Raw genomic sequence first — 57,671 nt, forward strand, 5'->3', positions numbered from 1 at the left:
AATTGATAATATATCTAGTGATAAGAGAAGAAATATTGATGGGCAAATAAGCTTATTTGCAAGTGAAGAATTAAAGAATCCAGAAGTAAACTATCCTAATATTAAGGAATTTACTAAGCGTAATTTATTAGCTATGGAAAAGGAGATGACGGGACTTTATATTACTGGGCATCCCCTAGATGACTATGCTCAAAGTCTGAAAATGCAGACAACAAATGAGATTTCTAAAATATTTTTAGTACAGGAAACCTTAGATGATTCTCTAGAGAGCGATATGGGTGAAATTAATATGTTTAACAGGCAGGATGCCTTACAAGATAATGATAGAGTAATCCTTGGAGGAATACTTGCTAGTGTTAATCAGAAGGTAACAAGAAATAATTCTATAATGGCATTCCTAAAACTTGAAGACTTAACTGGAACGATTGAAGTAATAGTGTTCCCTAAAACTTTGGAGAAAGTAAAAGAATTATGCGTAACAGATAGTTTGGTAATAGTTAAAGGAAGATTAAGTTTGAAAGAAGATGAACCACCAAAACTTATTTGTGAAAGTATAGAACCTTTAGAGAAGGTCAATACTTCAAAAGTATATTTAAGAGTTGATGATAAGGTGGCAGCTACTGTTCTAAGTAAAAAATTAAAAGAATTATTGATAAAAGAATATATTGGAGATACGCCTATTTATATATTTGAGAGCAAAGGAAAACAAAAGTTCAGGGTGCCAAGAGATAGATGGATTTCCCTAGATAGCGATGTTATGAATTTATTGAGACAAACTTTAGGAGATGAGAATGTTAAAGTATTAGATTCATAATTAGAAACGAGATGCGATTAAAAATTTAGTAAATATACAAATGAAAAATATTACAAAAATTAATATCACAAAAATTATATTATTTTATATAAATTTATCGATTATTGGTTATAATAGAGAAGACAAATTACGTTCATTGTTTTATAACACTAAAACTATTATAAAAATGCAGTTACTATCCTTGTTATAAATGAAGATAGCTTATATGAAAAAATATGATATTTAGCGGTGTATAGTCATAAATTCAGTAAAATAATTTTCAAATTATTTGTATTGTGAAATTTTTCATAAAATTTAGACATTTATTTTAGAATAATATCAGAAAATGGTTAAATATCATTGATAATTGGTTCAAATTTATGTACAATAATTCTTGATTAATAAATTATGGTTATATTATGTACACAAGGGTCATTTAAGGTCCCTTTGCGGTATTTTAAGGAGGAAATATATATTATGAAAAAGATAGCTGTGTTAACAAGTGGTGGAGATGCACCAGGCATGAATGCTGCAATTAGAGCAGTAGTAAGAACTGCGCTTCATAACGGAATTGAAGTTATGGGAGTACAAAGAGGTTATAGTGGACTTATTAATGGAGAATTATTCAGCATGGATAGAAATTCAGTATCTGATATAATCCAAAGAGGTGGAACAATTTTAAGAACTGCTAGATGTCCTGAATTCAAGAATGAAGAAGTAAGAAAAAAGGCTGCAAAAATATTACAAGCTTATGGTGTTGAAGCTCTAGTAGTTATAGGTGGAGACGGTTCATTTATGGGTGCAAAATTATTATCAAAGCTTGGAATTAAAACAATAGGTTTACCAGGAACAATTGATAATGATTTAGCTTACACAGACTTCACTTTAGGGTTTGATACAGCCTTAAATACCGTTGTAGATGCTATAAATAAAATTAGAGATACTTCAACTTCACATGAAAGAGTTTCAATTGTAGAAGTTATGGGTAGAGACTGCGGAGATTTATCTTTATATGCAGGTATCTGCGGAGGCGCAGAAGCAATTATAATTCCTGAAATGGAATTTGATAAAGATGCACTTTGTAGAACTATCTTAGAAGGTAAAAATAAAGGAAAAATGCATAATCTAATAATGCTTGCAGAAGGAATTGGAGGAGCATTTGAACTTGCAAAGTACGTTGAAGAAGTAACGGGAATTGAAACAAGAGCAACAATCTTAGGTCATATTCAAAGAGGAGGAAGTCCTACTGCTACAGATAGAGTTTTAGCTTCAAGAATGGGAGCAAAGGCTATAGAAGTATTATTAAAAGGTGGAACTTCAAGAGTAATAGGAATTAGAGATAATAAAATAATAGACCAAGATATAGATGAAGCTCTTGATATGGAAAGCAAATTTGATAAAGAACTTTATGATATTGCTCAAGTATTATCATAATAATTTAGCTTATAGTTTATTTATATAAATTTTATAAATAAGGTACAATCAAAAAATAATGAATCAACATGCTTGTTTATTTTGCATATTTGTAACATTATTTTATTTTATGTGCCTAATCGAAGAAAGAGGAGTGTTAGTTTAATGAGAAAAACTAAAATGATTTGTACTATTGGCCCTGCAAGTGAAGATATGGAAATATTAGAGAAGGTTGTTCTTTCAGGAATGAATGCTTCAAGACATAACTTTTCACATGGAGACCATGAAGAACACGGTGGAAGAATTAAGAAAGTTAAAGAACTATCAAAGAAGTTAAATAGAGAAATTGCAATAATTCTTGATACAAAAGGACCAGAAATAAGAACTGGTAAATTTGAACCAAAGAAAGTTGAATTAGCTAAGGGTTCTGAATTTACAGTATATGCTGGAGATATGGATGTAGTTGGTGATACTACTAAATGTTCAGTTACATATGCAGGACTAGCAAATGATGTTAAGCCAGGAAATACAATTTTAATAGATGATGGTTTAGTAGGATTAACTGTTAAATCTGTTGAAGGTAACGCTATTAAGTGTGAAGTTCAAAACACTGGATTCGTTGGAACTCATAAAGGAGTTAACGTACCAGGAGTATCAATCCAATTACCAGCTCTTACTGAAAAAGATAAATCAGATTTAATCTTCGGTTGTGAAGTTGGAGTTACTATGATAGCTGCTTCATTCATAAGAAAAGCATCTGATGTAAAGACTATCAGAGAAATACTTGATGCAAATGGTGGAGAAAGAATCCTTATCTGTTCAAAGATAGAAAACCAAGAAGGTGTTGATAACTTAGATGAAATCTTAGAAGCTTCAGACCTTATAATGGTAGCTAGAGGAGATCTTGGTGTTGAAATTCCAATAGAACAAGTTCCAGCAGTTCAAAAGATGATCATCAAAAAATGTAAAGCAGCTGGTAAACCAGTTGTAACTGCAACTCAAATGTTAGATTCTATGATGAGAAATCCAAGACCAACAAGAGCAGAAGTTTCAGACGTTGCGAATGCTATCTTAGATGGTACTGATGCAATTATGTTATCAGGAGAAAGTGCTAATGGAGATTATCCAGTAGAAGCTGTAGCTACAATGGCTAAGATTGCTGAAGAAACTGAAAAATCTTTAGAATATAAAGTAGCAGTTTCTCAAGCTAAAACACATATTCCAGCTATAGCAGGAGTTATTTCAAGAGCAGCTAGTAATGCAGCTAATGAATTAGAAGCAGCAGCAGTAATTACTTCAACTCAAACTGGTGCAACTGCTAAGAGAATTTCTCAATGTAGACCAGAATGCCCAATTATAGCTGTTACTCCAGATCCAATAGTTGCTAGACAATTAGCATTCTCATGGGGAGTATATCCAGTAGTTGCTGATAAAATGGAATCTACTGATGAAATGTTAGAAAGATCAGTTGAAATAGCTAAAAATAATGAATTTGTTAAATCAGGAGATATAGTTGTATTAGCAGCTGGAGTTCCTGTAGACCAAGTTGGTGCAACAAATCTTTTAAAGATTAGCGAAGTAAAATAATATTTGAAACATAATTTTTTAATATATATAAAGGGACTTTGGTAAGAATCTTACCAAAGTCCCTTTTTACATGGAAGGTTTTAAATGATCGATAAACATAAAATCCAATATATACATGCACTCAAGATAATAAATATGTAATCAAATTTTAAAGAATATATAAAGTTAACAAAAAATTAACATTTAAAGATATGATATTTAATATATAATGTATATTATTGCTCTAAAAGAGAAATAATAATTTAATGATTATGGAATTAAATGGCAACTGATTCTGTATTAGCACCGCAAGGTGCTCTTTTTTTATTTTAGGAAAATTATATGATTTAATGGCGCTAAGAGGTTGATTAAATCGGATATCATAATTATCATTAATTATTTATTACCTGATAAAATAAATTCTAGCATGAGCAAATTATTTGATTTTTATGGGAAGTTATTGAAATGTTAAGTCTAAATATAATATCCATTATAAATGAGAATTTAATAGTTTAGAGTTTGTTCTTAATTGTATATAAGAATTTATAAATATCTTAAATAAATGAATAAGATATGATAAAATGTAGAAAGTATTTTTAAATATTGATTTGAAAATTATAGTTAGGAAATGATACTAACAATGAAGGATGTGTACATGTGTTAGAGAGAAATAAAGAGTATATTGTAAAAATAGATTCCTTAGGATATGAAGGTGAGGGTGTCGCAAAGATAGATGGGTATCCAATATTTATACCAGGAGCTTTAATAGGGGAAACTGTAAAGACAGAAATAATCAAGAATAAAAAGAATTATTCTTATGGAAAGCTTATAGATATAGTGGGAAAATGTGACGAAAGAATTATACCTGAATGTAATTATTATGAAAAATGTGGTGGTTGTACTTTAATGCATTCTAATTATGATTCACAATTAAAATTTAAATACAATAGAGTTAAGGATTGCATAGAAAGAATTGGTGGATTATCGGAGGATATAGTTAAAAATACTATAGGGATGGAATTTCCGTACAGATATAGAAATAAGGGAATATATTCAATTGCATTGACAGACAATGAACTTTCAATGGGCTTTTTTAGTGAAAAAACACATGAAGTAGTGGATATGGATAAGTGTCTAATTCAAGATGAAGAAACTGATAAAATCATAAAAATAATAAGAAATTGGATGAAAAAGTATTCTATATTACCTGCTAGGAAAGATAATTTATTTTTTAGTGAAGGACTAATTAGAAATGTAATGGTGAGAAAGGGTTTTAAAACTAATGAGATTATGGTAGTTTTGATTACTACCGATAAGGAAATTCCAAAGAAAGAAGAACTGATAAAGGATATTAGGTTAGAGGTTGAAAATTTAAAGGGAGTAATTCAGAATATAAGTACTAAAAATAATAGTCTAGTTCTCGGTGACAAGTGTATAACTTTGTGGGGGCAGGATTATATATCTGATTATATAGGTAAATATAAATTTAATATTTCGCCATTATCTTTCTTTCAAATAAATCCTATTCAAACAGAAGTACTTTATAATAAAGCTTTGGAATATGCAGATCTGAGCGGAGACGAGATTGTTTTTGATGCATATTGTGGTGCTGGAACAATAACATTATTTTTATCTCAGAATGCAAGAAAAGTCTATGGAGTTGAAATAGTAGAACAGGCGATAGATAATGCGATAGATAATGCAGAAATAAATGGAATAGACAACTCGGAATTTTATGTGGGAAAATCTGAAGAAGTGATTCCAGAGTTAATAAAAAATGGAATCAAACCAGACATAATAGTTGTGGATCCCCCAAGAAAGGGATGTGATATCAATTTGCTAAATGCTATAGGAGAAGCTAAGCCTAAACGAGTAGTGTATGTATCATGTGATCCTAGTACTTTAGCAAGAGATTTAAAACATTTAGAAGGGTTGGGATTTAAAACAATAGAAGTACAGCCTGTAGACATGTTTCCAAATACTAAACATGTGGAAACAGTAGCTAAATTAATTAGAAAATAGCTTGGATTATGAGCGAGTCATAAGATTATGTGGAGGCAATTCTATCAGTTTATCACCACTAATAATTAATTTAATAAGCGTCGCTAAATAAGAAAAAATAAAATATAAGGCAAGAGAAAAGAAGAGACTTTATTTTAATAAAATAAGGTTTTTCTTTTTATGTGGTTTTAAATAATGGATTATGTATGGAGGAAGGAAATTATATTTGAGAAAATAAAATCGGATGAACTATTAATATTTATAATATAGATAATATATATTTTGATTTCAACCCAAAGTGGTAAATTAATGTATCATAGCATTCAAAGAATATGCGCAAAACAATATTTGAGAATAACTAAGCAATTAATGGCGAGTAAATAGACAAAATTAAGTATAGAATTATTTATGAAAGACAATGATACGTATCATTCATAAGAGTAATAAATTATGATAATTTACTATGAAAGGAAGTGAAAAACTGACTTCAAACTTTAAGGTTTAATAAGCTATGAAAGTCGGGAATGGTTATGGAGAATACATGTAATAAAAAGAAATTAAAGGTTGCTATTATAGGATGTGGAGGTATTGCAAACGGAAAGCATTTACCAGCAATAAAAAAGAATCAAAATATAGAAATAGAAGCATTTTGTGATTTGATAGAGGAAAAGGCTATAGAAGCAAAAGCTAAATATGGCAAAGAAGAAAGTAGGATTTATACTGACTACAAACTTCTTTTAGCAAAAGAAAAAGATATTAAGGCCGTTTACGTCTTAACTCCAAATAAATCACACAGCTATATATCTATTGAAGCAATGAAAGCTGATAAGCATGTTATGTGTGAAAAACCAATGGCTAAAACATACGCTGAAGCTAAAGCTATGCTTGAAGTAGCGCAAGAAACTGGCAAAATCCTAACTATAGGTTATCAAAATAGATACAGAGCAGATTCAAAATATTTAAAAGCTGCATGCGAAAATGGTGATTTAGGTGAGATTTATTATGCAAAAGGACATGCAATAAGACGTAGAGCTGTTCCAACTTGGGGAGTATTTTTAAATGAAGATGAACAAGGTGGAGGTCCATTAATCGATATAGGTACTCACGCTCTTGATTTAACACTTTGGATGATGAATAATTATGAACCAGAGTGTGTACTAGGATCTGTATACCACAAGTTAGGGGATCAAACATGTACAGGAAATGCTTGGGGCGATTGGGATAAAGAGATGTTTACAGTAGAGGATTCAGCTTTTGGATTTATTAAGATGAAAAATGGCGCTACAATAAATCTAGAATCAAGCTGGGCACTAAATAGTCTTGATGTTGATGAAGCTAAAACTTCTTTATGTGGTACAAAAGCTGGTGCTGATATGAAAGATGGTTTGAGGATAAATTCTGTTAAGTATAATAAACAATGTATAGAAAAGCCTGCACTAGATGCTACTGGGGTTGCTTTTTATGATGGAGAAGAAGATAATGCTCCTGATATAGAACAAAGTACGTTCTATAATGCAATTATTAATGGTGATGAATTAGTGGTAAGGCCTGAACAAGCTTTAATAGTTACTCAAATATTAGAAGCAATATATGAGTCTGCTAAAACTGGTAAGGCTGTATATTTTAAATAATTAATAATATTATATTTTATGGAGATGAATTTATATGAAATTAGGTGTATTTAATCCAGTTTTACAAGATAGATCTTTTGAAGATGCTTGTTCTTTTTTGGCAAGTAAAGGTGTACAAACAATTGAAATCGGTTGCGGAGGTTATCCAGGGAAACGCCATTGTGACCCAGTAATTTTATTAAAAGATGAAGAAAAGTTTGCCGAATTTAAATCTATTTTAGAAAGAAGCGGTTTAGAAATCAGTGGATTTAGTTGTCATGGCAATCCAATTCATCCAAATAAGGAAATAGCAAAAAAATTCGATGATGATTTGACTAATGCAATTTTAATGTGCGAAAAAATGGGAGTAAGAATATTAAACTGTTTCTCTGGCTGTCCTGGTGACAGTGAAACTTCCCAAAAACCAAATTGGGTTACTTGCCCATGGCCAGAGGATTTTATTGAAATATTAGATTATCAATGGAATAAAGTTTTAATTCCTTACTGGAAGGAAAAAGTGAAATTTGCAAAGGCTCATGGCGTAGATAAAATAGCTATTGAAATGCATCCTGGTTTTTGTGTATATAATCCTAAAAGTTTATTAAGATTGCGCGAAGCTGTAGGACCAGAAATTGGTGCTAATTTTGATCCAAGCCACTTAATTTGGCAAGGAGTTAGTCCAGTGGCAGCAATTAGGGAGCTCGGAAAGCATAATGCCATTTTCCACTTTCATGCAAAGGATACAAAGATGGATGAAATCAATTGTCCAATAAACGGTGTGCTAGATGTAGGCCACTACGGTAAGGAAATTGAACGTTCTTGGATTTTTCGCTCTGTCGGCTATGGACATGATGTTGGCTATTGGAAGGACATTGTTTCTGCATTGAGAATGGTTGGGTATGATCATGCGTTGAGTATAGAACATGAGGATAGTTTGATGACAACAGAAGAAGGGTTGATAAAAGCAATAAATTGTTTAAAGGATGCAATTATTTTTGAAGCTAAAGGTGATATGTTTTGGGCATAATTATAAAAATTTAATAGGGAGAAATAAAATAATGTGTAATGAGATGTTAAATTTAGCAATAGTTGGATTGGGAGGCATGGGAAATTGGCATCGTGAGCTAATTGAAGGAATTGATAATTTGACTGTTTGCGGTACTTATGATATTAAAGAAGATAGACAAGCGTTTGCTAGAGAGCATGGAATAAATCCGTATAATTCTTTTAAAGAGCTTTTAGAAGATGAGAAAGTAGATATTGTTTTATGTGCAACACCAAATGATGTACATAAAGAGATAGTAATCAGTTCATTAAAAGCTGGCAAAAATGTAATTTGTGAGAAACCAGCAGCAATGTCATCTTTAGAATTTAAGAAGATGGTAGATATAGCAGAAGGAATGGATAAAGTTTTGGTTGTTCATCAAAATAGACGTTGGGATGAGGATTTTTTAACTGTAAAAAGGATATATGATGAAGCTATCTTAGGAAATGTCTTTAGAATAGAGTCCAGAGTACATGGATCTCGTGGCATACCAGGTGATTGGAGACAAGAAGAAGAACATGGTGGTGGAATGCTTTTAGATTGGGGTGTTCACATTATTGACCAGGCATGCATGATGATTAATGAAAGGATAAAATCAGTATATGCTAGATTTACTCATGTTACCAATGAACTTGTGGATGATGGATTTACTGCTGAGTTAGAATTTGAAAGCGGATTAATTTACGTTGTAGAAGTTGGAACAAGTAATTTTATAAATTTACCGCGCTGGTATGTGTTAGGTCAAAATGGCACAGCTGTAATAGATGATTGGAATTTAAGAGGCAAAGTCGTTCGTATTACTGATAGCAGTAAAAATGATGCAATTCCTATTAGAACAGCTGCCGGATTAACAAAAACTATGGCGCCTAGGACAGAGGAAACAATTAAAGAAGAAGCACTTAAAATTGTTAATTCTGATGTTAAGGACTTTTATAGAAATGTTATGGGAGCTATAAGAGGAGAAGAAGAAATTCTTGTAAAGAATACAGAGGTAATGAGGGTTATTAAGCTTATGGAGAGTATTCGTGAATCAGTTATCAAGAAGAAAGTGATAGAGTTATAGAAATTAATCAAGAAGCTTAATTGTAATTATTTTGGAGGAGATATTTATGCATGGGAGTTTTGAAAAAACAGTATTAGAATCTGAATTTCCTTTTAGATTGTTTTTTAATGATGGGTATTCTAATACACCACATCACTGGCATGAAGATATAGAAATTATTTATCTTGTGGAAGGTACACTAAAGGCATGTATTAACAGAGATACTTATGATTTAACGCAAGGTGACATACTTATAATTGGTGGTGGAGAAATACATTGTTTTTTTAAAGAGAAAAAATTCAGTAATAGAGCTGTAATACAATTTAGAACTTCCATATATGATAATTTTCTTTCTGGAACGAAAGATACTAAAATAATAAAACCTATGTGGAATCAATCAATACATTTAACTATGGGGAATGAAATTCACGCACTAATGGAGAGGCACATAAATGAGATTATCAATGAATATAGTAAGGCTGAGGAAGGATATAAGTTAATAATAAAAGCTAGATTATATGATCTGGCAGGTATACTAATTAGATATATGCCTAAGCAATCATATTCATCTGAAGACTTAAGCCGTGAAAAGGAAAGATTAAAGAAAATGGATAGTGTATTTCAATATGTAGATACTAATTATCAAGAGCGTATTGACTTAGATGACATTTCAAAGTCCATAGGATTTAGTAAATATTACTTTACAAAGTTTTTCAAAGAAAATACTGGAGTGACATTTTTAGATTATCTAAATAATTATAGAATTAAAAAAGCAGAGTGGCGTATAATTGAGGAAGATGAAACTATTGCAGAGATAGCCTATAACTGTGGATTTAATAGCATTAAAACTTTTAATAGGCTATTTAAAAATATAGTAGGTTGCACGCCTATGAAATATAGAAGAGATAATAAAAACTAAATATTAAATTGAGAGGGAAAGGGTATGGGTGACAGAAAAATTGTAATTAAAAAAGATATAGTAAATGCGCTGCAACAACTTGGTGTAAAAAATGGACAAAATATTATAGTTCATACTTCAATGAAAAGCTTTGGATTTGTTTGTGGAGGCCCACAAATCATAATTGAGGCGTTAATAGACTTAGTTGGAAAAGATGGAACTATAATTATGCCTACACAGACATGGAAAAACATGGACCCAACATATGGTGTACATTGGGAGGAACCAATAGAGTGGTGGGATATTATAAGAGATAATTGGCCAGCTTATGATAAGGATATTACTCCAACAAATACAATGGGAGCAGTAGCAGAAATGTTTAGAAAGTGGCCAGGTGTTTTAAGAAGTGATCATCCTGTAAGGTCTTTTGCTGCATGGGGAAAAAATGCACAATATTTAATAAACAACCATGATTTAAGCGATATTTTTGGCGAAAGTTCTCCAATTGGGAAATTATATGATTTAGATGGATATGTATTACTATTAGGAACTGGATACGATAAAAATACATCTATTCATTTAGCAGATGAAAGAGCTGATTATCCATCAAAGCATATGGAGAAAAACAGTTGTGCAATGATGAAAGATGGCGAGCGTAAATGGGTTACGTATTCAACGTTATATGTTGATGGTGAAGATTTTATAGATATAGGAATTGATTTTGAGAAAAAGTATAGAGTTGAAAATACAAAAATAGGGAATGCGGATGTAAGATTCATGAGGCAACGAGAAATTGTAGATTTTACAGTTGAATGGATTGAAAGAAATAGAAAATAATCATATAAAGTAATATTATAATGAGCAAATTAAAAAAATCACGACAATCAATAATCAAATGTCGTGATTTTCTATATTTAAAATAATAGCAGCTAAAATTTCTTATATGTTTAGTTAAATATTATTTCGCTCTCAATAATTATTTAATATCTAAAACAATGTCTCCAGCTTTAACATTACCAGTTTTCTTAAGGAGTATTACTTTTTCATTTTACAAAAAATAGTGCAAGACTAACTTCGGCTAAGATGAATTTATCCTTTCCGACAAGAAATTAAATTTTCATTTTATCAGATTTTTTTACTATATGTATTGACTTAGAGTTAACTCTAAAATCTATAATTAAATTAGTACATTAGCTTATAAATAATTGGGAGGGACTTAGAATGGAAAAATCGAAAGTATATTTTACTAATATGCAAGCAACAGCTAAGGAAAATTTATTACAGAAGTTAAAACGTTTAATTAAGAGTGCAGGAATTGATCAAATTGATTTTGAGAAGAAATATGCAGCAATTAAGATTCACTTTGGCGAGCCAGGAAATGTAGCATTTTTGCGCCCTAATTTTGCTAAAGTTGTGGTAGATACTATTAAGGAATTAGGAGGAAATCCATTTTTAACAGACTGCAATACTCTATATGTAGGAGGCAGAAAGAATGCTTTAGATCATTTAAATTCAGCATATGAAAATGGATATAGTCCGTTTTCAACAGGTTGCCATATATTAATTGGAGATGGGTTAAAAGGGACTGATGAAGCTTTAGTTCCAGTTACTGGTGGAAAATATGTAAAAGAAGCTAAAATAGGTCATGCGATTATGGATGCAGATATATTCATATCATTAAATCATTTTAAAGGACATGAGTTAACAGGTTTTGGAGGCGCTTTAAAAAATATAGGTATGGGATGCGGTTCGCGCGCAGGAAAAATGGAAATGCATAGTAGTGGAAAACCTAGCGTTTATGAAGATAAATGTGTTGGCTGTGGTATGTGTGCTAAAAACTGTGCACATAGTGCAATAAGTTTAACAGACAAAAAAGCACTCATCAATCATAGCAAATGTGTTGGATGTGGTCGTTGCATAGGAATTTGTCCAATGGATGCGGTTATGCCAGCATCAGATGAATCAAATGATATTTTAAATAAAAAAATAGCTGAATATTCATGGGCAGTATTGAATGGAAGACCAAATTTTCATATCAGCTTGGTAATTGATGTATCACCATATTGTGATTGTCATGCGGAAAATGATGTACCGATTGTTCCAGATGTAGGTATGTTTGCATCCTTTGATCCAGTAGCATTAGATGTAGCCTGTGCAGACGCAGTAAATAAGCAGCCAGTTATGAAAGGTAGCCTTCTTGAAAAGAGCGGTTGTAAGCACAATGATCACTTTACTAATGTTAGTCCAGAAACAGACTGGAAAGTTGCTATTGACTATGCTGTGGAATTAGGCTTAGGCAGTAAGGAATATGAGTTGATAACAATTTAGAGATAAATATATTTCTGAAGCTTTAGAAATTATATGCTTTAATTTTAGTAAGCCACAAATAAAAAAATATAAATTTATACCTGCAGAGATGCGGGTATTTTTGTTTAATAAATTAAAAAAATACACATTAAATCAAGTAGAAAAGCGTTATACATTTTGTAATTTAGTTTCAGTATTGTAATTCTACTAAAAGTGATAACGTTCTAGAATACCAAATGTAAATTTATCACAGTTATGTATTTAGAGTTTTGAATAATAAGTATTGGATTATTAAATACTAACTTTGTAAATAATTTTAACTGAGATGAATGGAGGCAAGTACAATGTTTAAACACGAAAAACCATTACTTAGAGATGTAAAAGTAGAGAGACCAAATCCACAATATGCTGTATTAATGCAAGAACAGCTAGGTGGTGCAAATGGTGAGTTAAAGGCAGCACTTCAATATCTTTCACAGAGTTTTAGGGTAAAAGATCCTGAAATTCATGATTTATTTTTAGATATTGCAGCTGAAGAGTTAAGCCATATGGAAATGGTAGCACAAACTATAAATTTACTAAATGGACATGAAGTTGATTATACTAAGACTCCTGGAGGAGAAATAGAAACTCACGTATTGACAGGTCTTGCACCAGGACTTATTAATGCATCAGGACATCCTTGGACTGCAGATTATGTTAATGTTACAGGAGACATTGCAGCAGACTTATTATCTGATATAGCAGCTGAGCAAAGAGCAAAGGTTGTATATGAATATTTATATCGTCAAATTAATGATAAATACGTAAAAGAGACAATAGATTTTCTATTAAACAGGGAGGAAGCACACAATGCACTATTTAGAGAAGCATTAAATAAGGTGCAAGATAGAGCATCAAATAAAGATTTTGGTGTAACAAAGGATTCTAGATTATACTTTGACTTATCAACTCCTGGAAGGTATTTTGACAATCCTGAGCCAACACCTCCTAGCTTTAAAAATCCACGTGAAAATAGTAGGAAAACTACTAGGTCTTAGCAAATATAAAGATCCTATGCCGAAATTATGTATTATTAATTTTGCATAGGATTATTTTATTATATTGAAGTAAATGGATTATATTAAAAAATCCATAAGTTGTACTTTGAAAAATTAATATATATTGCGATTAAGCTTATAAATTATATTAATAACGCAGCTTGTAGCTTACCAGAGACTTAAATGTAAATTTACTATCACAACATATATAGGATAGTAGAGTTTTATAAAAGCGTATTAAATAATAATATTATTAAGTAAATGACATTACATTTTAAAATAAAAGTTATAAATTATATGGACAAGTGCAATAAGTTTGTGGTAGTCTAGAGTTGTAAGTAGTCGTTAATAATAAGGATAGTATTTTGTTGAAAGAATTTTAATAAAGATATAATAGAAAGTTTGTTGGTAGGAGGATAAAGGAATGTATTTTAAAGAAAAACATGGTTTTCCAGATGATTTTTTATGGGGAAGTGCATCTGCTGCATACCAAGTAGAAGGGGCTGCAGAAGAGGATGAAAAAGGAAGAAGTAATTGGGATGAGTTTGTAAGAATTCCAGGAAAAACATTCAAAGGAACAAATGGTGATGTAGCTGTTGATCATTATCATCGATATAAAGAAGATATTGCATTAATGGCGGAAATGGGATTAAAAACATATAGATTCTCTATATCTTGGCCAAGAATTTATCCAAAAGGAAAAGGTGAAGTTAATGAGAAGGGATTAGAATTTTATGACAATGTAATTGATGAATGTCTAAAATATGGAATAGAGCCAATGGTTACAATATATCATTGGGATTTACCTATAGCTTTACAGGAAGAATATAATGGTTGGGAAAGTAGAAACATAATTGATGATTATGAGAATTATGCTATTACTTTGTTTAAGCGCTATAAAGATAAAGTAAAGTATTGGATAACATTAAACGAACAAAACATATTTACAAGTCTTGGATGGGTAATGGCAGTGCATCCACCAGGAAAGAAGAATGATTTAAAGATGTTCTATCAAGTAAATCATCATGCAAATTTAGCTCATGCAAAAGCAGTGCTTGCTTTTAGAAAAATAGTGCCAGATGGTAAGATAGGGGCAAGCTTTGCGTTTTCACCTAGCTATGCAATAGACTGCAATCCAGTAAATAATATAGCAAAAGCAGATTATGATGATTTACAATCATTTTGGTGGATGGATGTTTATGCATACGGAAGATATCCAAAAGCTGCATTAAAATATCTACAAGGTCAAGGGGTAGCACCTGTATTTGAAGATGGGGATGCGGAACTTATGAAGGCAGCAGCTCAAGTAGATTTTATGGGAGTTAATTACTACCAAACAGCAGTCGTTGAGTATAACCCAATTGATGGCGTTGGAATGGCTGAAATGAATACAACAGGAAAAAAAGGATCAGCACAAGTTAGTGGAACTCCTGGATTATTTAAAAATCCTCCAAACCCATATTTAAAAACTACAGACTGGGATTGGACAATAGATCCTATGGGTATAAGAATGTGCTGTAGAACTATTACAAGTAGATATGATTTACCAATAGTTATTTCTGAAAATGGATTAGGTGCATTTGACAAAAAGACTGAGGATAATAAAATTCATGATGACTATCGTATAGCGTACTTGAAGGCACATATAGAAGAATTAAAAGAAGCTATTAATGAGGGATCAGAAGTGATTGCATATTGTACATGGTCTATAACAGATTTATTAAGTTGGTTGAATGGCTATCAAAAAAGATATGGTTTCATTTACGTAGATCGTGAAGAAGAAGAAGGCGCTTCAATGAATCGTTATAAGAAGGATAGCTATTATTGGTATGAAAATGTCATAAAGACAAATGGAGAAGAATTATAAAATATGTAAGTTTATAGATAAGCTTAAAGGAGTTGTTGATTTTATCAATAACTCCTTTAAACTTATCTATTTTGTTTTATAAATTAATGTTAAAAAGAATTAGCTGATTAATAACTTTATATAAGATTATAAATACTAAATTTTTAAAATAGAATACAAAAATGGAAAGGAATTAGTAAGATTGTGTAGAATTTAATAACTATATTTTATTTTAATAATATTATTATTGAAAAATAGAAGGAATTTGAAAATAAAAAATAAGAAATTTGTTGTTAAAGGGAGGGAATTTATTGAAGAATTTAAAGATTAGAACAAAATTGATGTTGATGGTAATAATACCATTGATTGCGGTTATATTTTTGTCTATAGAAGGAATACTAAAAATCACAAACACTTATGGAACATTAACAGATATGTATTATGAAAAATTATATAAGGTAAATAGCCTTATACTAAATGCAGATAGAGATATGTATCAGGCGCTTGTTGCTCAGAATAATTTAAGTAATACGAACATAAGTGAATCTGATAAGAATAAGAATATAAAAGATTTAAAAGATAACATAGGTCAGGCAAAAGATAGAACAAGCAATGCTATAAATATGTTACTTCCAATTAAGGCATCTTTACAAGATATTAAACATAATGAAAGCAACAAAAATGTGTTTGAACTTTATGATGAATTTCAAAGCAATTATCAAGGCTGGTTAGATAGTTTTGATGTAGATACAGGAGAGGTAAAAAATAAGGAACAGTTTAATAAAAAGTTTGCTGAATCTAGGGAGGATATAAATCAGATAACAGATGTAATGGAAAAGGCAGCAAGTGAAACTCAGGTCAACATGAAGGAATCTATAGATTTTACTAAAATTCAATTTGTTGTGTTGGGAATTTTCTCTGTTTTAATAACTTTGTTTGTTGGAATAGCAATATCAAGAGATTCATCAAAAGTGTTATTTAAAATAAAGAATTTAGCAACTAGACTTTCGAATTAAGATTTTTCAGAGGATTTAGTTTTAAAGAGATATGATGAATATGGACAAACAGCAGATACTTTGAATAAGGCACAGCAAAATGTACGTGAACTTATAAGTGCAATAACTGAAAATATACATAATGTAAATTCGTCCAGTGAAAATTTGACTATATCTGTAAATGAAATAAGTAGTAATTTAATTGCAGTAAATGAAGAAACAAAGAAAATAAATACGAGTGTTCAAGAAAATAGTGCAATTGCAGAGGAGATATCTGCATCTGTAAAAGAAGTAAACTTGACCGTTAATATATTATCTGAAAAGGCAATGGATGGAACAAGTAATGTCACAAATATAAAAGCACGTGCAAATACCGTAGAGAATAGTAGTAATAAGGCAATTCAATCTATAAGTAAAGTATATCATGAGAAGGAAGAAAAGATCATTAAAGCTATTGAAGAAGGAAAGGTAGTGCATGAGATTGGGATTATGGCTAATGCTATTTCTGCAATAGCTGAGCAAATAAACTTGTTATCATTAAATGCCGCAATAGAAGCTGCGAGGGCAGGAGAACAAGGAAGAGGATTTGCTATAGTGGCAGAAGGAGTTAGAAAACTTGCAGATCAATCTTCAGAAGCAGTTGAAAATGTTAAAAAAGTTATTGGAAAAGTAGAAAAATCTTTCAATGACCTATCTTTAAGTAGTAATGAACTTTTACAGTTCATGGATGTGGATGTAAATAAACAGTTTGAGGAATTTTCGCATATAGGAAAGCAGTATTATAAGGATGCAGACTTCGTAAATTCCATGTCCTCCGAATTAGCAAGGATGTCTGAGGAAATTAATGAAGTAATAAGTCAAGTATCAGATGCGGTTCAACATATGGCCCAAATGTCTCAAAGATCTTCTGAGAGCACTAACAGCATAGAAAATAGTTCGAGTAATTCAATCTCTTCTATGAAGAATATTTCAGTTAATGCAAAAGAACAGCTTACTCTAGCAAAGAAATTAGAAGAGACCATAGACAAATTTAAAATATAGTTTCTAGGAATTTTAGTTATTAAATATGAAGAAATAGATGTACAATTCATATAAAAGATTTTAATTACTTGAAGTGATTATTAACCATAGATGAATTGTACATTAATTCATAATGGGGTATTAATTAGTGTTTGATGAATTAGTAAAGTGTTCCAATAGCTACTTTTTTGTTTAGTAAGGCTTGTAAATGTTTTATATTCAATAAAATTAGTATAGATTTTTAAATAATCTATGTATTAAAGCAGCATTTTTGTATTCATATAACAGAAAGCGAGTTCTATTTCGACAATAAAGATAACGCTGATAAATGGATTTTAACTTAAATTTAGCATGTTTAACAAATTAAATGAATAATGGAAAATAAAGATGCTATATAGTCAAAATATATAGAATTTATGTTATATAATATGTCAAAATATAGTTTTCGATTGTTCAAGATTATGGTATTATAGTTATAGGTTGTAGATTCCAAATCATTAAGAAAAACGACAGAAAATGTAATTATATGTTATATTACTAATAAAAAGATAACATTTAATCATATGACGTGCGAAGAACAATAAAGGGGGACAAACATGGATATATTTTTAGTAATTGGTCTTATTGGAGGGTTAGTAATTGTAGTTGCAGCCATGCTAGAAAAGGGAGCAAGCCTTCAAGTACTTATGAGTGCAGAGGCCATACTAGTAATCATTGGTGGTACTGTAATAGCCTTGCTAAATTCTTTTCCAAAAGGAGAGTTCACTAAGCTTCCTAAGATTTTTGGTGTTCTTTTTAGTGCTAAGGGGCAAGAAGATCCTGCTGAGATTATAGCACAACTTGTGGAGATGTCTCAGACAACTAGAAGGGATGGATTATTATCTCTTGAAAGTACTATACAAGGCTTAGAAAATAAGTTTATGAAAAAGGGATTAGAAATGGTGGTTGACGGTTTAGAACCAGATCTTATAAAAGAAGTTCTAGAAATAGAGATTGAGAGTATGGAAGAGAGACATCGTCTTGGTGCTACAGCGTTTACAACAGCAGGTGGTACAGCACCAACGCTTGGAGTTTTAGGAGCTGTTATAGGATTAATAGGTGCTCTTGGAAATCTTAATGACATTGAAAAACTTGGAGAAAGTATAAAATCAGCCTTTGTTGCAACTGTTTATGGTATTTTTACTGGATATTTAATTTGGCATCCATTTGCAAATAGGTTAAAAAGAAAATCTCAAGAAGAAATAAAAAATATGAACATTATGCTTGAAGGAATTTTAGCTATTCAGGCAGGGAATAATCCAAAGAGTATTGAAAGAAAGCTAGTAGGAATGCTTGAACCAAAACAAAGAGTAAGATTTGAAGAAAATAATAATGATAATTAGTTAAAAGGAGAAAAGTGATGAGTAAGAAAAAGCAACATCATGAAGAGCATGTAGATGAAGCATGGCTTCTTCCATATTCAGACATGTTAACACTTCTGCTAGCACTATTTATCGTTATGTTTGCCATGGGACAAACAGATAAAGCAAAATTTCAGTCAATGGCTAAAGAATTTAATATGATATTTGCCGGAGGGACTGGTGTTATGCATCAAGATGGTAACTCTGCAATTTCTATGGAGGAATCTGGTGTTAGTGATAATAAGGCTGAAGAAGACAAAATGACTGAAGTTAAAAAAATGATAGAAGAGGAAATTAAAAAAGAAGGCTATTCTGATAAAGTTAAAGTTGATCTTAATAGTGAGGGATTAGCAATTTCTATACAAGATGTTGTACTTTTTAATTCAGGTGAAGCAGATGTATTAAAAGATGTATCACAATTGCTTCTAAAAATTTCGCATATGCTTTATGGGCTAGATAATGAAATAAAAGTTGCAGGGTATACTGATAATGTGCCAATTAATAATGGGAAGTTTCGTTCCAATTGGGATTTAAGTGCTATGCGTGCTATAAATGTGTTGAATTATATGGTTAGTACAGGAGGTATTAATCAGGAGAAGATATCAATACAGGCTTATGGAGAACATATGCCTAAGGCATCTAATGCAACAGAGGATGGAAGAGCTAAAAATAGAAGAGTAGAAATCTTTGTGGTACGTAAATACCCAGTACCTACAGAGGAGAAATCAAATTAACTAGATAAGAGCTAAGAGATTAATAAGAAATTTTACATATAGATAATTCAGAGCATTTAATCCATAGAGATTGAATGCTCTTTTTATATAAATTTCAAGATATTTTGTGCAATTTGCATTTATATGTAGTATAGTAGTGCATTTTGCATCAAAATCAATGACTTAAGGTACTTAAAAGATTGCAATAAAAAATTTAATATAGAATATAGAGAGATTAACGTTTTATAGGAAATATGTAAAAAAAGGAGGGAATTAAGATGTCGGAAAGCTTTATAAATGAATCTATGTTAGATATGTATATTTTTGAAACAACTCAGCTTATAGAGCAATTAGAGCAATTAGTTATTGATGGAGAAAAAGAAAATGGATTCTCAAATTCGATAGATGAAATATTTAGAATTATGCATACGGTCAAAGGATCATCAGCTATGATGCTTTTTAATAACATTTCTGGACTCTCTCATTCTGTGGAAGATTTGTTTTATTATCTTAGAGAAAATAAGCCAGATGAAGTGGATAACAATATATTAAGTGATATTGTGTTAGATTCAATTGATTTTATCAAAGGCGAAATTTCTAAAATTCAGCAAGGAAATACACCAGATGGAGATTGCGCAAATAAAATTACTGGAATAAAGGATTTTCTAAATAAACTCAAAGGAACAGAAACAATTGATGGTGATACAAAGCCTAATGAGAATGATCTAGAGCAGCAAAAATTTTTTATAACCAGCGCTAAAAGTAAAAGGGACGTATCTAATAAAAAATATAAAGCTAAATTTAAGTTTGCAGAAGATTGCGGAATGGAGAATATAAGGTGTTTTGGTATTCTTCACAAACTATCAGAAGTAGCTGAAATAATATGTAGCTCACCAGAAAATATAATAGATGATGATGAAAAAGCCTGTGAAGAAATCAGGAAGAATGGGTTTAAGATATATTTTTCTTCAGATTTAAATCTAGAGGATGTAAAAACAATTCTGAATGAAACTGTTTTTTTAAGTTCACTTGATATTAGCTTTATGGGAGAAGACGATGATGCTTTTTTAGATAATAAAGAAGTTGTTGAAGAAGTTGCTATAGAAAAAGAATGTAGTAAGAAGGAAGATGAAAAGAAAAATATAGCAGAAGAAAAGAAAACTGAAAAAACATCTTCGCATCAAGGATTTATAAGTCTAAGTGTAGCTAAGGCAGATAGGCTTATGGATCTTATTGGGGAGTTAGTAATTTCTGAATCAATGGTTACACAAAATCCAGATTTAATTGGACTTGAAATAGATAATTTTCAAAAGTCAGCAAGGCAACTTCGGAAAATTATAGCAGAGATGCAGGATACAGTAATGTCAATAAGGATGGTTCCACTTTCTGCAACTTTTCAAAAGATGAATAGAATTGTCAGAGATATGAGCAAGAAAATGGATAAGGAAGTTAAATTAACGATTATAGGGGAAGAAACAGAAGTAGATAAAAATATAATTGAACATATATCAGACCCTTTAATGCATTTAGTTCGTAATTCTATTGATCATGGAATAGAGACAGTAGAAGAAAGAATTGATAAAGGAAAACAGCAAGTAGGAAATTTGGTGTTAGAGGCTAAAAATGCAGGTAGCGATGTCTTAATTATAGTAAAAGATGATGGAAAGGGTCTAAATGAAGAAAAGATATTAGAAAAAGCAAGAAACAATGGATTACTTACTAAAGATGAAAGTGAAATGAGTAAAAAAGAAATATTTAATCTAATATTTTTACCGGGATTCTCCACTAAAGAAGCTGTATCAGAATTTAGTGGCAGAGGAGTAGGGATGGATGTTGTAGTAAAAAATATTGAAAAGATAGGGGGAACGGTCAGTATAGATAGTATGTTGGAATTTGGTACAAGTATCACCATTAAGATACCATTAACTCTTGCAATTATAGACGGAATGAATGTAAGAGTTGGAAATTCCAGATACACTCTTCCAACTAGTTCTATAAAAGAATTTTTTAGACCGAAAGAAAGTGATATTATAAAAGATCCAGATAATAATGAGATTATTATGGTTAGAGGTCAATGCTATCCTATACTTAGATTAAACGAGCATTTTTCTATAAGAACTGATACAGATAAATTGTCAGATGGAATTATAATAATGATAGAGCAGGATGAAAAGTGGGTATGCATTTTAGTAGATGAGTTATTAGGACAACAACAAGTAGTTGTTAAAGCTCTCCCAGATTATATAAAGAATATTAGAAATATCAAGGATTTAGCTGGATGTACTCTTTTGGGAGATGGAAATATAAGTTTAATAATTGACATGGATGGATTGATGACAACAGTATAGATATTAAAAACTTAAGTTTAATTAAAATAAGTGGTTAATGGAGGGAAAGAATATGAGGTGGTTAAACAATATAAAGGTTGGAGCAAAATTAATAATTGGGTTTATAGTAGTAGCTTTATTAGCTGGAATAGTTGGTGTTATAGGAATTACAAAAATAAAAAAAATAGATCAGAACTATACTAATTTGTATACAAATTATGGGGCATCAATTGCTGATGTTGCTAGTGCATCTATATCTTTTCAGAGACTTAAAATAAATTTGAATAATATTACAATGTATAGAGATGGAAGAGACATGAGCGATTATGTTAATAGGATAAAAAATTACGATGTAAAAATTCAAGAGAGTTTAAAAAAGTTTGAAGGTTCACTTCAAAGTGATGAAGCAAAAGCTGAGTTTTCTAATCTTAATACACTTTTAAGTAAATATGATGTAATAAAGGATAAAGTTATAGAGTTATCTCTTTCAGGCAAGAGAGATGAAGCGCTTGAGTTAATAGGGCAGGATTCAACGCAAAAACTATCTGACCAAATAAATGATTCTGTAGACAATCTGTTCCAATTAAAGGAATCAGCAGGCTTTAGTAAATCAAATGAGTATTCCGCAGAGGTTAATAATGCTGTTGTGACTATGATTTTTGTAATAATTGCAGCTATAATTATAGCCCTATTACTTGGAATTATTATTTCAAAAGCTATAAGTAACTCTATAGCGAAGCTTATGACTGTAACAAGTGAAATTAGTAAAGGGAACTTAGACGTAGAGATTATTAATGATTCAAAAGATGAAATTGGAATATTATCAGAATCAATGAAAAGAATGAAATATAGATTAAATGAAGTAATTGGTCAGATAGGATTTGCGGCAGAGCAAGTTACAGTTGGATCTAGACAAATAGCAGACTCAACTATAGCTTTATCACAAGGGGCTACAGAGCAAGCAAGTGCTGTTGAAGAATTGACAGCTTCTATCGAAGAAATATCTTCTCAAATATCAGTAAATGCTGAAAATGCTAAAAAGGCTAATATTATAACAGATAGTACTAAAACAAATGCGGGGAAAAGAAATAATGAAATGAAATTAATGCTTAAGGCAATGGATGAAATTAATGTTTCTTCTAATAATATATCAAGAATTATCAAGGTGATTGATGAAATTGCATTTCAAACCAATATACTTGCTTTAAATGCTGCGGTAGAAGCTGCTAGAGCAGGTCAATACGGAAAAGGCTTTACTGTCGTAGCTGAAGAAGTTAGGAACTTAGCAGCAAGATCTGCAAAGGCAGCTAAAGAAACTACAGAAATAATAGAGGAATCAATTGTTAAAATTCAAGATGGAACTAATATAGCAAATCAGACTGCAGATGCGCTCGAAAGTATTGTTAGTGATATAGAAGAGGTTGCAAAAATAATTAATGGTATATCAGATGCATCTGAAGAACAAGCTACAGGAATTTCACAAATATCACAAGGAATAATACAGATATCACAAGTTGTACAAAGCAATTCAGCAACTTCAGAAGAAAGTGCAGCTGCAAGTGAGGAACTAGCAGGACAGGCAGAAGTTTTAAAGGAACAAGTTCAAATGTTTAAATTAGCAAGTGCTAGAAGTTCAATGACTAGCTTGAACAATAGCTATATGAACCATAGTATTCATGATGATATTAGTAAGAACACAAGAGATTTAAGTGAAACAAGAGATAAACACTTAGAGAGAAAAGTATCAAATTCTAAAAAAATAATACTTAGCGATAATGAATTTGGAAAATATTAGAGATAAGGTGATTATATGATTTCAATTACGGAAAAAGAATTTGCTCAATTATCCAACTATATAAAAGAGAACTATGGGATTAATCTCAGGGAAGAAAAAAAAATGTTGGTAATTGGAAGGCTCCATAATGTGTTAGCAGAGCATAATATAGAAGATTTTTCTCAATATTATCAATATGTAGTTTCTGATAAGAGTGGAAAGGCAGTTAGTACACTGCTCAATAAAATTACAACAAATCATACATATTTTATGCGTGAGAAAACACATTTTGACTATTTGAGAGAAAAGGTACTTCCTTATTTGATTAATTCAGTAAGGGATAAAGATTTAAGAATATGGTCAGCTGGGTGTTCTTCTGGCGAAGAGGCATATACCATTGCTATGATATTAAGCGAATTCTTTAAACAAGAAAAGTTATGGTGGGATAAAAAAATACTAGCGACAGATATATCCGAAAAGGTATTAAGCATTGCTAAAGATGGAATATATCATAAAGAACAAATCGCACCATTACCAGAGATGTGGAAGAAGATTTATTTAAAAAAATACGATGAGGAAAATTTCGTATTTTCAGAGAATATTAAAAATGAAATTATATATAGAAAATTTAATTTAATGGAGGATGTATTTCCATTTAAGAAAAAGTTCCATGTTATTTTCTGTAGAAATGTAATGATTTATTTTGATAATAGAACAAAGAATGAGCTAATCCGTAAATTTTATAACAGCATGGAGTACGGTGGATATCTTTTTATAGGGCATTCGGAATCACTAAGTGGTGATACAGCTGGATTTAAGTATATAATGCCATCTGTATATAGAAAGGAATAGACTTATCTTAAGATAATTTAAAGGGCTAAGAAGGTGAAGTTAATGAGATCAATTAGAGTTTTAATAGTTGATGATAGTATAGTATTTAGGGAAGCAATATCAAGAGGAATATCAACGGCACCTAATATAGAGGTTGTTGGAAAAGCGGTAGATCCCTATGATGCTAGAGATAAACTATTAGAATTAAATCCCGATGTTATGATTTGTGATGTACAAATGCCAAAATTAAATGGTGTAGAATTCATTAAAAGGCTTCTTCCTCAATATAAAATTCCAATAATAGTTGTAAGTTCTATAAGCGATGTAGTCTTCGATGCTATGGATGCAGGAGCAGTAGACTTTTTAAGTAAGCCTGATGCTAGAACTCCTAATGGATTTGAAATTTTTATTAATGAGTTAATAATCAAAATTAGAGGAGCAGTAAATGTAAATCTATCTGCTAATTTAGGGCAAATTCCAAAGAGTGGTAGTAATAGGGGAATGGAAAAGAGCATAAATGTTAGAAATAAAGTGATTGCTATAGGAGCATCGACTGGAGGAACAGAAGCTATCTATAACCTATTAAAAAATCTTCCCAAAGATATTCCGGGGATAATTATAGTACAACATATACCACCAGTATTTTCTAAGATGTTTGCAGATAGATTGAATTTGCAAACACATTTTACTGTTAAAGAAGCTCAGGCTGGAGATACTATTGAGCCAGGTAAGGTTTTGATAGCACCAGGAGATAAACATATGAAACTTAAGAAGGCTGCGGATAAGTACATTGTAGAAACTATTCAAGGTAATAAAGTTAATGGACATTGTCCATCTGTAGATGTGCTTTTCGAATCTGTGGCTAAGGTGGCGTCAAAAAATGCTATAGGAGTTATTCTAACAGGAATGGGGCATGATGGAGCAGTAGGGCTTATGTCAATGCGAAGAGCAGGGGCAAGAACTATAGGGCAGGATCAGAAATCCTCTGTTGTATATGGTATGCCAAAAGTTGCTTTTGAAATTGGAGCCGTTGAAAAGCAAGTGGCTATTTCAAATATACCTAGTGTTATTTGCGATATGTTAAAATAAAAATGGACTATTTATACTAGTCCATTTTTTACAGCATAAACTGCAAGTTGAGTACGATCTCTCAAACTAAGCTTTGAAATTATTTCTGTAATAATATTTTTAACAGTACCTTCAGCAATAAATAAAGATGATGCAATTTCTTTATTATCTTTTCCATCAACAATCATAGATACTATTTTTAGTTCTCTTTCAGTTAATGAGATATTTATACCATTAATATCAATAATTTTTTTCTTAGCTTTTTTATTTTCTTTACGCAGATTTAATATCATAGGACTTAAGATATCTTTAGTAATTATGCCAAGTCCTAGTGAGGTGCTTTTTATAGATAGTATAAGTTCCTCAGTACTTATATCTTTTAAGATATATCCGTCAGCACCATTACTTATAGCATCTGTGACATCAGATTTATCATTAGATGCAGTTAAAACTAGTACCTTAACTGATGGAAGTTCTGCTTTTATTAGTTTTGTAGCTTCCGTACCATTACATATAGGCATAGACAGATCCATTAAAACAACATCAGGCATATATTCTTTACATAGATCATAAGCTTCATTTCCATTAGTAGCGCAAGCTACAACTTTTATATCACTGTTATTTTCAATTATGTTTTTAAAACTTTCTCGTAAAAGTTTCTGGTCTTCTGCAATAATTACTCTTGTCATATACGAACCCTCTCTTTACCCAAATAAGCAATATATTAAATTTTCGTGAAAAATAGACAAATAATATTTATTAAATCTAATGAAAACACAGATTAACCGCTTGTAGATTCTAATATAAATTATAACATTTTACAAATACATGAACAATGTATAAAGCTAATCTTAATTAAACTAATAAAATTTTGTGTGTAAACTTTATTAGTTTAATTTTTAAATTGCAATTGTAAAGATTAGGGAACTATTGATGGTGAAAATCCTTATAAATGTCATCTATATGAAGTGGATTTTAAATAAAAATGCAATCGGCATATTTATACAAATTAATTGTGCAATTTGCATGATACTACATGACTTGTGGTACTACAAACCAATTTTAAAAACATTTAAAATAAAATTAAAGGAAAAGTGGTATTTTTATAGCATTTCATGGGGGTGAAATTATATGAAAAGAGTTTTAGTAGTAGATGATGCGGAATTTATGAGACTCGCTTTAAAATCTATTTTACAAAATTGCGGATTTGAGATCATAGGTGAAGCTGATACTGGTATAAAGGCCGTAGAACTATATAATTTATTAAAACCAGATATTGTGACAATGGATTTGACCATGCCAGAACTTGGGGGAGTAGAGGCAATAAAGATCATTAAGTCAATAGATGAAAATGCAAAGATTATAGTAATTTCGTCATTATCGCATGAAATCCAAGTTAAGGAGGCTATGCTAGCAGGAGCTATATCTTTTATAGTAAAACCTTTCAGGGAGGACATTGTATCTAAACAACTATTAAATATTGAAAGAAATATTAGAAAATAAAACTTTAAGATAAGCATGTAATTGAAAGCATTAGGAAATTAACTTGAAATTTAAGATAACATCATAAGAGTAAATTTTGTTAGATGGGATGGATTAAGATGTTTGAGGTAAGTAATCTGAAAATAAAAAATAAAATTGGGTTAATATTTACAGGTATTATAGCTATGGAAATTGCTTTGTTTGCCGCATTTAATATCGGAGTGGGAAACGTGGCAGATATAAAAGAAATGCGAATTAATATGATAATAATATTACTGTTTTCTATAATAATCACAGTAATCATGGGATTATTACTAATAAATTTCATCTACAAACATATAAGAAAAATTAATAATATTGCAAGGAAAATTGCTAACGGAGAATTTGACGAAGATATACAGGTAGATTTTATTGATGAATTCGGGGATCTAGCTAATTCACTTAAACAGATACAAAAAAATATAAATAATCTGATCGATGATTCTAATTTAATTGAAGATTGCATTAAAAAAGGTAATTTTGATATAGCTTTAGATTTATCAAAATACTCAGGGGCATGGGGAAATGTACATAGGAAGAGTTTAGCAACAATGAATATGTTTATAAAGAATATTAGAGCAACTTCACATTACATAGAAAAGATAAGTAAAGGAGAATTCAATGAGAAATACACTAGGGAGGAAATAGGATCATTTAATGTTATAAAAATAAGCATTAATAAACTTATAGATAATCTCAATAATGTAATGGAAAATATTCATTGGTTCAAAGAAAGCTTTAGATTAGGGAATACAAGAGATAAAATAGATGCTACAAAATTTCAAGGCTCTTATAAAGAAATGTTGGAATGTATTAATGATACTACATGGATATCGATAGAAGTATTTATTAAGTTATTTGCAGTGCTTAAATCATATTCAAAAGGAGATTTTACAGTTGAGCTTGAAAAATTCCCAGGAAGGTATGGATTGGTAAATGAGCATATAGAAGACTTAAAAAATAATTTATTAAATATATCTAAGGAACAGATTAATATGGCCAATGAAATTAAATCAGGAAATTTAGCAAAAAGGATAGATTCATCCAAGTTTAATGGATCATGGGCTAAAATGATTGATGGAATTAATGATGTAATTGATGCGTTTGTTGAACCTATTAATATCACAGCTGATTACGTGAAAAGGATAAGTAATGGGGATGTACCAGAAAAGATTAAAAATGAATACCAAGGTGAATTTAATAAAATAAAGAACAATCTGAATACATTAATTGATACTTTAAATTTATTTGTTAAAGAAGTTAATTGGATGAATGATACATTTAAATTAGGTAATACAAGAGATAGAATAGATGTTTCAAAATTCGATGGGGTATATAGGCAAATGGCTCAAAGTGTTAATGATGGAATGTGGATATCTATAGATGTATTAATAAAAATATTTGCAGTATTAAAATCTTATTCAGAAGGAGATTTCTCAGTTGAGCTTGAAAAATTGCCTGGAAGATACGGAATTGCAAATGAAAGTCTGCATGGATTAAAATCTAATATTCTTAAAGTTGTTGATGAACAAATAATGGTTCTTTCAGCAGCGGCTGAAGGAAATTTAGATATTAGAGGTGAAAGTGAAAAATATACAGGAAGCTTTAAAGAACTCATAAGTATAATAAATAAAGCTGTTGATGCTTTTGCCAAGCCAATAGGAGAAATAAAAAGTGTTTTAGAAGAGATGTCAAAAGGTAATCTCAATGTTCGCATTGAGAATTCTTATAAAGGTGATTATGGAAATATAATGAACGCTTTAAATCTATCTGTACAAGAAATTAATCAAGTACTTACTGATATAAATATATCAGCAAATGAGGTGGCTTCGGCATCAATACAAGTCTCAAATGCAAGCCAAAACCTATCGCAAGCATCTGCGGAACAAGCAAGTGCTGTGGAGGAAGTAACTGCTTCGCTTTCAGAGATAGGAGAACAAACAAAATTAAATGCTATAAGTGCTAATGAAGCTAATGAGCTGGCTACAAAAGCAACAACGAATGCTATTAATGGAAATACAGAAATGAGTACTATGCTAAAGGCCATGAATGAGATTAATGAAGCATCTGAAAATATTTCTAAAATAATAAAAGTGATAGATGAAATAGCTTTCCAAACTAATATATTGGCTCTTAACGCAGCGGTAGAAGCCGCAAGGGCAGGACAGCATGGGAAGGGATTTGCGGTAGTTGCTGAAGAGGTTAGAAATCTTGCAGGTAGAAGTGCAAATGCGGCTAAAGAAACAACAGCTTTGATAGAAGGGTCAATAAGAAAAGTGAATTCTGGAACTCAAATAGCTAACAATACAGCAGAATCACTAAATTCAATAGTTAACGATATCAGTAGTACTTCTGAGATAGTAAGAAAAATAGCAGCATCTTGTAACGAACAGGCAACTGCAGTATCACAAATAAATGAAGCGATTGAACAAATATCGAGAGTTACTCAGATAAATTCTGCGACATCCGAAGAAACTGCCTCTTCGAGTGAAGAAATGTCTAGCCAGGCAGAAACTTTGAAACAAAGGGTTGCTCAATTCAATCTAAAAAAGAGAAGTTCAAATAAAATATTTTTAGACAGCATAGAAGAAAAGGAAGCATCAAGGCTAGAAAATGCCATAGAGGAGAGAGAATTTGGACAAGCATTTAATATAAGAAAAAAAATTAGTATTAATTTAGATGACACAGAGTTTGGAAAGTATTAGTATCGATTTCTAGTAGAAGAGAGGAAGTGGTAGCATGAATACAAACATAATTAATGATAATGCAGATATGGAAGAAGATACTCAGAAGGGAAAATACCTCACATTTATACTTGATGATGAATCTTATGGTATAGGAATAAATAATGTTACAGAGATTATTGGAATACAACCTATAACTTTGGTTCCAGAACTTCCAGATTATATAAGAGGAATTATTAATTTAAGAGGAAAGATAATTCCGGTGATGGATGTGAGATTAAGATTTAAGAAGGATTTCAGGGAGTATAATGATAGGACTTGTATAATCGTAATAGATATTAATGACTTATCAATAGGTCTTATTGTTGATAGTGTTTCTGAGGTTCTAATAATACCAGATCAAGACATTGTACCTCCACCTAATCTAAGCAAAGTTAGCAATAAGTACATAAAGGGAATAGGAAAAATAGATAATCAAGTTAAATTAATTTTAGATTGTAATAAGTTAATAAACGATGAGGATGCTGAAACCCTAAATAACATTGAACAATAGAGGGAGGACATTATTATGAAATGGTTCAAAAATATGAAAATAGGTTTAAAAATACTTCTGGGATTCTTATTTGCAGCTTTTATTGCAGGTATTACGGGGATATATTGCATTTCTAATATAAATAAAATTAGTGATCTTGATACTAAATTATATGATAAAATGACTCAGCCATTGGGAGATGTTATTGAGGTTTCAAATGACTTTAATAATATAAGAGCTAATACTAGAGACATTTTGCTTTCAGATAATACAGGGGAAATTCAAGATTATATTAGTGGAATTAAGGATAATAGCGATAAGTTTGATTATAGCTTAAATAAATTGTCAGAAACAACATTAACTATTGAAGGAAAAAAGGCTATTGAGGAGATAAAGGTTTCTAAATCAGAATATATGAATCTTATAAGTAAAATAACTCAACTAAAGAATCAAAATAAAAATCAAGAAGCAATTAATATTTTATATTCAGAGGGAAAACCAGTTTTAGAAAAGTTACAGTCAAATTTAAAAACATATACAGATTTAAAACTGAAGATAGCTAAAGAAACTTCGGATGGTAATAGTAAAACAGCAGATAACACAACATTACTAACAGCAATAATCTTAATTATAGGAGTGATTTTATCAATACTAACAGGAGTATTTATCTCTTTATCTATAAGTAGACCAGTTAATAAGATAATAAGAATAGCAGATAAAATTGCAGATGGAGACTTCAATATAAGTGTTAATATAGAGAGCAAAGATGAGATCGGATTATTGGCTCTTTCTTTTAGAAGAATGGCTGAAAAATTAAATAATACTATCTGCAATATAAATTCAGCAACAGAACAAGTTTCAGCAGGGGCAAAACAAGTTTCTGATTCAAGTGTAGCACTTTCAGAAGGGGCTATGGAACAGGCTAGCTCCATTGAAGAATTAACAGCATCTATTGAAGAGATATCTGCCCAAACAAAAATGAATGCAGAGAACTCCACAAATGCTAATGAAATTGCTGTTAGTGCAAAAATAAATGCTCAAGAAGGCTATGAGCAAATGAAAGCAATGAAAATAGCGGTAGAAGATATAAACAATGCTTCAACAAGTATATATAAGATTATAAAAGTTATTGATGAAATTGCATTTCAAACTAATATTTTAGCTTTAAATGCGGCGGTTGAAGCGGCAAGGGCTGGACAGCATGGAAAAGGTTTTGCAGTGGTTGCAGAGGAAGTTAGAAACCTGGCAGCAAGATCTGCAAAAGCTGCAAAGGAAACTGCAGAGATGATTGAGGGCGCTATTAGAAAGGCAGAAATGGGAACTAAGATAGCAAAACAGACATCTGAAGCACTAAATAAAATTGTAGAAGATACTGTGAAAGTTGCTGAATTCATAAATCAAATAGCAGTAGCTTCAAATGAACAGGCAGAAGGAATATCTCAAATTAATCAAGGAGTTATTCAAATATCAGCAGTAGTGCAAACTAATTCAGCGACAGCAGAAGAAAGTGCATCTGCAAGCGAAGAGTTGGCATCTCAAGCAGAGATGTTGAAAGATCAAGTTTCAAAATTTAAATTAAGGGAAACTAAAAGCTGTTTAGTAAATAATTCAATTAAAAACATAGATTTTGATATGATGTAAAAATATGAATGATTTAAAATTAGTGCCATGGAGTGAAGCCTATGATAAATGATATTAGAGTTTTGATAATAGAAGATTCAAAAGCCTCTTTGAATTTTGAGGTAGCACAACTTAAAAGAAGTGGTTTCAATGTAGACTATGAGCAAATAGAAAATGCAGAAGATTTAAGAAAGGCGTTAAATTGTAAGGAGTGGGACATAATTTTATCTGATCATGTAATGCCAAATTTTAATTCTATTGAAGCATTGAAAATATTAAATGAAACAAAGTTAGATATACCATTTATTATAGTATCAGGTGAAATTGGGGAGGAGACAGCTGTTGAAGCCATGCGTGCTGGATGTAAGGATTATATCATGAAGGATAAAATGGCACGTCTTGGAATGGTCGTAAAAAGAGAACTTAAGGATTTGCATGAAAGAGTTGAGAGAAAAAGAGTAGAGGAAGAGATGAGAAATCTTCTTATAAGCTCAAAGGAAGAAGCAGAAGCAGCAAATAAAGCAAAAAGTAATTTCCTTGCAAATATGAGTCATGAGATAAGGACGCCACTTAATGGTGTTATAGGGATGATTGAGCTTACATTAATGAATAGCGAGTTAAAAGATGAATTGAGAGAAAATCTTCTAATTGCAAAAGATAGTGCTTATTCATTGATTAATATTGTGAATGCGATACTGAATTTTTCAAAATCAGAAGCAGGAAAAATGGAATTGAGGGAATCAAATTTTAATCTTAAAAATCTAATACATAACACACTTAAAATCTATTCATACGATGTAAGAAAAAAAGGAATTACTTTAGAATATAATGATTCAGATGAAATTCCGGATTTATTGTATGGAGATTCTGAAAAGTTACAACAAATACTTAACAATTTGATAAGTAATGCAATAAAATTCACAGATGGAGGAAGAATTTCATTAATAACTAAGGCTGAGCAAATAATAGGAGAAAAGATTATTTTAAGGTTTTTAGTTAAAGATACCGGGATAGGAATTAATGAAGAAGATAAGAATTTATTATTTAAAAGTTTTAGTCAATTAAATAATTCTTATTCCCGTGAATATAATGGAACTGGATTAGGACTTGCATTGTCAAAACAATTGGTTGAAATATTAGGGGGAGGGATTTGCGTTGAAAGTCATATGGGACTAGGAAGCACCTTTAGTTTTACAGCGGCTTTCAGACTAGTAAAGAGAGGAAAAGTGAATATTAATTCATATGAATTACAAGAGAAAAGAAATTTCGAAAATTCGAATGAAATAAATAGAAGCACAGATTTAAACACAGAATTAAGAAGATTAGTTGAAAAAATGGACGAGGCAAATAATAATCTAATCAAAATTGAAAAGATAGCAGAGATTATAAATAACTCTATAGTTATTTCTAAATTTGATGAACTAGTGATGATGGGATTTAAGTTGAAAGCAAATGCACGAAGGGGAAATGAGGAAAAAGTAAAAGTGACTTTTGAGCAATTGAGAGAACGCATTATTAGTCTAATGCATATATAAAATTTGGGTGGAAAAGAGGTTGGTATATGAGAATTCTTATTGCGGAAGATGATTATGTAAATAGACGGTTTTTATTTAAGTTTTTTTCACAATATGGTGATTGCGATATGGTAGTTAACGGAGAGGAAGCTGTCCAGGCATTTATGTTTTCAGTGGAGGAGAAAGATCCATATGATGTTGTATGTCTTGACATAATGATGCCAAAGTTAGATGGGTTAAAAGCACTGAAGATGATTAATTCAATTGAGAAAGAAAAACAAATAACCTATGAAAATTTGTCTAAAAAGTTTGTGATTACGGCCTTAGATAATGCAAAAGATGTCCAAAATGCTTTTGAACTAGGGTGTGAAGTGTATGTAACTAAGCCAATAAATACTGATAAATTAATCGAAGTTATGAAGAAATTAAATTTAGATATAGATGATAAAAAATAATTTAAATTATATAGGTATCTGGTATAGGCAAGGGTGTTTTAAATTGTATTCGTACAGAAGATATCTTTATATAAAGAAAGCAACTTATTAAAAGTAATTTATGAGAGGGTGTTTTATTATGAATTTAAATTGGGACAATAATTTAGCAACGGGGATTGTAAATATCGACAATCAACACAAAGAACTATTTGATCGTATTAATAAACTATTGATTGCCATGAAAGAAGGAAAGGGTAAGGATGAGGTTATAGGAACTTTAAACTTCCTTGAAGATTATGTTATAAAGCATTTTACTGAGGAAGAAGAAATTCAAAAGAAAAATAATTATCCTAAATATAGCATTCAACATAAACAGCATGAAGAGTTTAAAGAAGAACTTAAAGAATTGAGAAGGACATTTGAAACTACTGGAACATCTGCATTATTTGTGATAAAGGTACAAAATAGAATGTCAACTTGGTGGAAGAGTCATATACGAGATCTAGATAAGGATTTAGGAAAATTTTTAATAGAAAATTCTAAATAATATTAAGATATTTTGGATAAGGGGGATACATATATGAGAAGTTGGGTTGTAAATTTAAATTTGAAGTTTGTAAATAAATATAATGTTCCATTCAATAGTTTTGTTATTAAGGCAGAAGAAAAGGAAGAATTTCTAGTAAAAATGGATAGGGTATTAATAAAGGTTATGGAGTTAGTCAAATTTGAAATTGATGATATATCACCATTTGATTACAGAGAATTACCAGAAGAAATTGTTAATGAATATATTTGTGTAGATTAATTATGCTAAACATTTAAAATCTTAGGGTGAGGATTATATATAGATAATGATATTTGGGTATAGAAGTATAAATTATGAGAGGGTGTATGAAATATGTATGAAGTATTGAAAAAGGATGAAAGAGGATTAATAAATAATAAAATAGCGTCATCAATGGTAAAGTTTACTCATGAAGATAATGATTCGGTTATTATGGATATTAGCAGAATCAATATTAGTGGTGAGGTACTTATGCATTTTATGAATTCAAATTGGGATGCTGTGTTATCCACTGGAGTTGATAATATCGATAGACAGCATCAAGAATTATTTAGATTAATTAATAATTTGGTAAGTGCTATGAATGAAGAAAAAAGCAAGATAGAGATTATTAAGGCGTTGGATTCTCTTGAAGAACATGCAATTCGTCATATTAATGAAGAAGAAGCAATTCAAAAGGAAAATAACTATCCAGGATTAGAGATTCAGCAGATGCAGCACGAAGAATTCAAAGATTGCTTAAGGGACATAAGAAGCTTCTTAGAAACCAGAGAAATATCAACATTATTTATTATACATATGCAACAAAAAATATTTAAATGGTGTAGAAAACATATGCTAACCGCAGATAAAGATCTAGGAGAATTCCTAATAAATAGTCGTAGAAATTAGCTGATAATTTAAAAGGATAGTACTAAGAACGAAAATGGAACCTATGAAATAGATACTCAGAAAAGAGCTATTTCATAGGTTCTATTTAAATAATAATTCTTTAGTACAGTCTTTTTTTATTATATATTTATATTAGTATAGATCTCTGATAAAAGAAGCTTCTGATTTTTTTTAAGGCTATGGAGATGACAGTAAGTAGATTACTTAAATGCGATTCGATATTATTATAATTGCTGTTTTTCAATAAATTATTAATTTTAGTAGTTTCCTCATAGAGATCAGCTATTCTATAATTTCCGGAAAGACCTTTCAAATTATGAATTATTTTTTGAATATTTTCTAAATCACTTCCAATCATGGCGGTCTTTAACTCTGATAGTGCTAGATTAAATTCATTAATCAATTCAGCATAAAGTTCTGACACTTGTTGAAGATTAAGTCCTAAATCATTTGAAAAACCAATTATGTCATAATTTTTGTCGTAATTCATAAATTATATAGCTCCTCTTTCTTAAAATATAGTATGTCCTATTAATTGATATCTTCTTTATTAATTCTAGCTAATAGGATGCATACCTTTTCGATAAAGTTTGGAATATCAATTGGTTTAGTAATATAATCAGAAAATCCTAATGATAATCCTTTTTCTATATCTCTAGGCATTGCATGAGCACTAACAGCGATGATTGGGATATCTTTAGTCTCCTTATGCATTTTGAGTCTTTTGAAGACTTCATAACCGTCTATTCCAGGTAAATTTATATCTAGTAATATAATATCTGGCTTATGGGCAATGGCTAAATCTAAACACAGCTCACCAGAATTTGCTGAAAGCATTTTTAAATTACTAATTTGGGATAGAGCACGTTCAACAAGTCGTAAATTAGCAGGATTATCTTCAGCATATAATATTGTACGAAATTTATCGTTAGGGAAATAAGTTCTATTTTCAGATGTCATCATATTTTCAGAAGTTTGCAAAATAGACGATTCGATGCAAGGAAGTTCAATCCAAAAGTGACTGCCAGCACCTTTTTCGCTAGTTACAAATATTTCACCATTCATTAATTCAGTTAGTTGTTTAGCAACTGCAAGCCCAATACCAGTCCCCTCAATTGAGTTATTAATTCTGTTTAGACGATAAAATGGTTTGAAAATCAATTCTAAATCAGAATTGGATAAGCCAATTCCAGTGTCAATAACATGAAATCTATACTTATCATTAACCTTATCATGATAAAAGATTACTTGGCCATCTTTTTTGTTGTACTTAATTGCGTTAGATAGCAAATTGAGCAAAATTTGTTTTAATCGTGTATGGTCAGCCGAAACAAATTCATCTGAATTATCTATAGGATAATTAATAATTTTTATTTTATGTTTATCCGCAAATGGTTTTATTATGGAAATAGCCTCTTCTATTACATGTTTAATCGGAACAGATTCAATTGAAATGCTAAGTTTTCCTGATTCGATTTTTGCTAAATCTAATATTTCGTTAATCAACTCCAGTAAGTGACTGCCAGCTTTGGATATTTCCTTAACACTCTGACTCTGAGAAGGATTTAATGGAGATTCAGGGTCTAATTCTAAAATTTGAGAAAATCCTAATATAGCATTTAATGGTGTTCTAAGCTCATGACTCATGCTAGATAAAAATTCGGATTTTGCTTTACTAGCTTTTTCAGCCTCTTCTTTTGCAGTAATAATAGAACGAGCCATTTTCTTTTGTTCTGTAATATCACGAGTTAGAACTACTACTCTATCTTTATAGTTTAGATGAGGAGAGATACATGCCTCAAACCATTTTAATCCATCTTTGGATTGGATATTAAAATCCATAGTAGTAGATTTTCTTGATTTAATGACATAATGTATCTTCTCTTTAGCAATTTTAGCTGTACTTTCATCTAAAATATCATAGATAGAATTAAGATGACCGTGCATATGTAGTTTATACAAATAAGTATGGACGCTGGACCATAACTTAGTGATATAACCGTTTATATCTATCTCTGAGATTATGTCATTAATTGAATCAACAAGTGACCTGAAATCAACTTCTTTTTTTCTGAGTTCAGATTGGGTAACTAATAAATTTTTATTTGTTTCACCAATATGATGTCCCATTTCTATCAAATTTAATGCTATATCTTCTAATTCTGAGATCTTTAATAGTGGATCAGCTATATCATATTTACCACTACTAATCTCCTGAACAATATTATTAATATTTAGCAGAGAGCCAGAAACAATATGGCTCATATTTTTTACTTTCTTATAAGTAATTAAGAAAAATAAAAGATACGATAAAATTAATCCTAATATTGTAATGATTCCAATTTTCAATAAATTATTTCTTAGCATATCAGCATTAGAGTATATATTTTTTGTTGGAACAACTATTAATAATTTTAAATCTGTATTAGGGATAGCAGACCAACATGCAATTCTAGGTTCTTCTTTTAGTGTGAAATTTGAAAATCCAGTTTCGCTAGTTTGAATTTCATCCATTAATGTGGATAAATCATTATTGTTATACAAGTTATACTGATAATACCCGTTTCCATATTTTAAAACGAGTTGATCTAAATTCAAATCACTTTTTCCAACATCAGAAAGTGAAAGAATATTACCATCTTTTCCAATCAATAAGTTATAACCATTCCAAGGAATATCAATTTCTAAAACCTTATTGACAATTGAATCCATATTTATATCAATGCCTACAACACCTTCTAAGAAATTGCCGTTATAAACAGGACATATAGCAGAACTTATAAAATTGTTGTTACTTGAATTAAAATCATGAGCCACCCATTTTACTTTTTGATCTGGATTATGATTAGCATCAGCTTCATAATAAAATTTGCTAGAAGGTATTTGTAGAGAATAATTATAGCTATTAAAAACATCAACGTATGGGTAAGTTATATTTAAGGAATCAAAGGTATTAAAATATATGGAATTAACTAATGGACAAGAATTCTTAATATCTGCCATTAATTTTTGTTGTGTTAATACCTTGGCTATTTTCTTTTCTTTATCATCTCTTGTAGCAGGTAGAAAATTATTATAAAAAATTGCTGCCTCATCAGCTGAATTGTTCTCTTTAGTATAATAAATATTATCATTTGAATATGATAACCTACTATATTCTGTAGGAGTTAAAGAAACTGTAGTTGATAAAGCATGTCCCATTTGCAAACTGAAAAACATTGTAGAATTTGAAATAGATGATAAGTGCTGATCAATTAAGTTAACTTCTTGTTTAATAATTTTATTAAGTTCACTTTTTGATTGATCTTTGTAAAAGGCAACCGAACTTTTATGAGACCAGTAATTTGAGATGAAATATATACAAATAAAAATTATTTCAATAATTATTAATGGAATTAATGCATTACGAATATAGGACTGCCAAATCCATTTATAAAGAGAAAAATTTTTATGAGTATTTGCTTTATTCATAATATCACCTCACCCATTATGCCTAGTAATCATAAACACTGTAAGGTACTCGTGATTTTGGAAATTATATCATCATAATTAAATGGTTTAGTAATGAAATCAGCAGCACCTTTAGCCAACGCTTTATCATAGTATTCCTTATCGTTTTCAGCAGAGATCATAATTATAGATAGTTTATTATCATACTTTATAAGATTTAGTTCATCTATAATTTGAAGTCCATCAACAAATGGCATCCTAAAGTCTAATAGTATCAAATTAGGTTTATATGTAGAATATAATCTTAAAATTTCTCTAGAATCTGTTAATGTTTTTATATTCTTATAACCAGATATGTTAAGCATTCTTTCAAGTAGTAAAACATTAGCAATATTATCATCAACTATCAAAATTTTTGACATTGATTTATCGACATTCATAATTTAATCCCCTCTCAAAAAAACTTAAAAGTCAACACCTAAATACTTACAAAATTAATACCTACTATGAATAATATAACATATTTTAGAAAAAAGTTTAACCAAATTTTAGTTTTTTATTATAATTATTTCAGTATCTAAATATTAAAATAATTATGAGATTAATAAATGAAGTTCAACAACTAAAAAATAAGAGAAGTGATAAATATATACAAAAGGAATAAATTATATATTTAAAATATATACATACTATATTTAGAAGATAAGAGATTAGAATATTTATAGTATTCCTAAGTTAATATAGTATTCATATAAAACTTAGGAAAGGGGAATCAAACAGAGTAGTAAGGTCGAGTACACGATGTGATATAATTAAAACTAAATAATCAATTTTTAATGTAGTATTTATTGGAGTAATAAAAATGAATGTGATATTAAGAATTATGATATAAATTAAGTATGTACTTGCAAATAATAATAAAATATATAGAATTATGGTATAATTTAGTATATTTATATATGTATATGTATATGTAGAAAGGAGATAACAAGAGATGCCATTTATAGGATCAAAAGTTAGTGTGAAAATTTCAAAGGAAAAAGAGGAAATTATAAAGAAAAAATTAGGGGAAGCAATAAATTTGATTCCGGGAAAAAGTGAAACCTTTTTGATGGTAGGCTTCGAAGATGACTACTCATTATATTTCGGAGGAGAAAAATTAGAAAAGGGTGCATTTATAGAAGTAAAAATATTTGGAAAATCAAATAAGGATGCATATGATGCTTTAACAGCAGAAATTTGTAACATATATGAAAAGGAATTAGACATACCTCAAGATAAGATATACGTGAAGTATGAGGAAGTTGCAAATTGGGGATGGAATGGAAAGAATTTTTAACCACGACTGGTAATTGGATATAGGCGACCTAAAGTAAAGGGTACTCTGATGTAACAATGCACATAGTATCCTTTATTTATAATATTGAAGGAGGTACAACTTGATTATAGGAATTGCACAGATGGATATAATCTGGGAGAATATTAATAAAAACATGAAGAAAGTTGAAGAATTCATTGAAAGAGCTTCGAAAAATAAGGTTGATTTAATCCTATTTCCTGAGATGGCTTTAACGGGTTTTACCATGAATATAAACAAGCTTGTATTATCTGAAGATGAAATAATAAAATGGATTGGAAAAAATGCTAAGGATAATAATATAAATATAGGAATTGGTGTTGCGGTAAAAAGTGATAAAATGGGTAGCAATAAATATATTATTATGTCAAGAGAAGGGAAATGCTTAACTAAATATACGAAAATACATCCATTTTCGTACAGTGGTGAGGATGATAAATATCATAAAGGAGATAAGATACTCACATGTGAGATTGATGGATTTAAAATAGCTCCATTTATTTGCTATGATTTAAGGTTTCCAGAAATATTTCAAATAGCATCTAAAGAAGCGCAAATAATAACTATAGCCGCTAATTGGCCTAAAGAAAGAGATAAGCATTGGATAACTTTATTGAAAGCTAGGGCTATAGAAAACCAATGCTATATAATAGGGATAAATAGAGTAGGAATTGGAAATGATCTTCATTATAATGGAAAATCAGTTTTTATAAGTCCAGATGGTAATATATTGAACGAGGTAATTGAGAAAGAAACACTAATTATAAAAGAGTTAAAAATAGATATGATAAGAGCGATTAAAGAACAGTTTGATATAAAGAAGGATAGAAGAGAAGATTTATATAAAGCTATAAGTAATTGTAATTCTATTTAACATTAAAGTAATGAATGGTAGGTAAAGCTATGATAAATGATTTTCAAGAAGAAATTGAATATAGAAAGCTCGCATTAAAAAAGGATATTAAAAAAAGTGGCGGAAACTGTGCAAGGATACTTCTTGCGTTAGTATTATCAACATATGGATTAGTGTTCATAATGACATTTTCTATAAAATTTATAGGACCAATGATAGGATTCAATGTAGTAACTAATCTAAAGGAAAATATAATTTTAGGACTTTCAAGTGACGCATATAATTTTTTTGCTGGATATTTTACATGTATAGTTGGGGATCTTATAGCAATTCTAATAGCAATAAAAACTATAAAGGTGAAATTTAGGCAAGAAATATTTTCAAAGAATAAGTCAAATAAAATGTTTGTATTATTAGGAGCAACTTCTTGTATAGGGGTAGGAATGATTTCAAGCATGGTATATATGATATACTCAACAATTTTTAAGATTTTAGGATTAAACATTCCACAGCCAGATTTTAGTTTCCCTAAACAAAACACTTTTTTAATATTATTTTTAATATATGTATGTTTAGTGGGACCAATTTTAGAAGAAATTATATTTAGGGGATTTATACTCAGAAGTATGCAGAAGTATGGGAATCTAACAGCAATGATTGTTTCGTCAATTCTTTTTTCCATGTTTCATCTAAACCTAGTTCAATTCATCAATCCAATACTTATGGGAATTGTTTTAGCATTTATTGCAATTAAATCAAAATCTATTATACCGTCGATGATAGCTCATATATTTAATAATACGATAACTTTTGCTACAACAGGAATATCTTTATTAAAGATGCCTATATTGGAGTATGCATTTGGAACTTTGTACTTTTTAGTTGGGGTAGCTGCATTATTGCTATTTATTAGTAAGTATAAAAGCGAATTTTTAGAAATAGTAAAAGAGGATACAAGAATATTAAAGACTCACCAGAAAGTACGATATTCTTTTAGTGGAGCGTGGTCGAGGGCTTATATAGTATTCTATATAATATTTATTGTTGTAACTATGGCAGCAACTAATTTAGCAAAGTAATCTACTATAAAGGACAAAATGTTATTTTATGAATTTAAAGGAGGATTAATATGATAAATAAAATATTGTTATCTATAATAGAGAATTTAAATGATGAGCTTATAGAAGTATATCGCAAACTACATGAGAATCCTGAATTGTCTAATGAGGAATATAAAACTACACAACTGATAAAAGATTTGCTAAAAAGAGCAGATATAGATATTCTTGATTTACCTTTGGATACAGGCCTTGTAGCACAGGTAAAAGGAAATCCTAATGGTCCTGTCGTTGCTATCAGATGTGATATAGATGCATTACCAATCAAAGAAGAGACAAGTCTCTGTTATAAGTCTAAAGTTGATGGTATGATGCATGCTTGTGGTCATGATTTTCATATGGCGGTGATTTTAGGTGCAGCATATTTAGTTAAAAAGCATCAAGGGTCATTAATAGGAACAGTAAAATTTATATTTCAGCCGGGTGAAGAAAGTGCGGATGGAGCTAAAAAAATTTTAGAGACAGGTGTTTTAGATGATGTGGATGCAATTTTTGGAATACACAATGTTTCAGATTCAGAAGTTGGAATAATGGGAATAAAAACTGGAGCAATGACAGCTGCTGTCGATAGGTTTGAAATAAATATTACAGGGATTGGTAGCCATGCTGCTAAGCCGGAAAAAGGAATAGATCCAATTATAATTGCCAGTAACATAGTTACATCACTTCAAACAATTATCAGTCGTAATATAGGTCCAACAGAAAAAGCGCTATTAAGTGTGACTCATATAGAAGGAGGAAATACTTGGAATGTAATTCCAGAATCAGCATATCTTGAAGGCACAGTAAGAACATTAGATGAGAATATACGTCAATTAATAGCTAAGAGAATGAATGAAATGGTATCAGGAATAGCACAATCTTTTGGTGGAAGTGCAGAGCTTATTTGGCATTCAGGTTCTCCGGCAACAAATAATACTGAAGAATGGGTAGAGTTTAGCACTAAAATTGGAAAACGATCTGGATATGATGTTAGAAGAATATCTATGGGTCTAGAGGGTGAAGATTTTGCGTATTATCAAAGAAAAATACCAGGTGCATTTATAATTGTAGGAACAGGAAAATCTTATGCGCACCATCACCCGGAATATAAAGTTGATGAGAAGGCAATTTTAAATAGCTCGAAATATTTTGCACAACTGGCAGAAGGTGCTTTAAAAGAGATAATAGATAAGAAATATAAACATAAGATTAAGTAGATAAAGGTACTTAATTTAAATATTTATTTTGTAATATAGTAAAGAATTAAAAGTTTTAAAGCTACATTACTAGTGATTAAGTTTAATAAAGAAATTGAATTTCAATTTTAAAAATAAGTCCCTAACAAATGATTGCAATGATTGAAAGAAATTACAAAGTGTGATAAGTTGGTTGTAATTAGTAAAATTTGAGGAAATAGTTGCATAAATGCTCCAAATAGTTTATTAGAGATTATTATGATGAATCATTTCTGAGAATTATTACGGCAGATTGGAATTCAAAGGAGGGAAAATGAGGAGATGGAGTACAAGCTATTTAAATCATTAGCAGATAATCTTCCACAGCCTATATGGATAAAAGACCTTGAATTGAGATTTATATATGTAAATAAAGAATACAAAGCTATATATAAAGATATAAATAAAGAATTTATTGGAAAAAATGATGCAGAGATATTTGATGGTGTTGTAAGAGAGGAATGTATTAAATATTGCAATCAAGTTATAAACTCCTTAAAGCCATTAACTGAAGAAGGGTACCTTGATGGAAAGCGCAGAAAAATTACTATAGTTCCGCTAATTGATGAGGGAAAAGTATTTGCTGTAGCTGGCATATATGCAAATTTAGATATTATAAAAGAAAAAGATAAGATTATAGAGAAACAAGAAAACATATTAAAAGTTGTAATGGATACACTTCCAGGAAGAGTATTTTTTAAAGATAAAGAAGGCAGATATGTATATGTAAATAAGCAATTTGATGAATTCTATAATAAGGATGGTATAGGAGAAGTAGTAGGAAAGACAAATATTGATATACATCCAACGGAAGAATTGGCTGCAAAATATTCAAGAGAAGATAATGAAGTAATAAAAAATAAAAGAAGTATAAAAGCTGAAACAATACTTTACTCAGAAGATGGAGAGGAAATATATACAGAAGCAGTAAAAGTGCCTGTAATCGATAAGAATGGTGATGTTTCAGGTGTTGTAGGATTAGTATTAGATATAACTGAGAAAAAAGAAGCAGAGAAAAAATTAAGGCAATTAAGTTTTACTGATATTTTAACAGGTTTATACAATAGAACATATTTTGAAGAAAAAGTGAAAGAGTTCCAAGGTGAAGAGTATCTTCCGGTAGGAGTAATAATGGGGGATGCCAATGGACTAAAATTAGTAAATGATACGCTAGGTCATGATCAAGGCGATGAACTTTTAAGATTAATAGCCCAAGCACTTAAAGATGTATGTGGTGAAAAACAGTTGATTTTCAGAACTGGTGGAGATGAATTCGTAATTTTAAGTAAAAATACAACTGAACAGGAATGTGAAATCATTATTAAAAATATATTTGATCGTTGCAAAATGTATAAGCACGATTTAATCAATGTGAGCATATCTTTAGGTGCATCAGTAGCGGATAGCTTGAATAAGAGTATATATCAAGCATTAAAAGAAGCAGATGATAAGGTATATAGGCAAAAGTTGCTACAAAAAACCAGTCTTAATAGTTCTATAATGTATTCTCTGCAAATGGGTTTAGAAGCTAAGAGTTTGGAAACTGAAGAACATACAGATAGAGTATTAGAAAATTCTATTGCGATAGGAGAAAAGTTATCGCTTCCAATGTCGGTAATGGATGAGCTAACAATAGTTGCTAAGCTTCATGATATAGGGAAAATAGGAATAAATGAAGAAATATTACTTAAGAAGGGTGAGCTAACAGAAGATGAGTTCGAGGTAGTTAAAACTCATACAGAAAAAGGATATAGAATAGTAAAAGCATCAAATCAATTAGATAATGTAGCAAAAGGTGTCTTAGCTCACCATGAAAGATGGGATGGAAATGGCTATCCACTTAAATTAGAGGGCGAGAAAATACCGCTAGTATCTAGAATTGTTAGTGTTGCGGATTCATATGATGCTATGACTAACAATGGTATTTATAAGAGATGCTTGAATAAAGAAGAAGCAATCGAAGAATTAAAAAGATGTTCAGGGAAGCAATTTGATCCAATTATAGTTAAGGCATTTATAGAATACTTAGAAGAAACTGAGGAATAATAAAATCTATTGGGAATTTATAATAAGAGAGAAGATATTCATGATGTGAGATATAATTAACTTAATGAAAGCTGCAATTTTTGATTACAATCCCTACGTTAAGGGATTTTTTTATGTATTCATTAAGTAATAAAGATATAAGTATGATATCATATGAAGTAATTACATTATATTGGAGGTGTGATATGAAATTTGATATTTATAAAATAGCTGATAATTACAAGCTCTCAGAAACAGAGAGACAGGTTTTGCAATACATATTGACTAATATTGATTCTGTTTTAACTAAAGGTGTAAGAGATGTTGCAACAATTAATTATACATCGGCGGCAACAATAATAAAGCTATCAAAGAAGCTAGGTTATACAGGCTATGTCGATATGATATATCGACTAAACTTCATAGTAAAAAATCATCAAAACAATCAAGAACATATCTCTGATATTACTAGCTTCATATCAGAAATTGAAAATAAGAAAATAGAAGATTTCATTTCTATGATAATTAAACATAGAGAAGATATAATTTTCATAACAGCCACTGGATTCTCTGATTCGATTGCAGATTTCTTTTGGAGAAAGATGTTAGTGCTTGGGTTTAAATGCATTAAAACAAATTCTTATGGAGTATATGACAGCAATCAAATAGGAGGCGCCTTAGTTATTGGAATATCTAAAAGTGGAGAAACGGAAAGTATAACAAAAGTGATTGATTATGCATCAAAAAATGAATTGGATATTATAACTTTTACTGGTAAGTCAGAGAATCACATGGCTAAAAAGGCAACCTTAAATTTTATGATATTAGATGATAAAGAATTAGATGATAGAAATCTTACCGCGAACTATTTTTATGCTAGGGTAATGATTGTAATGGAATATTTGCTAGATAAGGTAATGAGTAATTTATAAAATATAGATATCCAAACTAATCATACCCATGTGGAAACTTACTGAAATTATATATAGAAAGCTATCTCGATGTTAACTAATGAGATAGCTTTTTTAAAGTGTAAAGGTAAACATGTTTACTTTTGAGTCAACATGTTGCTGAAACGTTTAAAACTATTAACAATATCTATTAATAATGATATCCTATTCTCACAGGTAATTACCCAAAGAAAATTATAAAATAGTGAAGGGGAATATTTAAATGAAAGATAAGATTTTAAATAGTATGCAGAAATTTGCCAAAGCTATGATTGGACCGGTCTTATTCTTACCCATTGTAGGTATGTTGATTGCATTAACAGCAGTTTTCACCAATACAACATTTGTAAAAGAAGGCGGAGCAATTTGGGTAACAGGAAAATTCTTTAATGGAATGTTATCACCGATTATGGGGAACTTAAGCATTTTGTTTTGTGTCGGAATAGCGATGGGGATGTCAAAGAAGAAAAAAGCGGAAGCAGCATTCATTTCCATTATGTCATATATTTTGTTCCTAGGCGCGAATAGTAAGTGGTTAGAGCTATCTGGAAAAATAATTAAAGGTGATACAGCATCAGCTTTATATGGAACTGGGCAGACAATCCAACTAGGATTCCATGTGACAGATATGGGAGTGTTTCTAGGAATGATTCTAGGAGTACTAGTTGCTATAGTTCATAACAAATATATAGATAAAGAATTTAGTGGCGCTATGGCTCCATACGGTAATAGTAAGTTTGTATTCGTTATCATGATTCCTGTAGTAGCTATATTAAGTATTGGTACCACATATGTATGGCCTACAATAGCTGCTGGAATCACAGCTCTTACTGGATTTATGAGTTCTGCAGGGGCGGCTGGAGTGTTTGTTTATGGATTTTTAAATAGATTCTTAGTTCCAACAGGCTTACATCATTTAATTTGGTCTCCATTCCTATATTCAGCAGTTGGGGATCAGATGATAATAAATGGCCAAAATGTAATTGGAGCAAAACCAGTTTTCTTAGCATTGCTTAATGATTCAACAATCTCTATTATGCCTGATTCAGCAAGATTTTTAACATATGGATTAGTTAAAACTTTTGGTGTAATTGGAGTTGCCTTAGCATTTTACTTCACTGCTAAAAAAGCAAAGCGTAGTAATTTAAAGGCACAATTAATACCATCAACTTTAACAGCAGTAATCGCAGGTATCACAGAACCATTAGAATTTACATTTATTTTTGCTGCACCATTACTATGGTTTGTTTATTCAGTGATTGATGGACTATTCCAAATGTTTGTATACCTATTAAATGTAAGAGTATGTGCAACTAATGGAATATTAGATTTTTTAGTAATAAACTTGCCAGCAGGTATAGGTAAAACTCATTGGCCTGTGTATATACTAGTAGGATTAGTTGAAATAGTTGTGATTTTCTTAGTATTCAAATTTATGATTGAGAAGATGAATTTAAGAACACCTGGAAGAGAAGAAAATAATACAGATGCTGTAATTGATTTAAATGAGAATGCAGCAAAAGTTAAGCAAGATATGAAATCAGAAAATAAAAATAATAGTAAAGCTAATAACGATGATGAAAAAGCATTAACAATAATTAGAGCATTAGGTGGAAAAGCAAATATAGTAACAGTAGAAAATTGTTTTTCAAGACTTAGAGTGGATGTTATAGATAACACCTTAATTGATGAAGAAGCTTTAAAAGGAACAGGCGCAGCAGGTGTTGTGAAAAAGGGAAATAATATACAAGTTGTATATGGCCTTTCAATTAATAAAATTAGAACAATAGTAGATGAAGCATTAGACAGAGCAGAATAAAATGAAGGAGGAATCATTAAAATGAAAAAATTTAAATTAGTAATAGTAGGCGGGGGAAGCACATATACACCAGGGATCGTAAAGAGTTTACTTTCAAAGAAAGAGGAATTTAAGATATCGGAATTAAGATTATATGATATAAATGCAGAACGTCAAAATAAAGTAGGAGTGATAGTAAAGAAAGTAGTAGAAATGTTTGATCCAGAGGTGAAGCTTGTTCTTACAACTGATCCAGAAGAAGGCTTTAAAGATGCAGATTTTGTTTTCGCTCAAATGCGTGTTGGATTATATAAGATGAGAGAACAAGACGAAAAAATTCCACTAAAATATGATGTGGTTGGTCAAGAAACATGTGGTCCTGGAGGATTAGCATATGGATTAAGAACAATATATCCTATGGTTGAAATGATAGATTTTTGTGAAAAATATGCAAATAAAAATTATTGGATTGTTAATTATTCTAATCCAGCAGCTATTGTAGCAAAAGCTATGTATAAGTTAAGACCAAATGCAAGGATTTTAAATATATGTGATATGCCAGTTGCAATTATGAGAAATATGGCTAATATCTTAGATTGTGATAGACATGATATAGAAGCAGATTATTTTGGATTAAATCACTTTGGATGGTTTACAAAAATTAGAGTTAGTGGTGAAGATAAAACTGAGGAGTTAAAAGCATATGTAAAGGAACATGGTTATATTCCACCGGATTCAAGGAGTGAAGTAAGACATAATGATGCATCATGGCTTCATACATTTGATAATGCTAAACATATAATGCAAATGTTCCCTAAATATCTTCCAAATACGTATATGCAATATTATCTTTTAGGAGATAGTATTGTAAAAGAAGCAGATAAAAATCATACTAGAGCTAATGAAGTAATGGAAGGAAGAGAGAAGAAGATATTTGATGCTGTAGATCAATATAATGCTACAGGGCAAATTGATCTTACACAATTCTTTACTGGAGTGCATGGAGAATTTATTGTTGAAGTTGCTATGAGCTTAGCTTTTGATTTAAGAAAGAGACACTTAGTTATGGTAGAAAATAATGGGGCAATAAAAAACTTACCTGACGATGCCATGGTAGAAGTACCTGCATATATAACTAAAGATGGACCAGAACCAGTACGTGTAGGAGAAATACCAACTTTCTATAAAGGAATAATTGAACAACAAGAAGCATCAGAAAAACTTGTAGTTGAGGCTGCTATTGAAGGCTCATATGAAAAAGCACTTATGGCATTTACTATGAACAAAACAATTCCATCTGCATTTGTAGCAAAACAGATTTTAGATGATATGATTGAAGCTAATAAAGAATATTGGCCAGAATTGAAGTAGGATAGAGAATGTTTAAAAATATATTAAAAAGAAATAAAAATAAATTATTATATGCTTTTACAGATGGAGTTAGCGTAGATATAAGTGAAGTTAAAGATGAAGTGTTTTCTCAGAAAATGATGGGCGAAGGTATTGCTATTAAACCAAGTATTAATAAAATATTTTCACCATGTGATGGGACTATTGTTACAATAATGAAGGAAAGCAAGCATGCAATAGGAATAAGAACAGAGGATGGAGTAGAAATTCTAATTCACGTGGGACTTGACACTGTAAATTTGAAAGGTGAAGGCTTTAATTTGTATTGTGAAGAAGAAAAATACGTGAAAAAAGGTGAGTTACTTTTAGAATTCGATAAAGAACTCCTAAAAGAAAAAGGAATAGAAGATATAACAATGCTTATTATTCCAAATTTAAATGGCCATGAAATTCTAAATTTTCATATCGGAGAAATTATGAAAGTTAAAGAAAGCCCTATAATTGAATATAAATAGATATTTATAGAAATAAGCTTCATTGTTATATGGAGCTTATTTTTTTAGCAAATTCTACGTTAAAGCCAGCATTTTATCTTATCACGGCATTATGGGAACGTGGAGTTAAGTGCCTAGAATAAAAAAATGAGTATTCAAGGTGAGTATAAGAATAGATAGAAGAGCAAGATAATCGTAAGAATATATTAGAAATGATATTGACAAAATAATTTATTAATATATAATGAAATTAATAAGACCCCCTACACAGGGGGAGGGGAGGAAGAAATGAGCGAGGAAAGAAAAAAAGCATTACAATCTTTAAAAACAGCGAAGGGTCAAATAGAAGGAATAATAAAAATGATTGAAGATGATAGATATTGCATAGATGTTGCAAATCAATTGATGGCAGTTCAATCTTTAATAAAAAAAGCAGATTTAATGATTTTGCAAGGCCATTTACGTCATTGTGTAAAAGAGGCTTGCTATAACAACAATCCAGATGAGAAAATAGAAGAATTTAATAAAGTTTTAGAAAAGTTACTTTCAAAATAGAACCGATTATTAAGAGATGACAATATGAAATAAAATATAAAAGCATTATTGCATTAATTAAATATAGAGAAAAGTTGTAAATTGCTTAGTGAAGTTAAAATTAGCTTAATGTAAATTTTTAAAGTATATGCTAAATAAGTAAAGAGGTGAAGTATGAATAAAAAAGCATTTAAAATTGAAGGAATGACATGCTCAGCATGTGCAAATAGAGTTGAAAGATTTGTTAAAAAGTTAGAAGGCGTAAATAGCGCAAATGTTAACTTTGCAACAGAAACGCTGAACGTAGAGTTTGATGAAAACAAACTTAATAATGAAAATATAGAAGCAACCGTAGTTAAAGCCGGTTACGGTGTTAAGAAGAATATGAAGACTTATACTTTTAAAGTTGAAGGAATGACATGCTCGGCGTGTGCAAGTAGAGTCGAGAGAGTTACTAAAAAGCTTAAGGGGGTTCAAGATTCTGTTGTTAATTTAGCAACAGAGAAGTTGACTATAAATATAGATGAAGATGAAATTGGATATAGTGAAATTAAAGCTGCTGTAGATAAAGCAGGGTATAAGCTAATTAAGGAAGAAGAGCAAGTTGAAGAAAAGAAAAAACTAGAGGCAAGTCAATTGTTATTAAGGAGATTTATTATATCTCTAATATTTGCAATTCCGCTTTTAGTAATAACTATGGGACATATGTTAGGTATGCCTCTTCCATATATTATTGATTCTATGATGAATCCATTGAATTTTGCTGTGATTCAATTAGTATTAACAATACCTGTAATGATAGCTGGATATAAGTTCTATCTAATTGGAATAAAGAATTTATTTAAACTAAGTCCTAATATGGATTCGTTGATAGCTATAAGTACTTTAGCAGCAGTTTTATATGGAGTATTTGGAATTTATAAAATACAAACAGGCGAAACTGAATATGCTATGCACTTATATTTTGAGTCAGCAGCAGTCATTTTAACTTTAATAACACTTGGAAAATATCTGGAGGCAGTTTCAAAAGGAAGAACATCACAAGCTATTAAAGCACTAATGGGGTTAGCGCCTAAAACTGCAACAATAATAAGAAATAATGCTGAAATTACAATACCTATAGAAGAAGTAATTGTTGGTGATATAGTCTTAGTTAAACCAGGTGAAAAGGTACCTGTAGATGGAGAAATTATTGATGGTAGTACATCTATTGATGAGTCAATGCTTACAGGGGAAAGTATTCCTGTAGAAAAGATAGTAGGAAGCAGCGTAATTGGAGCAAGTATAAATAAAACTGGCTTTATAAAGTATAAAGCAACTAAGGTTGGAAAAGATACTGCACTTGCACAAATAGTTAGGTTAGTTGAAGAAGCACAAGGATCTAAAGCTCCAATAGCTAAACTTGCAGATGTTATATCAGCATATTTTGTGCCAATAGTTATAATGCTAGCAATAATAGCTTCAATAGGATGGTTAATTTCAGGAGAAACAACAATATTCTCTCTAACAATATTTATTGCAGTACTAGTTATAGCTTGCCCATGCGCATTAGGCCTTGCAACTCCAACTGCAATAATGGTTGGAACAGGTAAAGGCGCAGAGAATGGTGTGTTAATTAAAGGCGGTGAAGCGTTAGAAACTACTCATAGTATAAAAACTATAGTATTTGATAAAACTGGGACTATAACAGAAGGAAAACCAGTGGTTACAGATATAATAACAAATGGAATATCGGAAGATGAGATATTAATTTTAGCTGCAAGTAGCGAAAAAGGTTCAGAGCATCCGTTAGGAGAAGCAATAGTTAAAGAAGCAAATGATAAAAACTTGGAACTTAAAGAAATTAAACAATTCAATGCAATTCCAGGACATGGAATAGAAGTTAAGATAGAAGAAAAAAATATTTTACTTGGAAATAAGAAGTTAATGATAGAAAAAAATATTGATATTGCTATGTTTGCAGATGAAAGTGATAGATTAGCAGCTGAAGGTAAGACTCCTATGTATGTAGCAGTTGATAATACATTAAGTGGAATAGTAGCTGTTGCAGATACTGTTAAGCCAAGTAGCAAAAAAGCTATAGAAGCTCTTCATAACATGGGAATAAAGGTAGCTATGATTACTGGAGATAACAAAAAAACTGCAGATGCAATAGCAAAACAAGTTGGAATTGATATAGTGCTAGCTGAAGTATTGCCTGAAGACAAGGCTAATGAAGTCAAAAAGCTTCAAGGAGAGAACATGAAGGTAGCTATGGTTGGGGATGGAATAAATGATGCACCAGCATTAGCTCAATCTAATGTTGGAATTGCAATAGGATCAGGTACTGATGTCGCAATAGAATCAGCAGATATAGTTCTTATGAAAAGCGATTTGATGGATGTTATAACAGCAATAAAACTAAGTAAAGCAACCATTAAAAATATAAAACAAAATTTATTCTGGGCATTTGGATATAACGTACTAGGTATACCAGTTGCTATGGGGATACTTCATGTATTTGGAGGTCCATTATTAAATCCTATGATAGCAGCTGCAGCAATGAGCTTAAGTTCTGTTTCAGTACTTACAAATGCATTAAGACTTAAAAATTTTAAAGCCTAATCAATAAGATATGATGATAAGCAAAAATAGAATATTAGGACATTTCTTAGGTAGTAGATAATTACATCTAGATGCTTGAAGAAAAGTATTTCAAATATCTATATTTTGATTTCTAAATTTTAATCATTAATAAACGGGAGGTAATAGATATGAAAAAGAAAATATTAATTGAAGGAATGAGTTGTGAACATTGTGTTGCTCATGTAAAGGAAGCACTAGAAAATTTGGATAAGGTAACTTCAGTTGAAGTTAGTCTTAAGGACAATTGTGCAACAGTTGAAACTGAAAATAGTAATGAAGAAATAAAAGAAGCTATTGAAGAAGAAGGCTATGATGTAGTTAAAATAGAAGAATAAGACAAATAATATTCTTTCAAAAAATCTGGTTAAACGTAAAATTTCTAAATTTAATGAATTTAAAGAATAGATTAAACAATTTTTATAGATAGTTAACAACAAGGATTTATTTTCCGTGTTGTTAACTATTTATTTTTATTAATTTGAGCTATCTGTTTAACAGTTATAGAAAAAAATAATATGCATATAAAATACTATTACTTATTAATACGTATTAAAACATCATTATAATGTATTGACATTTTTATCTTATAGCAATATTATTCAATTAGTAGAAAAATACTAAAGAATAATACTTCGATAAAATTTAAAGGGGGACAATATATGAAAAAATTTTTATTAAAAAAGTTAATAGTATTTGTGGCAATTAGCAGTATAGCGTTTGGAATTATAGGATGTAGTAGTAACACTAATAGTTCAGGCAAAAATTCAGATGTTAAGTCATCATCATTAAGTGATATAAAATCAAAAGGCAAAATTGTAGTTGGAACGAGTGCTGATTACCCACCATATGAATTTCATAAAGAAATAGATGGTAAGGATCAAATTGTAGGTATTGACGTAAGTATTGCAAAAGAAGTTGCTAAAGATTTAGGTGTAGAACTTGAAATTAAGGATATGGATTTTGATGGACTTCTTGTATCGCTTCAGGCAGGAAAGTCCGATTTAGTATTTGCTGCAATGAATCCAACTGATGAAAGAAGAGAAAATGCTGATTTTTCAGATATATACAATAAAGAGAAAAATATATTTATAGTAAGAAAAGGTGAAGCAGATTCGGTAAAATCAATGGATGATTTGAAAAATAAGAAAATTGGGGTTCAAAAGGGATCAGTTCAAGAAGGCTTAGTAAAAGATAACTTACCAAGTGCGGAAGTGAAGGGATTAGGAAAAGCTACTGACTTAGTACTTGATTTAAAGAATAAAAAAGTTGATGCAATATTACTTGATTCACCAGTGGCTAAATTTAATTGTGATAAAAACAATGATATAGAATTGACTTCTGTAACTATTGAGGCGCAAGAAGATGGAGCAGCGATAGCAATGAGGAAAGGTTCGACTGAATTGCAAACAGAAATCAACAAAACAATAAAAAGATTAAAGGATGAAGGAAAAATTGATGAATTTGTTGTAGAGGCAAATAAGCTAATGGATTAGAGTTAAATAAGATTTGATAAATTACATAATTATTGATGTAGGATATCAATAATGTCTTACATCAATAATTTTATATTCTAATTTTAAGGAGGATAATTTTGAGATTTATATTCTTAGAAAAATATTATGGGTACTTTTTAACAGGCATGTATATAACAATAATGTTAGCAATTTCTGCAGTGACATTTGGGACAATCATTGGATTAAGTCTGACATTCTTAAGAAGATCAGAAATTCCTATTGTAAGGTTTTTAGCAGGAATATACATTGAATTTATCAGGGGAACACCGATTTTAGTACAAATATATATTATTTATATAGGATTACCTAAGTTAACTAATTTAAACTTATCAGATATAGTTATAGGAATAGTTGCACTGTCATTAAATTCGGGAGCTTATGTATCTGAAATAATAAGAGCAGGCATTGATGCTGTAGATAAGGGACAAATGGAAGCGGCTAGAAGTTTAGGAATGAATAAAAGGCTCGCAATGTTTCAAATTGTAATTCCGCAGGCATTTAAGAATGTACTGCCAGCACTTGGAAACGAATTTATTGCAATTATAAAGGATTCATCTATGGTTTCAGTTATAGGAGTTGCAGAACTAATGTATAATGCTGGAATAGTGAGAGGAAATACAGCTTTAGGATTAGAGCCAGTAATAGTTGCAGCTGTCATTTACTTTATGTTAACCTTTACCATGACAAGAGGTCTAGTTTATTTAGAAAGGAAAATGAAGAAGAGTGATATACGTTAATAATTTGCACAAAAGTTTTGGACAAAATAAAGTCTTAAATGGGATAAATGCACATATTTCGAAGGGAGAAGTTGTGGTAGTAATAGGTCCATCAGGCTCAGGAAAAAGCACATTATTGAGATGCTTAAATTTATTGGAAAAGCCTACGTTTGGAGAGGTTATTTTTGAAGGTAAAAATATAATGGCAAAATCAATAGATATAAATAAGATAAGGGAAAGTATGGGAATGGTTTTTCAACAGTTCAACTTATTTCATAATAAGACAGTGTGCGAAAATATTTGCTTGGCACCAATTAAAGTAAAAAATACATCAAAATTAGAGGCAAAGAAAATAGCGTTAGAATTACTTAACAAAGTTGGATTGAGAGAAAAGATAGATTGCTACCCATCATCGCTTTCAGGAGGACAAAGACAAAGAGTAGCTATAGCAAGAACTTTAGCTATGCAACCAAAGGTTATACTATTTGATGAGCCAACATCAGCTTTGGATCCAGAAATGGTAGGAGAAGTTTTAAATGTTATGAAAGAACTTGCAAAAGAAGGAATGACTATGGTGATTGTAACTCACGAAATGGGATTTGCTAAAGAAGTTGGGGATAGGATAATATTTATGGATGAAGGGAAAATTATAGAAACAGGGACTCCGAGGGAAGTATTTAATAGTCCTCAAAGCCCTAGAACAAAAGATTTTTTGTCAAAAATAATTAAATAAGAAAAGTAATTTATTCTCAATATTATTTTAGATAAATTTATAATTTGCTATTGAATATAACGTTATATAATGATATAGTATGTATTAAGGAGGTGTAGTGATGAGCAAATGTAATACTAATATTATTCTAAAATCGAAAAACATTTTTACAGGAATCTCAGATAAGCTTATAGATGGTTATGTTGCTATTTCGGGCAATAAAATTATTGCTATAGAAGAAGGGGATGATTATAAGGATTTAATATCAAGAGAAACTAATTTTATTGATATTGGTGAAAACGTTGTTACTCCGGGGTTTGTGGATACTCACACTTTTTTCACTGGATATGTGATTTATCATATTGGAGTAGATGTCAGCAAAGCAAAATCAATTGATGAATGTATAAGTATTTTGAAAGAGTATGAAAATTTAATTGATAGCAATGCTACGATATTTGGACATGGATGGAATCCTAAGAACTTTGAAAACGTTATGGCACTACAAAAGTTAGATCAGGTATTTCAGGATAGAAGAGTAATAGTTTTTTCAGTTAATAGAGATACTTGTCTTATGAACACAAACGCAATTAAAACATACAAGTTTACACCAGAAGAATGTTATCCAGAGGCTTACTGGAGAATAATGAGAGAGTATTTGAATGATAGAAACTTTATAGACAAGCAATTTAAAGAATATATGAAAATGATGAATAGTAAGGGTGTTACTTCAGTAAAAGAAATGGGTTTTGATGACTATTATGGTTTTACTGATTATTTAGAAGAAAAAGAAAAGAATAAAGAATTATCTCTTAGAATTTCATTTATGTCTCAACCAGTTGGACAAGAAATTAATATTCCATATGGACTAAAAATGAGAGAAAAGTTCAGTAGTGATTTCGTTAAATTTTCAGGATTTAATAGGATGACAGATGGTACAGTTGCAAGTTTAAAAGCAGATTTACTTAAACCATATAAATGTCTAGAGAATGTGAACTGTATCATAGATATTGATTATGATCTAATTGAGAAAGAAGTTTTATTAGCTGATGAATATAATTTTAGATATTCTCTCCATGCGCAAGGTGATGGGGCTGTTCATAGGGTTTTAAATATTTATGAGAAATGTAAACGAAGCCAAGGAAAGTGTATTAACAGGCATGCAATTACTGATATGGAATTTACACATCCAGATGACTTAGAGAGAATGGGTAAGTTAAATGTAATAGCAGAAATTTATCCACAAATAATGTCTTTAGATTTAGAAGTTGAAACAAAAGAAATGATTGAAAAAAATGTAGGGTTTGGACGTGGAAAATACTTTTGGAACCGTAGAAAAATGTTAGATAGCGGCGTAGTTGTATCTTGTGGAACAGATTTACCTCTTATGATAACTAATATACCAGAATCTATATATCATGCTTGTGGTGGATTTTTTGCTGATGGTAAAGAGCCCTATAATAAGCAAAATACTATATCTATCGAAGAATTATTAAAAGCATGGACAA

49 protein-coding genes (2 of these 49 cut by a window edge) are annotated in these 57,671 nt (G+C 30.4%); 45 read left to right on the forward strand and 4 right to left on the reverse strand.

Annotated features, from left to right (window positions below; genetic code table 11):
- From L3B96_RS02000 to L3B96_RS02095, 20 genes are all read left to right on the forward strand, one after another.
- Positions 1 to 814, forward strand: partial view of a DNA polymerase III subunit alpha gene (locus L3B96_RS02000; RefSeq protein WP_238858661.1) — the end only. 2,762 nt of this gene lie to the left of the window's left edge; the window shows 814 of its 3,576 coding nt (coding positions 2,763–3,576); its start codon lies beyond the left edge, outside the window; the stop codon is at positions 812 to 814.
- 456 nt (positions 815 to 1,270) lie between these two features.
- On the forward strand, positions 1,271 to 2,227 hold the full coding sequence (gene pfkA, locus L3B96_RS02005) for a 6-phosphofructokinase (protein WP_012061003.1): 957 nt from the start codon (positions 1,271 to 1,273) through the stop codon (positions 2,225 to 2,227).
- Positions 2,228 to 2,371: 144 nt separating this feature from the next.
- On the forward strand, positions 2,372 to 3,793 hold the full coding sequence (gene pyk / locus L3B96_RS02010; protein ID WP_017212224.1) for a pyruvate kinase: 1,422 nt from the start codon (positions 2,372 to 2,374) through the stop codon (positions 3,791 to 3,793).
- Positions 3,794 to 4,429: 636 nt separating this feature from the next.
- Entirely contained in the window at positions 4,430 to 5,794 is a 1,365-nt protein-coding gene (gene rlmD / locus L3B96_RS02015) for a 23S rRNA (uracil(1939)-C(5))-methyltransferase RlmD (RefSeq protein ID WP_238858662.1), read from the forward strand.
- A 509-nt stretch (positions 5,795 to 6,303) separates the two neighbouring features.
- Positions 6,304 to 7,404, forward strand: coding sequence for a Gfo/Idh/MocA family oxidoreductase (locus tag L3B96_RS02020; RefSeq protein WP_238858663.1), 1,101 nt, complete (start codon positions 6,304 to 6,306; stop codon positions 7,402 to 7,404).
- A 34-nt stretch (positions 7,405 to 7,438) separates the two neighbouring features.
- The gene (locus tag L3B96_RS02025; protein WP_238858664.1) at positions 7,439 to 8,410 is read left to right on the forward strand and encodes a sugar phosphate isomerase/epimerase; all 972 of its coding nucleotides are present in this window, start codon (positions 7,439 to 7,441) and stop codon (positions 8,408 to 8,410) included.
- Between the two features lie 31 nt (positions 8,411 to 8,441).
- Entirely contained in the window at positions 8,442 to 9,491 is a 1,050-nt protein-coding gene (locus L3B96_RS02030) for a Gfo/Idh/MocA family oxidoreductase (RefSeq protein ID WP_012060993.1), read from the forward strand.
- 46 nt (positions 9,492 to 9,537) lie between these two features.
- The gene (locus L3B96_RS02035; RefSeq protein ID WP_012060992.1) at positions 9,538 to 10,389 is read left to right on the forward strand and encodes an AraC family transcriptional regulator; all 852 of its coding nucleotides are present in this window, start codon (positions 9,538 to 9,540) and stop codon (positions 10,387 to 10,389) included.
- A 24-nt stretch (positions 10,390 to 10,413) separates the two neighbouring features.
- A complete protein-coding gene (locus tag L3B96_RS02040; RefSeq protein WP_238858665.1) occupies positions 10,414 to 11,205 on the forward strand; it encodes an AAC(3) family N-acetyltransferase in 792 nt (263 codons plus the stop codon).
- A gap of 384 nt (positions 11,206 to 11,589) precedes the next feature.
- Entirely contained in the window at positions 11,590 to 12,696 is a 1,107-nt protein-coding gene (locus L3B96_RS02045) for a DUF362 domain-containing protein (RefSeq protein ID WP_012060987.1), read from the forward strand.
- 323 nt (positions 12,697 to 13,019) lie between these two features.
- Positions 13,020 to 13,715, forward strand: a complete 696-nt coding sequence (locus L3B96_RS02050; protein WP_105411629.1) for a manganese catalase family protein — start codon at positions 13,020 to 13,022, stop codon at positions 13,713 to 13,715.
- 424 nt (positions 13,716 to 14,139) lie between these two features.
- Positions 14,140 to 15,582, forward strand: a complete 1,443-nt coding sequence (locus tag L3B96_RS02055; protein ID WP_238858666.1) for a glycoside hydrolase family 1 protein — start codon at positions 14,140 to 14,142, stop codon at positions 15,580 to 15,582.
- Positions 15,583 to 15,872: 290 nt separating this feature from the next.
- The gene (locus L3B96_RS02060; protein WP_238858667.1) at positions 15,873 to 16,577 is read left to right on the forward strand and encodes a hypothetical protein; all 705 of its coding nucleotides are present in this window, start codon (positions 15,873 to 15,875) and stop codon (positions 16,575 to 16,577) included.
- 60 nt (positions 16,578 to 16,637) lie between these two features.
- The gene (locus tag L3B96_RS02065) at positions 16,638 to 17,597 is read left to right on the forward strand and encodes a methyl-accepting chemotaxis protein (RefSeq protein WP_238858668.1); all 960 of its coding nucleotides are present in this window, start codon (positions 16,638 to 16,640) and stop codon (positions 17,595 to 17,597) included.
- A gap of 575 nt (positions 17,598 to 18,172) precedes the next feature.
- The gene (motA, locus tag L3B96_RS02070) at positions 18,173 to 18,958 is read left to right on the forward strand and encodes a flagellar motor stator protein MotA (protein WP_012060983.1); all 786 of its coding nucleotides are present in this window, start codon (positions 18,173 to 18,175) and stop codon (positions 18,956 to 18,958) included.
- A 17-nt stretch (positions 18,959 to 18,975) separates the two neighbouring features.
- Positions 18,976 to 19,710: a flagellar motor protein MotB gene (locus tag L3B96_RS02075; RefSeq protein ID WP_012060982.1), complete on the forward strand. Its 735-nt coding sequence runs from the start codon at positions 18,976 to 18,978 to the stop codon at positions 19,708 to 19,710.
- 257 nt (positions 19,711 to 19,967) lie between these two features.
- Positions 19,968 to 22,037 (forward strand): chemotaxis protein CheA, encoded by a 2,070-nt coding sequence (locus L3B96_RS02080; protein ID WP_238858669.1) that lies wholly within the window; start codon positions 19,968 to 19,970, stop codon positions 22,035 to 22,037.
- 52 nt (positions 22,038 to 22,089) lie between these two features.
- Positions 22,090 to 23,811 carry a methyl-accepting chemotaxis protein gene (locus tag L3B96_RS02085; RefSeq protein WP_238858670.1) on the forward strand — a complete coding sequence of 574 codons (1,722 nt, stop codon included), beginning with the start codon at positions 22,090 to 22,092 and terminating at the stop codon, positions 23,809 to 23,811.
- 15 nt (positions 23,812 to 23,826) lie between these two features.
- Complete coding sequence (locus tag L3B96_RS02090) at positions 23,827 to 24,642, forward strand: protein-glutamate O-methyltransferase CheR (protein ID WP_238858671.1); 816 nt, start codon at positions 23,827 to 23,829, stop codon at positions 24,640 to 24,642.
- 42 nt (positions 24,643 to 24,684) lie between these two features.
- Entirely contained in the window at positions 24,685 to 25,710 is a 1,026-nt protein-coding gene (locus tag L3B96_RS02095) for a chemotaxis response regulator protein-glutamate methylesterase (protein WP_238858672.1), read from the forward strand.
- Between the two features lie 11 nt (positions 25,711 to 25,721).
- Here L3B96_RS02095 and L3B96_RS02100 read toward each other — a convergent pair whose 3' ends face one another.
- Positions 25,722 to 26,378: a response regulator transcription factor gene (locus L3B96_RS02100; RefSeq protein ID WP_039773002.1), complete on the reverse strand. Its 657-nt coding sequence runs from the start codon at positions 26,376 to 26,378 to the stop codon at positions 25,722 to 25,724.
- A gap of 442 nt (positions 26,379 to 26,820) precedes the next feature.
- On the opposite strand from L3B96_RS02100, the gene L3B96_RS02105 reads away from it, so the two are divergent.
- The 9 genes from L3B96_RS02105 (at position 26,821) to L3B96_RS02145 (ending at position 35,453) form a co-directional block, all read left to right on the forward strand.
- Complete coding sequence (locus tag L3B96_RS02105) at positions 26,821 to 27,192, forward strand: response regulator (protein ID WP_238858673.1); 372 nt, start codon at positions 26,821 to 26,823, stop codon at positions 27,190 to 27,192.
- A gap of 98 nt (positions 27,193 to 27,290) precedes the next feature.
- Positions 27,291 to 29,915, forward strand: a complete 2,625-nt coding sequence (locus L3B96_RS02110) for a methyl-accepting chemotaxis protein (RefSeq protein ID WP_238858674.1) — start codon at positions 27,291 to 27,293, stop codon at positions 29,913 to 29,915.
- Between the two features lie 34 nt (positions 29,916 to 29,949).
- The gene (locus tag L3B96_RS02115) at positions 29,950 to 30,447 is read left to right on the forward strand and encodes a chemotaxis protein CheW (protein WP_012060974.1); all 498 of its coding nucleotides are present in this window, start codon (positions 29,950 to 29,952) and stop codon (positions 30,445 to 30,447) included.
- Between the two features lie 15 nt (positions 30,448 to 30,462).
- Positions 30,463 to 32,067, forward strand: coding sequence for a methyl-accepting chemotaxis protein (locus L3B96_RS02120; protein WP_017212169.1), 1,605 nt, complete (start codon positions 30,463 to 30,465; stop codon positions 32,065 to 32,067).
- 41 nt (positions 32,068 to 32,108) lie between these two features.
- The gene (locus tag L3B96_RS02125; RefSeq protein ID WP_238858675.1) at positions 32,109 to 33,581 is read left to right on the forward strand and encodes a hybrid sensor histidine kinase/response regulator; all 1,473 of its coding nucleotides are present in this window, start codon (positions 32,109 to 32,111) and stop codon (positions 33,579 to 33,581) included.
- 26 nt (positions 33,582 to 33,607) lie between these two features.
- Positions 33,608 to 34,015, forward strand: coding sequence for a response regulator (locus tag L3B96_RS02130; protein ID WP_012060971.1), 408 nt, complete (start codon positions 33,608 to 33,610; stop codon positions 34,013 to 34,015).
- A gap of 118 nt (positions 34,016 to 34,133) precedes the next feature.
- Positions 34,134 to 34,541, forward strand: a complete 408-nt coding sequence (locus tag L3B96_RS02135) for a bacteriohemerythrin (RefSeq protein WP_012060970.1) — start codon at positions 34,134 to 34,136, stop codon at positions 34,539 to 34,541.
- 33 nt (positions 34,542 to 34,574) lie between these two features.
- On the forward strand, positions 34,575 to 34,802 hold the full coding sequence (locus tag L3B96_RS02140; RefSeq protein WP_012060969.1) for a hypothetical protein: 228 nt from the start codon (positions 34,575 to 34,577) through the stop codon (positions 34,800 to 34,802).
- A 93-nt stretch (positions 34,803 to 34,895) separates the two neighbouring features.
- Positions 34,896 to 35,453: a hemerythrin family protein gene (locus tag L3B96_RS02145; protein ID WP_236895839.1), complete on the forward strand. Its 558-nt coding sequence runs from the start codon at positions 34,896 to 34,898 to the stop codon at positions 35,451 to 35,453.
- Positions 35,454 to 35,580: 127 nt separating this feature from the next.
- On the opposite strand, the gene L3B96_RS02150 is transcribed toward L3B96_RS02145, so the two are convergent.
- The 3 genes from L3B96_RS02150 to L3B96_RS02160 are packed head-to-tail and all read right to left on the reverse strand — an operon-like array spanning position 35,581 to position 39,343.
- A complete protein-coding gene (locus L3B96_RS02150) occupies positions 35,581 to 35,943 on the reverse strand; it encodes an Hpt domain-containing protein (protein WP_077829069.1) in 363 nt (120 codons plus the stop codon).
- 41 nt (positions 35,944 to 35,984) lie between these two features.
- Positions 35,985 to 38,924: an ATP-binding protein gene (locus tag L3B96_RS02155; RefSeq protein WP_238858676.1), complete on the reverse strand. Its 2,940-nt coding sequence runs from the start codon at positions 38,922 to 38,924 to the stop codon at positions 35,985 to 35,987.
- Positions 38,925 to 38,953: 29 nt separating this feature from the next.
- Positions 38,954 to 39,343, reverse strand: a complete 390-nt coding sequence (locus L3B96_RS02160) for a response regulator (RefSeq protein WP_238858677.1) — start codon at positions 39,341 to 39,343, stop codon at positions 38,954 to 38,956.
- 554 nt (positions 39,344 to 39,897) lie between these two features.
- Between L3B96_RS02160 and L3B96_RS02165 the strand changes: the two genes are divergently transcribed.
- From L3B96_RS02165 to L3B96_RS02240, 16 genes are all read left to right on the forward strand, one after another.
- Positions 39,898 to 40,242 carry a phenylpyruvate tautomerase MIF-related protein gene (locus tag L3B96_RS02165; RefSeq protein ID WP_077854546.1) on the forward strand — a complete coding sequence of 115 codons (345 nt, stop codon included), beginning with the start codon at positions 39,898 to 39,900 and terminating at the stop codon, positions 40,240 to 40,242.
- A 100-nt stretch (positions 40,243 to 40,342) separates the two neighbouring features.
- Entirely contained in the window at positions 40,343 to 41,134 is a 792-nt protein-coding gene (locus tag L3B96_RS02170) for a carbon-nitrogen family hydrolase (RefSeq protein ID WP_238858678.1), read from the forward strand.
- Positions 41,135 to 41,163: 29 nt separating this feature from the next.
- On the forward strand, positions 41,164 to 42,192 hold the full coding sequence (locus L3B96_RS02175) for a type II CAAX endopeptidase family protein (RefSeq protein ID WP_238858679.1): 1,029 nt from the start codon (positions 41,164 to 41,166) through the stop codon (positions 42,190 to 42,192).
- 50 nt (positions 42,193 to 42,242) lie between these two features.
- Positions 42,243 to 43,430, forward strand: coding sequence for an amidohydrolase (locus L3B96_RS02180; RefSeq protein ID WP_238858680.1), 1,188 nt, complete (start codon positions 42,243 to 42,245; stop codon positions 43,428 to 43,430).
- A 300-nt stretch (positions 43,431 to 43,730) separates the two neighbouring features.
- Positions 43,731 to 45,494: an HD domain-containing phosphohydrolase gene (locus tag L3B96_RS02185; protein WP_012060960.1), complete on the forward strand. Its 1,764-nt coding sequence runs from the start codon at positions 43,731 to 43,733 to the stop codon at positions 45,492 to 45,494.
- A gap of 185 nt (positions 45,495 to 45,679) precedes the next feature.
- Positions 45,680 to 46,405, forward strand: coding sequence for a MurR/RpiR family transcriptional regulator (locus tag L3B96_RS02190; protein WP_238858681.1), 726 nt, complete (start codon positions 45,680 to 45,682; stop codon positions 46,403 to 46,405).
- Positions 46,406 to 46,646: 241 nt separating this feature from the next.
- Positions 46,647 to 48,242: a PTS transporter subunit EIIC gene (locus L3B96_RS02195; protein WP_077829073.1), complete on the forward strand. Its 1,596-nt coding sequence runs from the start codon at positions 46,647 to 46,649 to the stop codon at positions 48,240 to 48,242.
- 21 nt (positions 48,243 to 48,263) lie between these two features.
- Positions 48,264 to 49,592, forward strand: coding sequence for a 6-phospho-alpha-glucosidase (locus L3B96_RS02200; RefSeq protein ID WP_012060957.1), 1,329 nt, complete (start codon positions 48,264 to 48,266; stop codon positions 49,590 to 49,592).
- A gap of 8 nt (positions 49,593 to 49,600) precedes the next feature.
- The gene (locus tag L3B96_RS02205) at positions 49,601 to 50,086 is read left to right on the forward strand and encodes a PTS glucose transporter subunit IIA (protein ID WP_023976999.1); all 486 of its coding nucleotides are present in this window, start codon (positions 49,601 to 49,603) and stop codon (positions 50,084 to 50,086) included.
- Positions 50,087 to 50,353: 267 nt separating this feature from the next.
- Positions 50,354 to 50,620, forward strand: a complete 267-nt coding sequence (locus L3B96_RS02210; RefSeq protein ID WP_012060955.1) for a metal-sensing transcriptional repressor — start codon at positions 50,354 to 50,356, stop codon at positions 50,618 to 50,620.
- Between the two features lie 153 nt (positions 50,621 to 50,773).
- A complete protein-coding gene (locus L3B96_RS02215; RefSeq protein ID WP_238858682.1) occupies positions 50,774 to 53,203 on the forward strand; it encodes a heavy metal translocating P-type ATPase in 2,430 nt (809 codons plus the stop codon).
- 149 nt (positions 53,204 to 53,352) lie between these two features.
- Entirely contained in the window at positions 53,353 to 53,559 is a 207-nt protein-coding gene (locus L3B96_RS02220; protein ID WP_012060953.1) for a cation transporter, read from the forward strand.
- Positions 53,560 to 53,883: 324 nt separating this feature from the next.
- Positions 53,884 to 54,717 (forward strand): transporter substrate-binding domain-containing protein, encoded by an 834-nt coding sequence (locus L3B96_RS02225; RefSeq protein ID WP_077309779.1) that lies wholly within the window; start codon positions 53,884 to 53,886, stop codon positions 54,715 to 54,717.
- 98 nt (positions 54,718 to 54,815) lie between these two features.
- Positions 54,816 to 55,475, forward strand: a complete 660-nt coding sequence (locus L3B96_RS02230; protein WP_077854554.1) for an amino acid ABC transporter permease — start codon at positions 54,816 to 54,818, stop codon at positions 55,473 to 55,475.
- Complete coding sequence (locus L3B96_RS02235) at positions 55,462 to 56,187, forward strand: amino acid ABC transporter ATP-binding protein (RefSeq protein WP_238858683.1); 726 nt, start codon at positions 55,462 to 55,464, stop codon at positions 56,185 to 56,187. The genes L3B96_RS02230 and L3B96_RS02235 overlap by 14 nt, the downstream gene beginning before the upstream one ends.
- A gap of 100 nt (positions 56,188 to 56,287) precedes the next feature.
- Positions 56,288 to 57,671 carry the 5' portion of an amidohydrolase family protein gene (locus tag L3B96_RS02240; RefSeq protein WP_077854556.1) on the forward strand. It continues 176 nt past the right edge of the window, so 1,384 of the gene's 1,560 nt are visible here — the first part of the coding sequence; the start codon lies at positions 56,288 to 56,290; the stop codon falls past the right edge of the window.

The sequence above is a fragment of the Clostridium sp. YIM B02569 genome (genome assembly GCF_022320765.1).
Lineage (GTDB): Bacteria > Bacillota > Clostridia > Clostridiales > Clostridiaceae > Clostridium > Clostridium beijerinckii.

What these genes read in the sequence shown, in the direction of transcription:
- L3B96_RS02085 (WP_238858670.1), top strand. Translation starts at nt 22,090, where the DNA reads ATGAGGTGGTTAAACAATATAAAGGTTGGAGCAAAATTAATAATTGGG.
- L3B96_RS02225 (WP_077309779.1), top strand. Translation starts at nt 53,884, where the DNA reads ATGAAAAAATTTTTATTAAAAAAGTTAATAGTATTTGTGGCAATTAGC.
- L3B96_RS02090 (WP_238858671.1), top strand. Translation starts at nt 23,827, where the DNA reads ATGATTTCAATTACGGAAAAAGAATTTGCTCAATTATCCAACTATATA.
- L3B96_RS02205 (WP_023976999.1), top strand. Translation starts at nt 49,601, where the DNA reads ATGTTTAAAAATATATTAAAAAGAAATAAAAATAAATTATTATATGCT.
- L3B96_RS02220 (WP_012060953.1), top strand. Translation starts at nt 53,353, where the DNA reads ATGAAAAAGAAAATATTAATTGAAGGAATGAGTTGTGAACATTGTGTT.
- L3B96_RS02105 (WP_238858673.1), top strand. Translation starts at nt 26,821, where the DNA reads ATGAAAAGAGTTTTAGTAGTAGATGATGCGGAATTTATGAGACTCGCT.
- pfkA (WP_012061003.1), top strand. Translation starts at nt 1,271, where the DNA reads ATGAAAAAGATAGCTGTGTTAACAAGTGGTGGAGATGCACCAGGCATG.
- L3B96_RS02195 (WP_077829073.1), top strand. Translation starts at nt 46,647, where the DNA reads ATGAAAGATAAGATTTTAAATAGTATGCAGAAATTTGCCAAAGCTATG.
- L3B96_RS02110 (WP_238858674.1), top strand. Translation starts at nt 27,291, where the DNA reads ATGTTTGAGGTAAGTAATCTGAAAATAAAAAATAAAATTGGGTTAATA.
- L3B96_RS02095 (WP_238858672.1), top strand. Translation starts at nt 24,685, where the DNA reads ATGAGATCAATTAGAGTTTTAATAGTTGATGATAGTATAGTATTTAGG.
- L3B96_RS02120 (WP_017212169.1), top strand. Translation starts at nt 30,463, where the DNA reads ATGAAATGGTTCAAAAATATGAAAATAGGTTTAAAAATACTTCTGGGA.
- L3B96_RS02080 (WP_238858669.1), top strand. Translation starts at nt 19,968, where the DNA reads ATGTCGGAAAGCTTTATAAATGAATCTATGTTAGATATGTATATTTTT.
- L3B96_RS02200 (WP_012060957.1), top strand. Translation starts at nt 48,264, where the DNA reads ATGAAAAAATTTAAATTAGTAATAGTAGGCGGGGGAAGCACATATACA.
- L3B96_RS02160 (WP_238858677.1), bottom strand. Translation starts at nt 39,343, where the DNA reads ATGAATGTCGATAAATCAATGTCAAAAATTTTGATAGTTGATGATAAT.
- L3B96_RS02075 (WP_012060982.1), top strand. Translation starts at nt 18,976, where the DNA reads ATGAGTAAGAAAAAGCAACATCATGAAGAGCATGTAGATGAAGCATGG.
- L3B96_RS02165 (WP_077854546.1), top strand. Translation starts at nt 39,898, where the DNA reads ATGCCATTTATAGGATCAAAAGTTAGTGTGAAAATTTCAAAGGAAAAA.
- L3B96_RS02050 (WP_105411629.1), top strand. Translation starts at nt 13,020, where the DNA reads ATGTTTAAACACGAAAAACCATTACTTAGAGATGTAAAAGTAGAGAGA.
- L3B96_RS02185 (WP_012060960.1), top strand. Translation starts at nt 43,731, where the DNA reads ATGGAGTACAAGCTATTTAAATCATTAGCAGATAATCTTCCACAGCCT.
- L3B96_RS02210 (WP_012060955.1), top strand. Translation starts at nt 50,354, where the DNA reads ATGAGCGAGGAAAGAAAAAAAGCATTACAATCTTTAAAAACAGCGAAG.
- L3B96_RS02115 (WP_012060974.1), top strand. Translation starts at nt 29,950, where the DNA reads ATGAATACAAACATAATTAATGATAATGCAGATATGGAAGAAGATACT.
- L3B96_RS02045 (WP_012060987.1), top strand. Translation starts at nt 11,590, where the DNA reads ATGGAAAAATCGAAAGTATATTTTACTAATATGCAAGCAACAGCTAAG.
- L3B96_RS02215 (WP_238858682.1), top strand. Translation starts at nt 50,774, where the DNA reads ATGAATAAAAAAGCATTTAAAATTGAAGGAATGACATGCTCAGCATGT.
- L3B96_RS02020 (WP_238858663.1), top strand. Translation starts at nt 6,304, where the DNA reads ATGGAGAATACATGTAATAAAAAGAAATTAAAGGTTGCTATTATAGGA.
- L3B96_RS02125 (WP_238858675.1), top strand. Translation starts at nt 32,109, where the DNA reads ATGATAAATGATATTAGAGTTTTGATAATAGAAGATTCAAAAGCCTCT.
- pyk (WP_017212224.1), top strand. Translation starts at nt 2,372, where the DNA reads ATGAGAAAAACTAAAATGATTTGTACTATTGGCCCTGCAAGTGAAGAT.
- L3B96_RS02155 (WP_238858676.1), bottom strand. Translation starts at nt 38,924, where the DNA reads ATGAATAAAGCAAATACTCATAAAAATTTTTCTCTTTATAAATGGATT.
- L3B96_RS02025 (WP_238858664.1), top strand. Translation starts at nt 7,439, where the DNA reads ATGAAATTAGGTGTATTTAATCCAGTTTTACAAGATAGATCTTTTGAA.
- L3B96_RS02030 (WP_012060993.1), top strand. Translation starts at nt 8,442, where the DNA reads ATGTGTAATGAGATGTTAAATTTAGCAATAGTTGGATTGGGAGGCATG.
- L3B96_RS02175 (WP_238858679.1), top strand. Translation starts at nt 41,164, where the DNA reads ATGATAAATGATTTTCAAGAAGAAATTGAATATAGAAAGCTCGCATTA.
- L3B96_RS02145 (WP_236895839.1), top strand. Translation starts at nt 34,896, where the DNA reads ATGTATGAAGTATTGAAAAAGGATGAAAGAGGATTAATAAATAATAAA.
- L3B96_RS02150 (WP_077829069.1), bottom strand. Translation starts at nt 35,943, where the DNA reads ATGAATTACGACAAAAATTATGACATAATTGGTTTTTCAAATGATTTA.
- motA (WP_012060983.1), top strand. Translation starts at nt 18,173, where the DNA reads ATGGATATATTTTTAGTAATTGGTCTTATTGGAGGGTTAGTAATTGTA.
- L3B96_RS02040 (WP_238858665.1), top strand. Translation starts at nt 10,414, where the DNA reads ATGGGTGACAGAAAAATTGTAATTAAAAAAGATATAGTAAATGCGCTG.
- L3B96_RS02135 (WP_012060970.1), top strand. Translation starts at nt 34,134, where the DNA reads ATGAATTTAAATTGGGACAATAATTTAGCAACGGGGATTGTAAATATC.
- L3B96_RS02180 (WP_238858680.1), top strand. Translation starts at nt 42,243, where the DNA reads ATGATAAATAAAATATTGTTATCTATAATAGAGAATTTAAATGATGAG.
- L3B96_RS02100 (WP_039773002.1), bottom strand. Translation starts at nt 26,378, where the DNA reads ATGACAAGAGTAATTATTGCAGAAGACCAGAAACTTTTACGAGAAAGT.
- L3B96_RS02055 (WP_238858666.1), top strand. Translation starts at nt 14,140, where the DNA reads ATGTATTTTAAAGAAAAACATGGTTTTCCAGATGATTTTTTATGGGGA.
- L3B96_RS02130 (WP_012060971.1), top strand. Translation starts at nt 33,608, where the DNA reads ATGAGAATTCTTATTGCGGAAGATGATTATGTAAATAGACGGTTTTTA.
- L3B96_RS02035 (WP_012060992.1), top strand. Translation starts at nt 9,538, where the DNA reads ATGCATGGGAGTTTTGAAAAAACAGTATTAGAATCTGAATTTCCTTTT.
- L3B96_RS02190 (WP_238858681.1), top strand. Translation starts at nt 45,680, where the DNA reads ATGAAATTTGATATTTATAAAATAGCTGATAATTACAAGCTCTCAGAA.
- L3B96_RS02140 (WP_012060969.1), top strand. Translation starts at nt 34,575, where the DNA reads ATGAGAAGTTGGGTTGTAAATTTAAATTTGAAGTTTGTAAATAAATAT.